49 protein-coding genes (2 of these 49 only partly in view) are annotated in these 57,110 nt (G+C 72.0%); 26 read left to right on the top strand and 23 right to left on the bottom strand.

Going from position 1 to position 57,110, the window contains the following annotated elements; genetic code table 11:
* The 6 genes from ABD714_RS12830 to ABD714_RS12805 all read left to right on the top strand — a co-directional run.
* A protein-coding gene (locus ABD714_RS12830) for a carbohydrate ABC transporter permease (protein WP_344812747.1) crosses the window boundary here: on the top strand, window positions 1-531 show its 3' portion. 306 nt of this gene lie to the left of the window's left edge; 531 of the gene's 837 nt are visible here — the last part of the coding sequence; its start codon lies off the left edge, out of view; it ends in the stop codon at window positions 529-531.
* Between the two features lie 47 nt (window positions 532-578).
* Window positions 579-1,388 (top strand): ThuA domain-containing protein, encoded by an 810-nt coding sequence (locus ABD714_RS12825; protein ID WP_344812746.1) that lies wholly within the window; start codon window positions 579-581, stop codon window positions 1,386-1,388.
* A 5-nt stretch (window positions 1,389-1,393) separates the two neighbouring features.
* The gene (locus ABD714_RS12820) at window positions 1,394-2,557 is read left to right on the top strand and encodes a Gfo/Idh/MocA family protein (RefSeq protein WP_344812745.1); all 1,164 of its coding nucleotides are present in this window, start codon (window positions 1,394-1,396) and stop codon (window positions 2,555-2,557) included.
* Window positions 2,557-3,735 (top strand): Gfo/Idh/MocA family protein, encoded by a 1,179-nt coding sequence (locus ABD714_RS12815; protein ID WP_344812744.1) that lies wholly within the window; start codon window positions 2,557-2,559, stop codon window positions 3,733-3,735. Before ABD714_RS12820 ends, ABD714_RS12815 begins: the two co-directional genes overlap by 1 nt.
* 151 nt (window positions 3,736-3,886) lie before the next feature.
* Window positions 3,887-4,207, top strand: a complete 321-nt coding sequence (locus ABD714_RS12810) for a hypothetical protein (protein WP_344812743.1) — start codon at window positions 3,887-3,889, stop codon at window positions 4,205-4,207.
* A 75-nt stretch (window positions 4,208-4,282) separates the two neighbouring features.
* The gene (locus ABD714_RS12805; RefSeq protein WP_344812742.1) at window positions 4,283-7,222 is read left to right on the top strand and encodes an ATP-binding protein; all 2,940 of its coding nucleotides are present in this window, start codon (window positions 4,283-4,285) and stop codon (window positions 7,220-7,222) included.
* An 88-nt stretch (window positions 7,223-7,310) separates the two neighbouring features.
* Here the strand turns inward: ABD714_RS12805 and ABD714_RS12800 are convergent, their stop codons facing one another.
* Window positions 7,311-7,910 carry a hypothetical protein gene (locus tag ABD714_RS12800; protein ID WP_344812741.1) on the bottom strand — a complete coding sequence of 200 codons (600 nt, stop codon included), beginning with the start codon at window positions 7,908-7,910 and terminating at the stop codon, window positions 7,311-7,313.
* 65 nt (window positions 7,911-7,975) lie between these two features.
* On the opposite strand from ABD714_RS12800, the gene ABD714_RS12795 reads away from it, so the two are divergent.
* From ABD714_RS12795 to ABD714_RS12785, 3 genes are all read left to right on the top strand, one after another.
* Window positions 7,976-8,122 (top strand): DLW-39 family protein, encoded by a 147-nt coding sequence (locus tag ABD714_RS12795; RefSeq protein ID WP_344812740.1) that lies wholly within the window; start codon window positions 7,976-7,978, stop codon window positions 8,120-8,122.
* Window positions 8,123-8,345: 223 nt separating this feature from the next.
* The gene (locus tag ABD714_RS12790; RefSeq protein ID WP_344812739.1) at window positions 8,346-9,902 is read left to right on the top strand and encodes a CYTH and CHAD domain-containing protein; all 1,557 of its coding nucleotides are present in this window, start codon (window positions 8,346-8,348) and stop codon (window positions 9,900-9,902) included.
* A gap of 25 nt (window positions 9,903-9,927) precedes the next feature.
* The gene (locus ABD714_RS12785) at window positions 9,928-10,698 is read left to right on the top strand and encodes a ParA family protein (RefSeq protein ID WP_344812738.1); all 771 of its coding nucleotides are present in this window, start codon (window positions 9,928-9,930) and stop codon (window positions 10,696-10,698) included.
* Window positions 10,699-11,266: 568 nt separating this feature from the next.
* Here the strand turns inward: ABD714_RS12785 and ABD714_RS12780 are convergent.
* The 3 genes from ABD714_RS12780 to ABD714_RS12770 form a co-directional block, all read right to left on the bottom strand.
* Window positions 11,267-11,650, bottom strand: a complete 384-nt coding sequence (locus ABD714_RS12780) for a CstA-like transporter-associated (seleno)protein (protein WP_344812737.1) — start codon at window positions 11,648-11,650, stop codon at window positions 11,267-11,269.
* A 49-nt stretch (window positions 11,651-11,699) separates the two neighbouring features.
* Window positions 11,700-13,799 carry a carbon starvation CstA family protein gene (locus ABD714_RS12775; protein ID WP_344812776.1) on the bottom strand — a complete coding sequence of 700 codons (2,100 nt, stop codon included), beginning with the start codon at window positions 13,797-13,799 and terminating at the stop codon, window positions 11,700-11,702.
* 293 nt (window positions 13,800-14,092) lie between these two features.
* Complete coding sequence (locus ABD714_RS12770) at window positions 14,093-14,899, bottom strand: carbonic anhydrase (protein ID WP_344812736.1); 807 nt, start codon at window positions 14,897-14,899, stop codon at window positions 14,093-14,095.
* A 102-nt stretch (window positions 14,900-15,001) separates the two neighbouring features.
* Here ABD714_RS12770 and ABD714_RS12765 point away from each other — a divergent pair, with 102 nt between their 5' ends.
* Both ABD714_RS12765 and ABD714_RS12760 read left to right on the top strand, forming a co-directional pair.
* Entirely contained in the window at window positions 15,002-16,150 is a 1,149-nt protein-coding gene (locus tag ABD714_RS12765) for a serine hydrolase domain-containing protein (RefSeq protein ID WP_344812735.1), read from the top strand.
* Window positions 16,147-16,476, top strand: a complete 330-nt coding sequence (locus ABD714_RS12760) for a hypothetical protein (RefSeq protein WP_344812734.1) — start codon at window positions 16,147-16,149, stop codon at window positions 16,474-16,476. The genes ABD714_RS12765 and ABD714_RS12760 overlap by 4 nt, the downstream gene beginning before the upstream one ends.
* Before the next feature lie 4 nt (window positions 16,477-16,480).
* On the opposite strand, the gene ABD714_RS12755 is transcribed toward ABD714_RS12760, so the two are convergent.
* On the bottom strand, window positions 16,481-16,990 hold the full coding sequence (locus tag ABD714_RS12755) for a flavodoxin family protein (protein WP_344812733.1): 510 nt from the start codon (window positions 16,988-16,990) through the stop codon (window positions 16,481-16,483).
* 201 nt (window positions 16,991-17,191) lie between these two features.
* Here ABD714_RS12755 and hisD (ABD714_RS12750) point away from each other — a divergent pair, with 201 nt between their 5' ends.
* From hisD (ABD714_RS12750) to ABD714_RS12730, 5 genes are all read left to right on the top strand, one after another.
* Window positions 17,192-18,517, top strand: a complete 1,326-nt coding sequence (hisD, locus tag ABD714_RS12750) for a histidinol dehydrogenase (RefSeq protein ID WP_344812732.1) — start codon at window positions 17,192-17,194, stop codon at window positions 18,515-18,517.
* Between the two features lie 93 nt (window positions 18,518-18,610).
* Window positions 18,611-19,924, top strand: a complete 1,314-nt coding sequence (locus ABD714_RS12745) for an ABC transporter substrate-binding protein (protein ID WP_344812731.1) — start codon at window positions 18,611-18,613, stop codon at window positions 19,922-19,924.
* 124 nt (window positions 19,925-20,048) lie between these two features.
* Window positions 20,049-20,921, top strand: a complete 873-nt coding sequence (locus ABD714_RS12740) for a carbohydrate ABC transporter permease (protein WP_344812730.1) — start codon at window positions 20,049-20,051, stop codon at window positions 20,919-20,921.
* Window positions 20,918-21,808, top strand: a complete 891-nt coding sequence (locus tag ABD714_RS12735) for a carbohydrate ABC transporter permease (RefSeq protein ID WP_344812729.1) — start codon at window positions 20,918-20,920, stop codon at window positions 21,806-21,808. Before ABD714_RS12740 ends, ABD714_RS12735 begins: the two co-directional genes overlap by 4 nt.
* Window positions 21,805-22,500, top strand: a complete 696-nt coding sequence (locus ABD714_RS12730; RefSeq protein ID WP_344812728.1) for an alpha/beta fold hydrolase — start codon at window positions 21,805-21,807, stop codon at window positions 22,498-22,500. The genes ABD714_RS12735 and ABD714_RS12730 overlap by 4 nt, the downstream gene beginning before the upstream one ends.
* A gap of 44 nt (window positions 22,501-22,544) precedes the next feature.
* Here ABD714_RS12730 and ABD714_RS12725 read toward each other — a convergent pair whose 3' ends face one another.
* From ABD714_RS12725 to hisD (ABD714_RS12710), 4 genes are read right to left on the bottom strand one after another with little or no spacing between them, the layout of a single operon-like run.
* Entirely contained in the window at window positions 22,545-23,669 is a 1,125-nt protein-coding gene (locus ABD714_RS12725) for a cobalamin-independent methionine synthase II family protein (RefSeq protein WP_344812727.1), read from the bottom strand.
* Window positions 23,666-24,418 (bottom strand): HpcH/HpaI aldolase family protein, encoded by a 753-nt coding sequence (locus ABD714_RS12720; protein ID WP_344812726.1) that lies wholly within the window; start codon window positions 24,416-24,418, stop codon window positions 23,666-23,668. The genes ABD714_RS12725 and ABD714_RS12720 overlap by 4 nt, the downstream gene beginning before the upstream one ends.
* Complete coding sequence (locus ABD714_RS12715) at window positions 24,418-25,197, bottom strand: SDR family NAD(P)-dependent oxidoreductase (protein ID WP_344812725.1); 780 nt, start codon at window positions 25,195-25,197, stop codon at window positions 24,418-24,420. Before ABD714_RS12715 ends, ABD714_RS12720 begins: the two co-directional genes overlap by 1 nt.
* A gap of 13 nt (window positions 25,198-25,210) precedes the next feature.
* Complete coding sequence (gene hisD / locus ABD714_RS12710) at window positions 25,211-26,539, bottom strand: histidinol dehydrogenase (RefSeq protein ID WP_344812724.1); 1,329 nt, start codon at window positions 26,537-26,539, stop codon at window positions 25,211-25,213.
* A gap of 173 nt (window positions 26,540-26,712) precedes the next feature.
* On the opposite strand from hisD (ABD714_RS12710), the gene ABD714_RS12705 reads away from it, so the two are divergent.
* From ABD714_RS12705 to ABD714_RS12695, 3 genes are all read left to right on the top strand, one after another.
* A complete protein-coding gene (locus ABD714_RS12705; protein ID WP_344812723.1) occupies window positions 26,713-27,708 on the top strand; it encodes a LacI family DNA-binding transcriptional regulator in 996 nt (331 codons plus the stop codon).
* Between the two features lie 93 nt (window positions 27,709-27,801).
* Window positions 27,802-28,782 (top strand): nuclear transport factor 2 family protein, encoded by a 981-nt coding sequence (locus tag ABD714_RS12700; RefSeq protein WP_344812722.1) that lies wholly within the window; start codon window positions 27,802-27,804, stop codon window positions 28,780-28,782.
* Between the two features lie 24 nt (window positions 28,783-28,806).
* Window positions 28,807-29,985 (top strand): cupin domain-containing protein, encoded by a 1,179-nt coding sequence (locus ABD714_RS12695; protein WP_344812721.1) that lies wholly within the window; start codon window positions 28,807-28,809, stop codon window positions 29,983-29,985.
* Between the two features lie 109 nt (window positions 29,986-30,094).
* Here the strand turns inward: ABD714_RS12695 and ABD714_RS12690 are convergent, their stop codons facing one another.
* Window positions 30,095-31,135: a DNA polymerase IV gene (locus tag ABD714_RS12690; RefSeq protein ID WP_344812720.1), complete on the bottom strand. Its 1,041-nt coding sequence runs from the start codon at window positions 31,133-31,135 to the stop codon at window positions 30,095-30,097.
* A gap of 158 nt (window positions 31,136-31,293) precedes the next feature.
* Here ABD714_RS12690 and ABD714_RS12685 point away from each other — a divergent pair, with 158 nt between their 5' ends.
* The 4 genes from ABD714_RS12685 (at window position 31,294) to ABD714_RS12670 (ending at window position 35,854) form a co-directional block, all read left to right on the top strand.
* A complete protein-coding gene (locus tag ABD714_RS12685; RefSeq protein ID WP_344812719.1) occupies window positions 31,294-31,992 on the top strand; it encodes a GntR family transcriptional regulator in 699 nt (232 codons plus the stop codon).
* A gap of 135 nt (window positions 31,993-32,127) precedes the next feature.
* Window positions 32,128-33,507 (top strand): allophanate hydrolase, encoded by a 1,380-nt coding sequence (locus ABD714_RS12680; protein ID WP_344812718.1) that lies wholly within the window; start codon window positions 32,128-32,130, stop codon window positions 33,505-33,507.
* A 42-nt stretch (window positions 33,508-33,549) separates the two neighbouring features.
* Window positions 33,550-34,248, top strand: coding sequence for a cysteine hydrolase family protein (locus tag ABD714_RS12675; RefSeq protein ID WP_344812717.1), 699 nt, complete (start codon window positions 33,550-33,552; stop codon window positions 34,246-34,248).
* 16 nt (window positions 34,249-34,264) lie between these two features.
* Window positions 34,265-35,854 (top strand): hypothetical protein, encoded by a 1,590-nt coding sequence (locus ABD714_RS12670; RefSeq protein WP_344812716.1) that lies wholly within the window; start codon window positions 34,265-34,267, stop codon window positions 35,852-35,854.
* A gap of 95 nt (window positions 35,855-35,949) precedes the next feature.
* On the opposite strand, the gene ABD714_RS12665 is transcribed toward ABD714_RS12670, so the two are convergent.
* Both ABD714_RS12665 and ABD714_RS12660 read right to left on the bottom strand, forming a co-directional pair.
* On the bottom strand, window positions 35,950-37,110 hold the full coding sequence (locus ABD714_RS12665) for a fatty acid desaturase family protein (protein ID WP_344812715.1): 1,161 nt from the start codon (window positions 37,108-37,110) through the stop codon (window positions 35,950-35,952).
* A gap of 63 nt (window positions 37,111-37,173) precedes the next feature.
* On the bottom strand, window positions 37,174-38,304 hold the full coding sequence (locus tag ABD714_RS12660; protein ID WP_344812714.1) for a ferredoxin reductase: 1,131 nt from the start codon (window positions 38,302-38,304) through the stop codon (window positions 37,174-37,176).
* Between the two features lie 82 nt (window positions 38,305-38,386).
* Between ABD714_RS12660 and ABD714_RS12655 the strand changes: the two genes are divergently transcribed.
* Window positions 38,387-39,610 carry a PucR family transcriptional regulator gene (locus tag ABD714_RS12655; protein ID WP_344812713.1) on the top strand — a complete coding sequence of 408 codons (1,224 nt, stop codon included), beginning with the start codon at window positions 38,387-38,389 and terminating at the stop codon, window positions 39,608-39,610.
* Here ABD714_RS12655 and ABD714_RS12650 read toward each other — a convergent pair.
* The 6 genes from ABD714_RS12650 to ABD714_RS12625 form a co-directional block, all read right to left on the bottom strand.
* Window positions 39,601-40,431 (bottom strand): SGNH/GDSL hydrolase family protein, encoded by an 831-nt coding sequence (locus tag ABD714_RS12650; RefSeq protein ID WP_344812712.1) that lies wholly within the window; start codon window positions 40,429-40,431, stop codon window positions 39,601-39,603. The genes ABD714_RS12655 and ABD714_RS12650 overlap by 10 nt on opposite strands.
* A 174-nt stretch (window positions 40,432-40,605) precedes the next feature.
* The gene (locus ABD714_RS12645; protein WP_344812711.1) at window positions 40,606-41,577 is read right to left on the bottom strand and encodes a hypothetical protein; all 972 of its coding nucleotides are present in this window, start codon (window positions 41,575-41,577) and stop codon (window positions 40,606-40,608) included.
* 47 nt (window positions 41,578-41,624) lie between these two features.
* Window positions 41,625-45,065, bottom strand: a complete 3,441-nt coding sequence (locus ABD714_RS12640) for an AAA family ATPase (protein ID WP_344812710.1) — start codon at window positions 45,063-45,065, stop codon at window positions 41,625-41,627.
* 1 nt (window position 45,066) lies between these two features.
* Window positions 45,067-46,233, bottom strand: a complete 1,167-nt coding sequence (locus tag ABD714_RS12635) for a metallophosphoesterase family protein (RefSeq protein ID WP_344812709.1) — start codon at window positions 46,231-46,233, stop codon at window positions 45,067-45,069.
* A gap of 12 nt (window positions 46,234-46,245) precedes the next feature.
* The gene (locus ABD714_RS12630) at window positions 46,246-48,075 is read right to left on the bottom strand and encodes an ATP-binding protein (protein ID WP_344812708.1); all 1,830 of its coding nucleotides are present in this window, start codon (window positions 48,073-48,075) and stop codon (window positions 46,246-46,248) included.
* A 202-nt stretch (window positions 48,076-48,277) separates the two neighbouring features.
* The gene (locus ABD714_RS12625) at window positions 48,278-49,435 is read right to left on the bottom strand and encodes a CaiB/BaiF CoA transferase family protein (RefSeq protein ID WP_344812707.1); all 1,158 of its coding nucleotides are present in this window, start codon (window positions 49,433-49,435) and stop codon (window positions 48,278-48,280) included.
* 153 nt (window positions 49,436-49,588) lie between these two features.
* On the opposite strand from ABD714_RS12625, the gene ABD714_RS12620 reads away from it, so the two are divergent.
* Window positions 49,589-50,992 (top strand): NAD(P)/FAD-dependent oxidoreductase, encoded by a 1,404-nt coding sequence (locus ABD714_RS12620; protein WP_344812706.1) that lies wholly within the window; start codon window positions 49,589-49,591, stop codon window positions 50,990-50,992.
* Between the two features lie 62 nt (window positions 50,993-51,054).
* Here ABD714_RS12620 and ABD714_RS12615 read toward each other — a convergent pair whose 3' ends face one another.
* The 4 genes from ABD714_RS12615 to ABD714_RS12600 form a co-directional block, all read right to left on the bottom strand.
* Window positions 51,055-51,717 carry a hypothetical protein gene (locus tag ABD714_RS12615; RefSeq protein WP_344812705.1) on the bottom strand — a complete coding sequence of 221 codons (663 nt, stop codon included), beginning with the start codon at window positions 51,715-51,717 and terminating at the stop codon, window positions 51,055-51,057.
* A gap of 1 nt (window position 51,718) precedes the next feature.
* Complete coding sequence (locus ABD714_RS12610; protein WP_344812704.1) at window positions 51,719-53,719, bottom strand: hypothetical protein; 2,001 nt, start codon at window positions 53,717-53,719, stop codon at window positions 51,719-51,721.
* A gap of 193 nt (window positions 53,720-53,912) precedes the next feature.
* Window positions 53,913-54,320: a hypothetical protein gene (locus ABD714_RS12605; RefSeq protein WP_344812703.1), complete on the bottom strand. Its 408-nt coding sequence runs from the start codon at window positions 54,318-54,320 to the stop codon at window positions 53,913-53,915.
* On the bottom strand, window positions 54,317-55,516 hold the full coding sequence (locus ABD714_RS12600; RefSeq protein WP_344812702.1) for a molybdopterin-dependent oxidoreductase: 1,200 nt from the start codon (window positions 55,514-55,516) through the stop codon (window positions 54,317-54,319). Before ABD714_RS12600 ends, ABD714_RS12605 begins: the two co-directional genes overlap by 4 nt.
* A 131-nt stretch (window positions 55,517-55,647) precedes the next feature.
* On the opposite strand from ABD714_RS12600, the gene ABD714_RS12595 reads away from it, so the two are divergent.
* Window positions 55,648-56,394 (top strand): class I SAM-dependent methyltransferase, encoded by a 747-nt coding sequence (locus tag ABD714_RS12595; protein ID WP_344812701.1) that lies wholly within the window; start codon window positions 55,648-55,650, stop codon window positions 56,392-56,394.
* A gap of 102 nt (window positions 56,395-56,496) precedes the next feature.
* Here ABD714_RS12595 and ABD714_RS12590 read toward each other — a convergent pair whose 3' ends face one another.
* A protein-coding gene (locus ABD714_RS12590) for an FAD-binding oxidoreductase (protein WP_344812699.1) crosses the window boundary here: on the bottom strand, window positions 56,497-57,110 show its 3' portion. 787 nt of this gene lie beyond the right edge of the window; only the last 614 of its 1,401 coding nucleotides appear in the window; its start codon lies off the right edge, out of view; the stop codon is at window positions 56,497-56,499.

The raw sequence follows: 57,110 nt of genomic DNA, 5'->3' as shown, positions 1-57,110 counted from the left end.
TTCGGCTGGGTGGGGGTGGCCCTGCTGCTCATCCTGATCACCCAGATGATCCCCGGCATCGTGATCGCCAACGGTCTCTACTCCATGTACGAGAGCATGGGGCTGCTCAACTCGATCCCCGGGCTGATCTTCGCCAACTCCACGGCCGCCGTCCCGTTCGCGATCTTGATCATGCGGTCGTTCATGCTCGGCGTGCCGCCGTCCATCGTGGAGGCGGCTCGGGTCGACGGCGCCGGGTTGTTCCGGTCGTTCATCTCGATCGTGGTGCCGATCGCCCGCAACTCGTTGATCACCGCCGGGCTGTTCACGTTCCTGTTCGCCTGGAGCGACTTCATCTTCGCCCTGACCCTGACCACCAAGGGTGACGTCCGGCCCGTCACCCTCGGCATCTTCACCTACTTGGGGGCCCAGGTGCAGAACTGGGGGCCGGTGATGGCCACCGCCACGCTGTCGGCGATCCCGGCCATCGTGTTGCTGGTCATCGCCCAGAAGTACATTGCCGCCGGGGCCACCGGCGGAGCCGTCAAGTAGTCATCTCCGTCACCGATTTCCACCTCACCGACACCGAAGGATCGTTCATGACCAGCACCGACACCTCGACCCTGCGCGTCCTCGTCTGGGGCGAGAACCGCCACGAGCAGATCGAGCCGCACGTCCGCGAGATCTACCCCGACGGCATGCACACCACCATCGCCGAAGGGATCCGCGAACACCTCGGGGACCGCGCGAGCGTCACCACCACCACCCTGGACGAGCCCGAGCACGGACTCACCGAAGAGGTCCTGGCCGGCACCGACGTGCTCGTCTGGTGGGGACACGCCGCGCACGGCGAGGTGGCCGACGACGTGGTGGAGCGGGTGCACCAGCACGTGCTGTCCGGGATGGGCCTGCTGGTGCTGCACTCGGGCCACTGGTCGAAGATCTTCGGCAAGCTGATGGGCACCACCTGCACCCTGCGCTGGCGCAGCGAGCAGGACCGCGAGCTGGTCTGGACGGTGAACCCCACCCACCCGATCGCCCAGGGGGTGCCGAACCCGATCATCATCCCCGCCCAGGAGATGTACGGCGAGTTCTTCGACATCCCGGCCCCGGACGAGCTGGTCTTCATCTCCTCCTTCACCGGCGGCGAGGTGTTCCGTTCCGGCTGCACCTTCCGACGCGGTCACGGCAAGATCTTCTTCTTCTCCCCCGGTGACCAGGACTACCCCGTCTACCACCACAGCGATGTCCGCAAGGTGATCGCCAACGGCGTGCAGTGGGCCACCAGCGACCGGCCCGAGCGGGCGGTGCCGACCCTGCTGCGCTACGACACCGACGACTTCTTCAACGGCCGTGGCTACACCGGCCCGATCGAGGACCACAGCGCCGACGCCCCCGCCGACCAGTGACGAGGATGAGTGACGCCCCGCTGAGGCTGGTCCAGGTCGGCGCTGGCGGCATGGGGCGGGCCTGGCTCGGCACCATCGCCGCGTACCCCGACGTCGAGCTGGTCGGGTTGGTGGACCTGTCCACCGAGACCGCGACGATGGCCGCGGCCGAGCAGGGCTTCGCGGCTGTGCCGATCGCCCGCTCGGTGGCCGAGCTGCTCGACGCCGGCGTGGCCGCGGACGCCGTGGTGAACGTGACAGTGCCGCAGGCGCACCACGCGGTCAACGCGGCCGCCCTGGCGGCCGGGTTGCCGGTGCTGTGCGAGAAGCCGCTGGCCGAGTCGGTGGCCGAGTGCCTGTCGATGGTGGCCGCCGCCGAGCTGTCCGGTCAGCTGCTGATGGTGTCGCAGTCCCGGCGCTACTGGCGGGCGGTCGGCACCCTGCGGGGTCAGCTGGCCGCGCTGGGTCCGGTGGCGTCGGCGTCGTGCCGGTTCTTCAAAGCCCCCCACTTCGGGGGCTTCCGGGACGAGATGCCCTACCCGCTGCTGATCGACATGGCCATCCACCAGTTCGACCTGGCCCGGCTGCTGATCGGCTCCGAGCCCACGTCGGTGTACTGCCGCTCCTACAACCCCGCCTGGAGCTGGTACGCCGGCGACGCCGCCGCTGCCGTGGTCTTCGAGCTCGGTGACGGGGTGACCTTCACCTTCGACGGCAGCTGGTGCGCTCCCGGGGTGGAGACGTCCTGGAACGGCGACTGGCGGTTCGGCACCGCCCGCGGCACGGCCACCTGGGACGGTGACCACGCCCCGGTGGCGGAGACCGACGACGGCGTACGGCTGCCGGCCGAGCTGCCCGACGAGCCGGAGCAGATCGCCGGTTCGCTGGCCGAGTTCGTCGCCACCCTGCGGGCCCGGGCGGCGGGGGAGGACGTGACCCCGAACGGGGAGGTGCACACCAACGTGCTCAGCGTGGCCATGGTCGAGGCGGCGGTCCGGTCCGCCGAGACCGGGCAGCGGGTCGAGCTGGCCACGGTGGTCCTGGACGCGTACGAGCGGGCCCTGGCGACCGAGCGGGATCCACGGGTCCGCGAGGTTCTGGCAGGGTGGACGTCGGTGCTGGAGGTCGTCGGCCTGCCTGGGGCCGGATCGGCTCCCACCGTGTCGCCGAGCGGATCGGGAGAGGTGTGATGAGCGAGCAGACGCTGCGGGTCGGGATGATCGGGTACGCCTTCATGGGGGCGGCCCACTCCCAGGGGTGGCGCAACGCTCCCCGGTTCTTCGACCTGCCCCGCCGGATCGAGCTGACCGCGGTCGCCGGTCGGAACGCGGAGGCGGTGACCGCCGCCGCCGAGCAGTACGGCTTCGCGGCCACCGAGACCGACTGGCGGGCCCTGATCGAGCGGGACGACATCGACCTGGTCGACATCTGCACGCCCGGCAACCTGCACGCCGAGATCGCCCTCGCCGCGCTGCGGTCCGGCAAGCACGTGCTCTGCGAGAAGCCGTTGGCCAACACCGTCGAGGAGGCCGAGGAGATGGCGGCCGCGGCCCGGGAGGCGGCGGCCCGTGGCGTCTTCGCCATGTGCGGGTACAGCTACCGGCGGACGCCGGCTCTGGCGTACGCGAAGCAGCTGATCGACGAGGGCCGGATCGGCACGATCCGGCACGTCCGCGGGCAGTACCTGCAGGACTGGCTGCACGACGCCGACGCCCCGATGACCTGGCGGCTGGACAGGACGGCCTCCGGGTCCGGCGCCCTGGGCGACATCGGCGCCCACCTGATCGACACGACGCAGTGGCTCACCGGACAGTCGATCAGCGGGGTCTCGGCCCTGCTGGAGACGTTCGTGACCTCGCGGCCCCTGGCCGGGGAGCGCTCCGGGCTGGGTGGTCACGGCGACACCTCCGAGGGCGCACCGCGAGGTGAGGTGACCGTCGACGACGCCGCGCTGTTCACCGCTCGCTTCGACGGCGGGGCCGTCGGCTCGTTCGAGGCGTCCCGGTTCGCCCTCGGCCACAAGAACGCGTTCCGGGTCGAGGTCAACGGCACCGACGGCTCGGTGGCCTTCGACTTCGAGGACAACAACGTGCTGCAGTTCTTCGACGGCCGCGATCCTGCCGGTCAGCAGGGCTTCCGCCGGATCCTGGTCACCGAACCGGAGCACCCCTACGTAGCCGCCTGGTGGCCACCCGGTCACGGGATCGGCTACGAGCACGGCTTCACCCATCAGGTCGTCGACCTGGTCACCGCGCTCGCCGAGCACCGCCAGCCCACGCCCTCGTTCGACGACGCGCTGCAGGTCCAGCGGGTGCTGGCCGCGGTCGAGACCAGTGCCGGCGACGCCTCCGCCTGGACCGGGGTCTGAGCTGCACCGAGCGCGTCTGAGGTAGCCGGAGCGCTACCTCAGACGCGAGCGGGCACGCCCGGACCGGCGAAGATGCGGCACCTGCACGATGTCTGGGGCACCTCCTCAGCGGGACCGTGGAGAGGTCGGATCATCTACGGAGGTGCCTGTCATGAGCAACCACTACGCGACGGAGCTGCTGGTCAGCCAGCACCAGGCTGAGCTGCGGCACGAAGCCGATCAGGACCGGCTGGCGCGACTGGCCCGACACGGCGGACCTGCTCGCGGTCCGCGCTCGGACGGGTCCGGCCGCTCGCGGCCCCGGTGGTGGGAACGGCTGAGGCTGTTCCGGTCCCCGGCCCTCGGGTCCCCGGCCCGGACACCCTCAGCGTCGGCCACCGCCCCCCCGGTGGGGCCGGTCACGTTCCCCACTGCCGCCCGTCGCCCCGCGGTCGCCCGTCGCCCCGTCGGCGCCGTCGACACGTCCTGCTGAGCGGCGGCGGTGAGCGGTCCGGAGGCGGACGAAACCACCTCGGCCCTGTCGGCGGGCGGTGGCACGATGAGGTCCGTGGTCAGGCAGCTGAATCCCCGGTCGGCCGGCTCGTCGCCGGGATCGGGAGCACGCCCGGCCGGCCCCACGTCCACCGTGCCGCCCGGCCCCACGTCCACTGTGCCGCCCGGCCCCACGTCCACCGTGCCGCCCGGCCCTGCTGCCACGGCGCCGTCGGGTGGCGCACCCGGGCTGGTCGGCCGGCGCGCGGAGCTGGACCGGCTGCGGGACCTGCTCTCCGAGGTGGGTCGAGACGGGAGCCGTCTCGCCCTGGTGGGCGGCGACGCCGGCTCGGGCAAGACGACAGTGGTCGACGCCTTCGTCGGTGGCCTCAGCGGCAGCCCGGCCGGCCCGGCGGCGGCTGGTCGCGATCCCGGCGCCCAGGTGATCCGGGGGCAGTGCGTGCCGCTGGGCGGGGACGGGCTGCCGTACGCACCGATCGTCGGCGCCCTCCGCGAGCTGATCGTCCGCCACGGCCGGGACCAGGTGCTCGAGTGGGCCGGGGCCAGCCGGGTCGGCCTCGGGGCCCTGCTCCCGGATCTGGTCGCCCCGCCCGCCGAGCCGGAGGCCCTCCGGCTGCAGCTGTTCGAGGCCGTCGCCCGGCTGTGGGAGTCGGCGGCGCAGACGGGTGCGCTGGTGGTGGTGATCGAGGACCTGCACTGGGCCGACGAGTCGACCCGGCACCTGCTGCGCTTCCTGACCGGGGCGCTGAGCGACGCCCCCGTGCTGGTGGTCGCCACCTACCGGACCGACGAGCTGGACCGGCGGCACCCGCTCCGCCCGTTCCTGGCCGAGGTGGGCCGGTTGGCCGGGGTGACCCGCCTGGAGATCGGCGGCCTCGCCCGACCGGAGGTGGCGGAGCTGCTGACCCGGCTGCTCGGCCGCACCCCGAGTGCCGTCGCCATCGACCTGGTGCACCGACGCAGTGAGGGACTGCCCTACTTCGTCACCGAGCTGGCCAGCTCGACCGCACGTGGCTGCGTGGACATGCCCGACACCCTGCGGGATGCCCTGAACGTCCGCATCCAGCGGTTGTCCGACCGGGCGCAGGAGACGCTGCAGGTCGCTGCCGTGGCCGGGCCCCGGGTGGAGCACGCCCTGCTGGAGCAGGTCAGTGACCGTACGCCGGCCGAGCTCGACACCGACCTGCGGGAAGCCGTCGACGCGGGGGTGCTGGTCGTCGACGACGACGGCTACGTGTTCCGCCACGCCCTGCTCCGCGAGGTGGCCCACGAGGACATGCTCCCCGGGCGGCACACCCGGCTGCACGCCCGGCTCGCCGCGCTGCTGGAGGAGAGGCCGTCACTCGCCCCGGGCACGGCCTCGGTCGAGATCGCCCACCACTGGTCGGCGGCCCACGACGCGGACAAGGCGTTCCGCTGGTCGCTGACCGCGGCCGCCCGGGACGCCGGGGAGATCGAGCGCTCGCTGGCCCTGACCAAGCAGGCGCTGGCCGAGACCCCGGACGACGCCCCGGTGGCCGACCGTGTCCGGCGCTGGACCGAGCGCGGTCAGCGACTGTCCAGCCTGATGCGCCCCGGCGCCGCGGAGGCCCTGCAGACCGCGGCAGACCTGCTCCCCGCCGACGCCGAACCCAAGGCCCGGGCCAAGGTCCTCAACCAGCTGGCCATGGTCGCCACCCTGGCCGGCGACGACGCGACCCGGGTGGCGAGGGAGGCGGTGGCCGCGGCGGTGGCGTCGGTCTCGCCGGTCACCGAGTCGCACGCCCGGAACACGCTCGGCGTCTGCCTGGTCATCCGGGGCGACGAGGACGCCGGGCTGGAGCAGCTGGTGCGGGCCGGCGAGCTGGGCCGCGGGAGCCGCGGCGCGATGCTGCGCTTCCACATCAACTACTCCGACGCCCTGCACCTGGTCGGGCGCTACGCCGAGGCGGTCGAGCAGGCGATGGCCGGGGTCGAGGTGGCCGCCGATCTGGGGCTGGAGCGGTCCACCGGCGCGATGCTCGCGGGCAACGCGGCCGAGCCGCTGCTCGCATTGGGGGAGTGGGACCGGGCGTCCCAGCTCATCGAGCGCTCGCTCGAGCTCGACCCGGCCGCCCACCACCGCGCGCACCTCCGGCTGCTGCAGTGCTGGCTGCGGTTGATGACCGGCCGCCCGGAGGAGGCGGAGATGATCCTGACCGAGTTCCGGGGTCTGATCAGCGGCCCGCAGGTGGCTCCGCAGTACGCGAGCCAGGTGATCCGGCTGGACGTCGAGCTGGCGCTGGCCGCCGGCGACGTCGACCGCGCGTGGGCGGACCTGGAGATCGCGTTCGCGCACTGGGACCGCTACCACCTCGCCCACTGCTACCCGTTGCTCTGGTTGGCAGCGAGGACGGCGGGGTCGAGCGATCCCGCCGCCGTCGGCCCCCGGGTGGCCCGGGTCCGGTCGCTGCTCGGGGCCACCCGCCCGGTCCGAGCCCGGCAGATCTGGGCACCGGTGATCGAGGCCGAGCTCGCCGACACAGCAGAAGCCTGGCAGGAGGTCTGGGAACGGACGACCACGACCGAGACGCCGTCCTCCCTGCGCCCCTACGTGGGTGAGCGGCTGGCCCAGCACCTGGTGGCCCGGCGGGAACGAGGGGAGGCGCGGGCGGTGCTGACCGCCGCGATCGAGGTCGCCGATCGTCTCGGAGCCGCGCCACTGCGGTCCCGGCTGGCCGGTCTGAGTGTCCGGGCCGGACTCCAGGGCGCCGCCGTCGGTGGGACGGCTGGTGCGTTGACCGGGCTCACCGCCCGGGAACGTGAGGTGCTGCGTCTGGTCGCGGCCGGTCGGACCAACGGCGAGATCGGCACGCAGCTGTTCATCAGCACCAAGACCGCCAGCGTGCACGTGTCCAACATCTTGGCCAAGCTCGGCGTCGGCGCCCGGGGTGAGGCGGCGGCGATCGCGTACCGGGACGGGTTGCTGGACGAGTCCGAGACCGACGGGACCCTGGCCCGGCGGCGACCCGCCTGACCTCGGTGAGCTGACCTGGGTGGCCTGCCCTGGACCTGGGTGGCCCGCCCCTGACCTGGGAGCCATTCGACCGGACCTCCGAGCCCGGCTACTGCTCGCGTTCGACCGCCCCGACGAAGCTGACCGGCTCGTACCGGTCGTCGCCGAGATCGACGGTGACCCGGAACCGACCGAGAGCGGTGAACGGGACGGCGAAGCCGAGGTCGATGGCGTTCTCCGCCCCCGGGGTGAGGGAGCCGAGGAAGCCGCCGGTCAGTGTCCCGGTCGGGTCGGTGACCAGTGGCGCCTCCTTGTCCTCGGGGCCGTACGCGGCCGTGACCAGCACCGTCGACGCGTCCAGGTCGACGCTCGACAGGTTGCGCAGCACCACCGAGACGACCACCATCTCGCCGCGGGTGGACTCCGCCCCGGTCATCCCGACGGTGGCCCGACGGCCCACCGTCCCCGCGATCTCGACCTCCACGCCGCCCTGGTAGCTGGCGATGTCGTCGAAGGAGAAGGACGCGTCCTCGTCGGGGCTCGCCGACCCGGCGACGGACCCGGTGGGCGAAGGGGCGGCCCCGGTCGAGGAGCCGTCGGAGCGTTCCGGGAGCGGGTCCGCGGGCGGCCGTCCGCAGCCGGCGAGCAGCATCAGCAGCACGGTGGCCGCGGCACCGGCGCCGTGGAGCAGTCCGACCCGTCGGGTCATGGGGGAACGGTAGCCCGGACGGCTCCCCGCGCCGTGGACCTCGCGGGCGGGGCTAGGCTGACGGCGTGAAGTGGACGTGGGTGCTGGCGCTCGGGGCCGTGGCGGGTGGCGTGGTCTATGCCGCCTACCGGAGGAACCAGCAGGAGCTGGCTGACGCGCGGCTGTGGGCCGAGGCGACCGACCCGGTCGTCCGGCACGGCGACGACGGCTGAGTCCCGGCTCGGCTCTCCCCGGCTCGACGGCGCGCTCGCGCCTGCCCCGACGGGGCCCGGGTCCGCCCGCCCAGCGGTGCGGGTGAGCGGCGCCGCCGTGAGCGGCAGGTCGGCACGAACGACGATCGCCGCGCATCAGCCCCTTCCGCACACAACGGTTGGGTGACGTGCAGGTGTCGAAACGGCGAACCGTTCATTTCCGGCTGGTACGTTCCGTCGCATCATGCCGCTGAACGTGACCTTCGACCCCCCGATCCTGACGCTCGCTCCAGGCCACGGCGGTCGGGCCGCACCGGCCCCGGTGGGACCCGAAGATCTCCTCCTCGAGGCGTTGCAGCCGGGCTTCACGGTGATCGCGGAGGTGACCCGGACCGAGGTCCTCACCCACCTGGACACCGTCGACGGCCGCCTGCACAAGGCCGGCATCGACCTGGCCCACCTGCCCCGCAAGCGCCGACTGGTCGCGGTGCACGCCGGGCAGCAGCTGGAGCAGCCGGTCACCGGAGCATGGCCACGACTGGCCACCGAGCTGCCCGACGGTCAGGTGGCCACCCTGGTCGGCCCGCCCTCGTGGATCCGGGCGCTGATCCCGTACGCGAGCACGGAGGCCGAGACGGTCACGTACGCGATCCGCAACGGCGACGGCAAGACGGTCGTCCGGGTGCACTGGACCACCGGCCGACTGACCAGGCCGACAGCGGTCGACCTGCCGGTCCGAGTGGGCATCGAGACGCTCCGTGGCTACCGGGCCGAGGCGGCGCAGGTGCGCAAGGCCCTGCTCAAGCGCACCCCCCTGCAGGCGAGCGACCAGTCCTGGTTCGCCTCGGTGCGGGACCTGCCGGCGCTGCGACCCGCGGTCAGCCAACGCTTCGGGATGCGTCCCGACCAGGCGGCGGACTTCGCCGTGGCCGACGCGCTGCTCGGCTACCTGGCCGAGCTCGACGCGACCGTCGACGGCATCGTGGACGACATCGACACCGAGTACCTGCACGACTTCCGGGTCGCGGTCCGGCGCACCCGGTCGGTGCTGAAGATGCTGGGCGACGTGCTGCCGTCCGGGCTGGCCGAGCGGGTGGCGCCGGAGTTCCGCTGGCTGGGCGACATCACCACCCCGACCCGGGACCTGGACGTCTACCTGCTCGAGCTCGATGTCCTGGCCGCCACGGTCACCCACCCCGAGGACCTCACGTCCTTCGGCGCGTACGTCCGGGAGCGGCGGGCCGAGGCAGCCTCCGCCCTCGCGCGGGGGCTGCGTTCGAGGCGCTACACCGACCTGGTCACCAGCTGGCGGAGCGCCCTGGCGGAGGTCATCGCCCATCCGTCGCACGCCGACACGACCGCGGCGGCGCTGGCCGCGGAGCGGCTCCGTACGGTCTTCCGCAAGTGTCAGAAGCGGGCGGCCAAGATCACCGCCGACTCCGAGTCGGAGCTGGTGCACGACCTGCGCAAGGCCTGCAAGGAGATGCGCTACCTGATGGAGGTCTTCAAGCCGTTGTGCGACAAGAAGGCCTACCGCAACGTGCTCGCCGACTTCAAGGAGCTGCAGGACCTGCTCGGGGAGTTCCAGGACGGTGAGGTCCAGGCGGCCGCACTGCGCCAGTTCGCCCAGGAGATGGTCGACGCCGGCCGGGTGGACGCCAACGCGATCCTGGCCATGGGTGAGCTGTCGGGCAAGTTCGAGGCGCGACAGCGCGCCGCCCGGGAGACCCTGACCGCCCACCACGACACGTACCTGGGACGCCAGGCGGCCGAGCACGTCGACCGGTTGGTGACGACATGACCCGCTCGGCCACGGAGGTGCCGCTGTGAAGGTGATCGCGAGCTACAACCTCAAGGGCGGAGTGGGCAAGACCACCGCCGCCGTGAACCTCGCCTACCTGTCGGCGCGGCAAGGCCGACGGACGCTGCTGTGGGATCTCGACCCCCAGGGGGCGGCGACCTACCTGTTCCGGGTCAAGCCGCGGGTGAAGGGCGGCAGCCCGAAGCTCGTCAGGGGAGCGCGGCCGATGCTGGACGCCATCAAGGCCACCGACTTCGCCCACCTCGACCTGCTGCCGGCCGACTTCACCTACCGGCACATGGACATCGACCTCAACGACCGGCCCAACCCGCAGCGGACGCTTCGCCGGCTGCTGTCGCCGCTGGCCGCCGAGTACGACGTCGTCATCCTGGACACCCCGCCGAGTCTGTCGCTGGTGTCGGAGAACGTGCTGCGCGCGTCCGACGTGGTGCTGGTGCCGTTGATCCCGACCGTGCTGTCGGTGCGGACGTTCGAGCAGCTGGTCACCTTCACCGCCGAGCTGAAGGGGCGGAAGCCGAAGCTGCGTGGCTACTTCTCCATGCTGGATCGGCGCCGCAAGCTGCACACCGACATCCTGCGCGAGCTGCCGACGACCAACTCCGCCGTCAGCTCGATCGCCATCCCCTCGGCCAGCGCCGTCGAGCAGATGACCGTACGTCGTGAGCCGCTGATCGTCTTCGCCTCCAAGTCCCCGGCCGCCGTCGCCTTCGGCCAGCTGTGGGACGAGGTCTCCGGGCTGTTGAAGCTGCCGGCGGTGGAGCCCGACGCGGACTGACCCGCCTGCACGGGGTTTGACTCGTGGTGGCTCGCGGTCCTGGCCTGGGGGCGCTGCCTGGCCGCCGTTCCTGACGCGAGCGTCACGTCCGGGCGGGTCGCCCGTGCCCTCCGAGTCCGGGTGCCGCCGGCGAGTCACATCCGGCGTGTTCTGGGGGGTTCGGGACGTCCGTTTGTGGCTCGGAAGTCACGTCCGGCCGACCGGCCCGTGCCCTCTGAGTCCGGGTGCCGCCGGCGAGTCACATCCGGTGCGTTGTGGGGGGTTCGGGACGTCCGTTTGTGGCTCGGAAGTCACGTTCGGCCGACTGGCCCGTGCCCTCTGAGTCCGGGTGCCGCCGGGAAGTCACGTTCGGCCGACTGGCCCGTGGGCTCTGAGTCCGGGTGCCGCCGGGAAGTCACGTTCGGCCGACTGGCCCGTGGGCTCTGAGTCCGGGTGCCGCCGGGAAGTCACGTTCGGCCGACTGGCCGGTGCGCTCTGAGTCCGGATGCCGCCGGCGAGTCATGTACGGCCGACCGGCTCATGCCCCTCTGAGTACGGATGCCGCCGGCGAGTCAGGTACGGCAGCGCGTCAGCAGCAGCGCCCTTCCGGATGACGCTCCTCGTGGGCCGTCCGGTGCCGCCAGTACTCCTTCTCCGACAGCGGCGGGCCGTCGCCGTGCCGGGCGTGCCAGCTCAGGTAACCCTCGTACTTCGAGCCACCGAGGACCCCGGAGGCGTACCAGCGCAGGCTCGCCCAGATCCGCTGCGCCCGTCCCGCCACCGAGGGCGCCGACCCGTCTCCGCGATCGGTCGACGACCCGGTCTCCGGACGACGGAGCTCTGGGTCGCCGGTGGCGACGCCCGACCGCCCCGACTCCGACCGCCCCGACTCCGACCGCCCCGACTCCGACCGGCCGACGGCCCGGGTGGTGCACCAGCCGCGCAGGGGGACGTCTCGCAGGCTCGCGCTCATGGTGACTCCTCGGTCGGTCGGCGGTCGGTCAGCGGTCAGGGACGAAGGGTCAGTGGTGGGCGCGTCGCTTCGGCCGGTCCGGCACGGCTGCCGCCCACTCGCTCTGCAGCTCCTTCTCCGCCGGGGTGGGCAGGAAACCGGCCGGGGCGAAGAACGTCGACTCGTGCCGTGGGTCCTCCGTCTCGGGGGTGTTCGCCCCGGTCACCGTGCGGATGGTGGACACGATGGCGGCCGCGATGACGATGATCGCCAGCGTCACGAAGATGATCGACAAGGTGCCCTGCACGGTGGTGTTGCGGACGACGGCGGCCATCGCCTCCGGGGTCTTGGCCGTGCCCTGACTGGTCTTGCCGGCGGCGAGGGCATCGCGGAACAGCTTGTTCTGCGCCCAGTAGCCGACCGCCGGGACGGGGGAGAAGATCTTGTAGAGCGAGCCGGTGATGGTGACCACGGCCGCGAACGCCAACGGCAGCGCAGGGATCCACAACCACCCCCGTACGCCACCGCGCGCGGCCAGCGACATGCAGACGGCCAGGGCGATGGCCGCGAGCAGCTGGTTGGCGATGCCGAACAGCGGGAAGAACGTGTTGATGCCGCCCAGCGGGTCCGTCACCCCCAAGATCAGGATCGCGCCCCAGCCGGCCACCATGACCGCGGTGCAGAGCCAGGAGCCGATCCGCCAGGAGGTGTCCCGGAACTTCGGCACGATGTTGCCCAGCGACTCCTGCAGCTGGAACCGGGCCACCCGGGTGCCGGCGTCGACAGCGGTCAGGATGAACAGGGCCTCGAACATGATCGCGAAGTGGTACCAGAACGAGGTCAGCCCGGAGTGGGTCAGCTGCTGCATGATGTGCGCCAGACCGAGGGCCAGCGTCGGAGCGCCACCGGTGCGGGAGATGATCGACTCCTCGCCGACCGCCTGGGCGGTGGAGGTGAGCATGTCCGGGGTGAGGTTGACCCCGATCAGCCCGAGCCCGTTGACGAAGGCGGCGGCCGTCTCGGGGGTCCCGCCGGTCACCGCGGCCGAGGAGTTCATGGCGAAGTAGATGCCGCGGTCGATGGACAGCGCGGCCACCAGGGCCATGATCGCCACGAACGACTCCATCAGCATGCCGCCGTAGCCGATCAGGCGCGTCTGTCGCTCCTTCTCGATCAGCTTCGGTGTGGTGCCGGACGCGATCAGGGCGTGGAAGCCCGACAGCGCTCCGCAGGCGATGGTGACGAACAGGAAGGGGAACAGCGAGCCGGCCCACACCGGTCCGTCGGCGCGACCGGCGAACTCGCTCAGCGGCGGGGCGGTGATCACCGGCCGCACGATGATGATCGCGACGGCCAGCATGATGATGGTGCCGACCTTCATGAAGGTGGACAGGTAGTCCCGCGGCGCCAGCAGCAGCCAGACCGGCAGGATGGCGGCGAAGAAGCCGTACGCCACGATGATCCAGGCGATGGTGAACCGGTCGAGGGTGAAGACCTCTGACCAGTAAGGGCTCTCGGCGACCAGGCGCCCCGACGCGATGGCCGCGATCAGCAGGACGAACCCGATGATCGAGACCTCGCCGACCTTGCCCGGCCGCAGGAACCGCAGGTAGCACCCCATGAACAGGGCGATCGGCAGCGTCATGCCCACCGAGAAGACACCCCAGGGGCTCTCGCCCAGGGCGTTGACCACGACCAGGGCCAGGATGGCCACGATGATCAGCATGATCAACAAGGTGGCCAGGATCGCTGCCGTGCCGCCGATCCGGCCCAGCTGGTCGCGGGCCATCTGGCCGAGGGAGCGACCGCCCCGGCGCATGGAGAAGAACAGGACCAGGTAGTCCTGCACCGCACCGGCGAGGATCACGCCGACGATGATCCAGATCGTGCCCGGGAGATAGCCCATCTGCGCGGCCAGCACCGGTCCGACCAGCGGACCGGCCCCGGCGATGGCGGCGAAGTGGTGCCCGAACAGGACCCGGCGATCGGTCGGCAGGTAGTCCAGACCGTTCTCCTTGTACTCCGCCGGCGTCGCTCTCGTGTCGTCCGGGCGGGTGATCTTGCGCTCGACGACCTTGCTGTAGAAGCGGTACGCGATCAGGTAGCTGCACACAGCCGCGAACACGAACCAGATGGCGTTGATCGTCTCGCCGCGGACCAGGGCGATCATCACCCAGGCGACCGCTCCGAGGAGTGCGACGGCCCCCCAGATCAGGATCTTCTTGGGCGTCCAGGTGCGGTGCTGCTCGTCCTGGGCGGCGGCGTCGATGCTGGCCGGGGGCAGCTCGCGGGCGGCGACGGTGTCGGTCACGGGTCAGGCTCCTCGATCGGGGAAGGATCGTCGCAGAGCAGTTAACCACCGTGCCCACTGGTATGGCACGACGACGTACAGGAAACCCTCAGGTGTCGGCACTCCGGCCGGCCCTGGTCAGCGAGTTCTGGGGCGCGATGGACTCCCGGGAGTCAGAGCCCGGCGGCGGCAGCGCCCCAGGTCAGCAGCTGGGTGAGCGAGCGGTCACCGTCCGGCGGGTCGTGCAGGCCGGCGTCCCAGCCGTCGGCGCCGGTGATGCCCACCGTCCGGTTGTCCAGGCTGAACACCCCGAAGGTCACGGCGCAGTCGACGGCGCGGGCCAGCACGACCGCGGTGATCGCCGCGTTGGCGGTGACGGCCAGGTCGACCAGGGCGTCGCGGAAGCCGGGGGCGTCGCGGATGTCGCGACCGTACGTGTTCACCAGCGCCTGGTCGGCCATCCGGACCCCGGCGAGCAGGGCGTCGACGATCGCCCGCAGCGACGGGTCCTGGATCACGTCCAGGTAGACCTGCGGCGACAGCAGCGCGTCCACGGCGGCGGACACGGCCCCGCAGCTGGTGTGCCCCAGGACGGTGATCATCTTCACCGTCGGCAGGTTGGTCACGGCGTAGTTCAGGCTGCCCAGGCACTCGCGGCCCGGGACGTTCCCGGCCACCCGGACCACGAAGATCGAGTTGCCGGCCTGGTTGAAGAGCAGCTCGACGGGGGCCCGCGCGTCCGAGCAGGCGAGGACGGCGGCGAACGGCTGCTGCGCCAGCCCGGCGCCGGCGGCCGGCGGCAGCCCGAACGCCTCCGGACCGACCGAGATGATCTGCTGCCCGCCGTGGTCACCCAGCTTGGCGAAGTCGGCGTTGCCGGACTCCAGCCGTGCCCGCGCCTCCGCCGGACTGGCGGGACGGGCCGGGCGCTCCTCGCCGGGCCGGGCCTGGCGCCAGATGATCTCCCGCTGCTCGGTCATGACTCACCCTAACGAGACGCGTGTTGCGGACCAGTGACGGCGACCGGGTACGATATTACGTAATTCCGGATGCTTGATGTTCTCACCGCCAGAGAGGTCCGCATGAGTGCCGCCACCGGCTCGCCCCACGGTCATCCGCCCCCGCCACCCGCCGACGTGGGCCACGCCCGCGCGCCGCGCCGGACCAGGGTCGTGGTGGTCGCCGTCTGCGCCGCCCTGGCCCTCCTCGCCGGTGTCGCCTGGCGACCGGCGCCCGCCCGGCTGCCGGCCGAGACCGCCGGGGACGCCGCTCTCGGCCAGCTCGGTCGGGAGCTGATCGGCGACGACCGACCCGCCCTCGCTGTCGCCTGCGTGACCCCGGCCGGCACCCGTACGGCCGTGATGGGGGCGCAGGCCACGGACCGGTTCGAGATCGGGTCGATCAGCAAGGGCCTGACCGGTCTGCTGTTCGCCGACATGATCGAGCGGGGCGAGGTGCGGGCCGACACCCGGCTGGGCTCGCTGCTGCCGGTGTCCGGGGCCCTGGCCGGGGTGACGCTCAGCGAGCTCGCCACCCACACCTCCGGGCTGCCGGTCCAGCTGCCCACCATCGGTCAGGTCGGGCGCAACTACCGGGCCAGCCTGACCGCGGGCAACCCGTACGACGGCTCGGTGCAGCAGCGGTTGGACGCGCTCGGCGGGGTGAGTCCGGACGCGCCGCCGGGCACCTACTCCAACCTCGGCTTCGAGCTGCTCGGGGCGGCGCTGGCCGCCGCGGCCGATCGTCCCTACCGTGACCTGCTCCGTGAGCGTGTCCTCGTCCCGACCGGCCTGGCCGAGGCGACCGTCCCGTACGCGGACCGCGAGCTCACGACGGGGGATCTGCTGGGCCAGACCGCCGGTGGCCGGACCGCCGACGCCTGGGTGGGGCCGGCACTGGCCCCGGCCGGCGGCGTGCGCGCAGACATCGAGGAGATGGCCGGGCTGGCCCAGCGGTTGCTGACCGGCCAGGCGCCGGGGATCGATGCGCTGAAGCCCAAGGCCGACGCCGACGGCAGCCCCACCGGATGGGCCTGGATCACCTCGCCCGCGCCGGGGAGCGAGCGTCAGGTCACCTGGCACAACGGCGGCACCGGCGGTTTCACCTCCTTCCTGGGGATCGATCCCGAGCGGAGGACGGGCGTGGTCGTCCTGTCGGCCCGGCAGGAGTCGCCCAACGCCACCACGCTGGCCGGCTTCGAGCTGCTGGAGCGGATCGGGGACTGCTCATGATCATCGGGATCGTCCTGTGGGTGCTCGCGGCGGCCGCCGTCATCTGGTTCGTGGCGCGCGCCTGGTCGCCGGGACCGCTGCTGGTCACGGGTCGGGGCCAGGTGGCGCGGTCCGGGGTCGACGCCGTCGTCTCCCTTGCCCTGGTCCGCGCCCTGGCGCCACCACCGGGTCTCGCTGTCTGGCTGTGGGTGGCGGCCGCCCTCGCCGTCGGGGTGGGCGCCGCCGGGCTGGTCCTGCGGTGGCGCACGCTTCCCGCCGAGCGTCGTCGGTGGACCACCGTCGGGTACGGAGCGGTCGGACTCGCCTTGGTGGTCGTGCTGGCCTGACCGCTCAGACCGGGACGGCGGCAGCGATCCGGCGTCCCCAGGCCGTCGCCCGCTCGAGCTCGCCGTCGACGAGGGGGCCGGCCACGTCGGCGACGTAGAAGCTCTCGCTGTCATCGGTCCGGCGGTAGCCGTGGTGGCGCGCGGCGCGCGCGGCGCTCCGGGCGGCGGAACCGGGAAGGTGACGCATCGCCGTCACGCGGGTGTCGAAGGTGGCCAGCCGCTGGGCGTGCGGCCCGCCCGGCAGCCGATCGAGCCACTCGCGCACCCCGGACTCCCCGCCCCGGTCGGCGCCGCGCCTCCGCGCGTCCTCACGGGTGCTGGGGCGACTCAGGGAGAAGGCGTGGGTGGGACCGCCGACCACGATCAGCGCCAGGTCGGACGAGGGTGACTGCGTCGCGGCACCGACCTCGCAGACCTCCACCGCCATCGAGTCCCCGAGTCCGTCGGCTATCGCCCGGGCCACCTTCTCGGTGTTGCCCCACATCGACTCGTACACGACCAGTGCCTTGCCCATCGCGGATCTCCCGATCGTCGGGGCCCGCGGCCGGCCCGGTTCGGCGCCGCGCGATCCCTCCAGACCAGCGTCGGTCGGTGGCGGGGTCACGGACAGGGTCGAAGGTCGGTCCGATGACACCGAAGGGCCTGTTCACCCGGCTGTCTCGCCGACCGGGCAGAACCCTTGCCAGATCGTTCAGGCGTCGCTTAGGTTATACGTATGCACCTGACGATCGCCGATCGCTCCCGGATCACCGGGTCCTACACCGTCGTCCGCGAGCCGGACCGCCCCGACGTGGCGGCCCAGTCCGACCCGACCGTGATCTCGACCGTCTCCGCGATGCTGTCCGAGATCGAGACCGGGGGGCTGGAAGCGGTCCGGGGCTATGCCGAGCGCCTGGACGGCTGGACCGGTGGCCTCGACTTCGAGATCAGCCCGGCGCAGGTGGAGGAGCTGACGGCCCCGCTCCCGGCCGACCTCAAGGCCGCCCTGGACGCGGGCGCCGAGCGGACCCGGCGGTTCGCGACCATGCAGCGCGCTCATCTGCACGACTTCGCCGAGGAGGTCGTGCCGGGTGTGGTGTGCGGGCAGAAGTACGTTCCGGTCGGCAACGTCGGCGCCTACCTGCCCGCCGGGCGCTTTCCGCTGCTGGCCAGCGCCTTCATGACCGTGGGCGTGGCCCGGGCCGCCGGCGTCCCCAACATCGTCTGCGCGACCCCGCCCAGTCGCGAGGGGCAGCCCCACCCGGCCGTCCTCTACTCCGCCCGGGCGTCCGGCGCCGACCGGGTGTTCGCCCTCGGTGGTGTCCAGGCTCTGGCCGCGATGGCCTTCGGTCTGCTCGACGGGGTGGCCTCGGACATGATCGTCGGCGCCGGCAACGCCTACGTCGCCGAGGCGAAGCGCCAGCTGTACGGGAAGGTCGGCATCGACGTGCTCGCCGGCCCGTCCGAGGTGGCGGTGATCGCCGACGAGACCGCCACCGCCCAGATGGTGGCCGCCGACCTGCTGGCCCAGGCCGAGCACGGTCCGAGCTCCCCCGCCTGCCTGGTCACCACCTCCGCCGAACTGGCGGCCGCGGTCGAGGTCGAGATCGCGCGGCAGCTCGAGGGCCTGGCCACCCGCGAGATCGCCGGTGCGGCGTGGCGCGACTGGGGCTCGATCTACGTCGCCGACTCCCCCAAGACCGCTATCGAGATCATGGACCTGCTCGCCCCCGAGCACCTCGAGATCCTGACCGAGGATCCCGACTTCTACCTGGACAACCTGCGCAACTACGGCTCGTTGTTCCTGGGGGAGTGGTCGACCGTCGCGTACGCCGACAAGGGGATGTCCGGCACCAACCACGTGCTGCCCACCGCCCGCGGCGCCCGCTACACCGGTGGTCTGTCGGTGACCGGCTACCTGAAGCAGCTGACCTACCAGCGGGCCACCCGGGAGGCCACGCAGATCCAGGCCGGACCGGTGGTCACCATCTCCGACTTCGAGGAGATGCCCGGTCACCGGGACAGCGCCCAGCTGCGGTTGGACCTGATCGCCGGCGCCTGACCCGGCGTCTGCCGCGGCGTCCCTGCGTCGCCGCACCTCTGAATACGTAAGCATCTCCGCGCACGCTCCCACCCCCTCTCAAGGAGACCCCCCATGCGCCCCACCCGCACGCTCAAGCTGCTCGCCGTCGCGGCGATGTCGGCGAGTCTGATCACGCTGTCGGCCTGCGGTGCCGGCTCCCGCACGGGAGCGAGCACCGCGACCCAGGTGGCCTGTGACTTCGACAACCCGACCGAGAAGACCACGGTCAACGTGCTCGCCTACAACTCCTCCGCGGTCGACCCGTTCACCAACACGATGGTGAAGAGCTGCACCCACGACAACGTCACGGTCAAGCACGACCCGATCGACTTCGCCGGTCAGGTCCAGAAGACGACGGCGACGCTCTCGGGCGACAAGGGCTCCTACGACATCCTGGAGACCTACAGCTTCATCATCGGCGCCAACGCGGCCGACCAGAAGCTGCGGCCGCTGGACGACCTGATGGCGAAGTACTCCTCGGAGTACAAGCTGGACCAGCTGGACAAGTCGATGCTCGAGGGCATGAGCTACGAGGGCAAGCTCTACGGCGTGCCGATGCAGGCCCAGATGTACGTCATGGCCTACCGCAAGGACATCTTCGAGAAGAACGGCCTGACCCCGCCGACGACGCTGGACGAGATGGTCGCCGCCGCGAAGAAGATCCAGGACGCCGGCGACGTGAAGTACCCGATCGCCCTGCCGTGGCTCGCCACCGGCGACATCTCCACCCAGTACCAGGCGATGATGAACGCCTTCGGCACCGACTTCGTGGACCCGACCACCAAGAAGGCCCAGTTCGACACCGACAAGGGCCGGGCCGCGCTGAACGCCATGAAGTCGTTGCAGCCGTACATGGACCCGCAGGTCACCACCTTCGACCAGCCCAAGGTCCAGCAGCAGATGTTCAACGGCACGGCGGCGATGGCGATCATGTTCTCCGGCCGGATGAACGACCTGACGATCGAGACCAACAGCAAGTACGCCAGCCAGTTCGGCTTCGCGGCTCCGCCCGCCGCGACCGCCGGCGGTCCGATGTTCAGCCGGCTGTCCATCGACGGCTGGTCGATCCCGGTCAACACCCAGCTGGACGAGAACCTGCTGTTCGAGCTGATCGGTTCCTCGGTCAGCGAGGACGCGTCCAAGGCCTCGATCCCGGCCGCCTTCCCCGCCCGCCAGGGCGTCGTCACCAAGGACAGCTCGCCGTACGCCCAGGCCGCGCTGGACTCGGTCGCCAAGACGGTCCCGCCGGTCTCGGCCCCGTACACCCCGGACGTGTCCAACGCCGTGATCTCGCTCATCGCGCAGACCGTGCTGGGCAAGCTCTCGGTCGAGGAGGGTTCGAAGCAGATGCAGGCCGCCGCCGACAAGGTGCTGGCCGAGTACTGATCGCCCGGTACTGATCGCCCGGTACTGATCGCCCGGTACTGATCGCTCGGGCGGGCGGCGCCAGCACCGGCGCCGCCCGCCCGGCCCTCGGCCGGCCCGTCACCGCCTCAGTCAGGAGGGTTCGATGCGTCGACGCGAGTTCGCGCTGCTGGTGGGTCCCAGCATGATCGTGATGTTCGGCCTGTTGCTGCTGCCGTTGGTCCGCACCGTGCAGTGGAGCTTCCAGGACGTCCAGTACGGCGAGGCCGGGGTGTTCGTCGGTCTCCAGAACTACGTCACCGCCCTGACGGACGCGCGCTTCGGCCGGGCCGTCGGCTTCACGGTCATCCTCACCCTGGTCGTGACCACCTGCCTGGTCGTCCTCGGCTACGTCATCGCGACCCAGGTGAACCAGCTCGGCCGACTGCGCCCGGTGGTGCTCGGCATCCTGCTCGTCTCCTACGTGCTGCCCAACGTGGTCGGTTCCGCCGCCTTCTCCTGGCTGTTCGACACCAACTTCGGGGGTGTCGTCAACTACCTGCTGTCCGGCCTCACCCAGACGGAGATCCTCTGGTTCACCGACGTCTGGCCCAACCGGATCATGATCATCCTGGACACGGTGTGGCACCTGCTGCCGTTCAGCATGCTGATCATCCTGGCCGGGTTGCAGGGCGTGCCGGGGGAGATCCTGGAGGCCGCCCGGATCGATGGCGCCAGTGCCCTGAAGACCCATCTGCACGTGATCATCCCGACCATCCGCGGCGTGCTGTTCTTCGTCACCCTGATCTCGATCATGGACGTCCTGCGGACCTTCGACCAGCTGATCCCGCTGGCCCCGCAGGCGGTGGAGATCGGCAACGAGTCGATCATGCTGTACATCTACAACATCGCCTTCCGGGAGGGCAGCGAGGCGCTCGGTCTGGGCAGCGCCATCAGCGTCCTCACCATCCTGCTGATCCTGATCATGCTGACGCCGTTCATCCGGGACACCTTCTCCGAATCGAGGAACGTGCGATGACCGCCGTCGACACCGAGACCACGATCAGCCGCGCCCGCAAGGCCGCGGAGCCGCGCACGACGACGCGGAAGCGCCGGCCGGTCCTGGTGCTGTCGGGGCTGTTCCTGGCCGCGACCTGCTTCCTGATGCTCAGTCCGTTCATCTGGGCCGGGATGGCCGTCACCAAGCCGACCAGCGTGGCCTTCGCCAACCCGCCGGTGTTCACCTACACCCCGACGCTGCAGGCCTTCGTCGACCTGTGGCAGACCACGTACTTCGCGCAGTACCTGGGCAACACCTTGATCGTGGCGGTGATCTCGACTGTCGTCGCGTTGGTCATCGGGCTGCCGGCGGCGTACGCCCTGTCGCGGATGCCCGGCTACATCTCGGCGGTGCTGCTGGTGCTGGCGCTGATCTTCCGAGCCCTGCCGCGGTTCTCGGTGGTGCTGCCCATGTACGACATCAGCCGGGCCCTCGGCATCTACGACACCACGTACGCGCTGGCCATCGCGCTGGTGGCCATCAACCAGCCGTTCAGCATCTGGCTGCTGCGGAACTTCTTCGCCGAGATCCCGGCCAGTCTGGACGAGGCAGCCATGATCGACGGCTGCACCCGGATCAGCATGCTGCGCAAGGTGATGATCCCGCTGATGGGGCCGGGCATCCTCACCGCCGGCATCTTCGTCTTCCTGTTCGCCTTCCAGGAGTACCTGACGGCGGCGATCCTGACGGACACGGCCAGCAAGACGGTGCCGGTGTTCATCACCACCCAGCTCGGGCAGACGCTGCCCATGCTCCAGCAGGCCGGGGCGGCCGCCATGCTGCTCACGCTGCCGGTCATCGGCATCGCCTTCATCGCCCAGAAGTACCTCGTCGCCGGGCTCGCCTCGGGCGCGGTCAAGGGATGAGCGCGGCGGCGCCGGCGGAGGAGCCGCTGGTGCTGCTCCCTGGGATGGGCTGCTCGGCGCGGCTGTGGGCGGGTGCCGCACCAGAGCAGGCCCTCACTCCCCGCCTGACGGAGCCCAGCCTGGCGGCTCAGGTCGATCGGCTGCTCGACGAGCTGCCCCCGCGCTTCGTGATCGTGGGGCTGTCCCTGGGCGCGGTGGTGGCGATGGCGGTGACCCGGACCGCGCCCGAGCGGGTGGCGGGGCTGGTCCTGCTCTCCACCAACCCGTACGGTCCGACCGAGCAGCAGCTCGTTGCCTGGCGCCGCGAACGGGACCGGCTGGCCGCCGGGGAGTCCGCGCGGGAGCTCCAGCAGGACCTGCTGCCGCTGCTGTTGAGCCCCGCGTCGCTGAGCCGTCGGCCCGATCTGGTGGAGACCACCCTGGCCATGGCCGACGACGTCGGGGAGACCGAGCTCGACGCCCAGCTCCGCCTGCAGGCCACCCGCGTCGACGAGCGCCCCGGACTGCGGGCTGTGCGCTGTCCGACCCTGGTCATCGCCGCCCGTCACGACCGGCTGTGCCCACTGGATCGGCACGCGGAGGTGGTCACGCTCGTGCCGGGGGGCCGGTTGCAGGTGCTGGAGCGCGCCGCTCACCTGTCGCCGCTCGAGCGACCGCGCTCCGTCCGGCGTCTCCTCGCCGGCCGGTCCTGAGCTCCGAGATCGCCGACGGTGTCGACGGTGTCGACGGTGCGGTCTCAGGCGACCAGTGCGGCGCCCTCGGCCAGGGTCGCCAGCTTGGCGTACACGATGTCGGGATCGACGGCTCCGAACCCGGCGAAGGTGGAGAAGCCGCAGTCGGTGCCGCCCAGGACCCGCTCTGCGCCGACGAGATCGACGAAGCCACGGAGCCGGTTGGCCACCACCCGCGGGTGCTCGATGAAGTTCGTGGTGGAGTCGATGACACCCGGGATCAGGATCTTGTCGTCGCCGATCTGAGCCCGGTGCTCCACGAACGCCTCCAGCTCGTGGTTGTGTCGAGGGTTCGCCGTCTCGAACAGCAGCCCGGCCGGCTTGGCCCTGAGGAGCACCGGCAAGATCACCCGCATCTCGACGTCGTGGTGGTGCGGTCCCTCGTAGTTGCCCCAGCAGACGTGCATCCGGACCCGGTCCGCCGCGACGTTGCGCAGAGCGTGGTTGAGCACCTCCACGTGCCGCGAGATCCGGGTCAGGTAGTCGGCGTCACTGCGGTCCTTGAACATCATGTGCCGGCCGAGACCCAGGTCCGGGCTGTCCAGCTGGAGCACCAGACCGGCGTCGACGATCGCCTCGTACTCCGGACGCATGGCCTCGGCCAGCGCCTCCAGGTACGCGTCGTCGTCGGCGTAGAAGTCGTTGGGCTGGAAGAGCGCGATGACTCCGGGGGAGGCCGCGTTCATGAAACCGGACGGGTCCCCGTGGGCGGCTCGGGCGGCGGCGAAGCGGCGCAGGTCGTCGGTCAGGGGCTGGAGCGTGGCGGGCCGGACGGCGGCCACGCAGCGGGGTCGGCGGTACGTCGGGGTGCCGCCGCCCTTGGCCTGCCGGCCCAGGAAGCCCGGGAAGTCCTCCAGATCGGCCGGGGGGCGCCGTGGCGAGTCGCCGTCGAAGCCGGTGATCCGGTCCTTGATGTAGGTCGCGTAGCTGATCTTGGCCATCTCGCCGTCGGAGACGACGGTGATCCCGGCGGCGACCTGGCGGGCCACCGACTCCGAGACCTCGCGACCCACGACCTCGTCGAACCGCTGCTCGTCGGCCGGTTCACCGGCCTCCGCGGCGAAGATCAGCTCCGTCACCTCCGCGGAGCGGGGCAGGGATCCGACGTGGGTGGTGGCGATCCCGGTCATGCTGCGCCCTTCCCTGGGTGGGCGGCCCGGAGGTCGGCCAGGTGGCCCATCAGGGTGTGGGCCAGGTTGTAGACCACCAGGTCGGCGCCGGCGGCGAAGGCGGCGGCGGCGCGGTCCGGACCGGTGACGATGTCCATCCGCCACGAGGGTCCGGCGGCCAGCACCGCATGCACCTCGGCGACCAGGTCGGCGACCGGGGGATCGTTCTCGGTGCGGGAGGCGCCCAGGTCAGCGGTGCCGATCATGGTCCCGTCGATGCCCGGCACGCCGAGCACGTCGGCGGCCGCGGCCACCCCGGCCGGCGACTCGATCATCCCGAAGACCAGGGTGTCGGCCGCGAAGCGCTCCCGGTGGGCGGCGGGCTCGACCAGACCGAAGCGTCCCGCGCGGGAGTAGGTGGCGAAGCCCCGATGGCCCAGCGGCGGGTAGTGCACCGAGTCGACCAGGGCCCTGGCGGTGTCGGCGTCGTCCACGTGCGGCGCCACGATGCCGACGGCCCCCTGGTCGAGCACGCGCAGGGCCAGCGCCGGCTCGTGCGAACCGATCCGCACCATCACGTCGACACCGTGCAGCTGAGCGGCGGCGATGTGCTGCCGCAGCGGGATCAGGTCCGCCGGCCCGTGCTCGCAGTCGATCAGCAGGAAGTCGAAGCCGCTGACCGCCGCCATCTCCACCAGCTCCTCGGCCGGCATCCGCAGCAGGACCCCGAGCAGCTTCTCGCCGCTCAGGACTCGGGACTTGAGAGACATCACGCCACCATTCCTGCCGACAGGTCGATGTCGGCGCCACAGAGTCCGGGCATCGCGAGCATGGCCAGCACGGCCGCTCCCACCTCGGTCTCGGTCACCATCCGGCCGAGGGCGGCACGGGAGACGAACGTCTCGACGGCCTCCTCGTACGAGCGTCCGGAACGCTCGGCCTCCAGACGGAAGTTGCGGTCCATCCGCGGTCCGTCCACCGGTCCGGGGGACAGGCTGTTGACGTTGACGCCCGCCGGTCCGACCTCGAAGGCCAGGGTCGAGGTGAGACCGATGACCGCCATCTTGGAGGCGCAGTAGGGGGTCCGTCGGACCAGCGGCCTCTTCCCCGACACCGACGCCAGGTTGATCACGTCGCCGGTGCCGCGCGCCACCATTCCGGGCAGGAAGGCCCGGCACACCAGGAAGACACCGCGCACGTTGATGTCGAACACCTCGTCCCACGCGTCGACGTCGATCTCGGTCAGCGGGGCCACGGGTCCGGCGATCCCGGCGTTGTTGATCACGATCGAGATCTCCCGGTCGGCCACCGCCGCGGCGAGCTGGCCGACCGCGGCAGGATCGGCGACGTCGCAGACGATGCCGTCCACCCGCTCCAGCTCCGCGCTGAGCGCGGTCAGCGGCTCGGGCCGGCGGCCGGTGATGAGCACGTCGGCGCCGGCACCGTGCAGGGCCCGGGTGATCGCGGCGCCGAGCCCGGTGCCTCCGCCGGTGACCAGAGCGGTCCGCCCGGCCAGCGGTCCAGCGTCGGCGTCCCGCGTGTCCGCCATCAGCTGCACGCCGTCAGCCGGCCGTGCCGGCCGGGGCGAGCGCGGCGTCGATCCAGTCGTGCCGGTCACCCTCGAGCTTCCAGGCGCGGACGTCACCGGACCGGGCATGGCCCTCGAACAGCTCGACCCGGGCCGCCCGACCGCAGACCCGCCCGAGCTCGGCGCTGGAGCCCTCGTCGGTGATCTCCTGGTACGTCACCGTCTTGAGGTACTTCCCGACCCACAGGCCGCCGGTGTAGCGGGCGGCGCCCAGCGTCGGCAGCACGTGGTTGGTGCCGATCACCTTGTCACCGTACGAGACGCAGGTGTTCTCGCCCAGGAACAGGGCGCCGAAGTCCCGCATCTTGTCCAGCGCCTGGCGCGGGTTCGCGGTCAGCACCTGCACGTGCTCGGCGGCGAAGGAGTCGGCCACGGCGAAGGCCTCGTCGAGGTCGTCGACCACGATCACCTGACCGAAGTCCCGCCAGGCCGGTTCGGCGTAGTCGCGGGTCGGCATGGCCGGCAGGATCTGCTCGATGTGCTCGATCACCCGCTCGCCGAGGGCGGTGCTGGTCGTGACCAGGATGGCCGGCGACTCCGGGCCGTGCTCGGCCTGGGAGAGCAGGTCGACGGCGACCACGAACGGGTCGGCGTCGTCGTCGGCGATCACCAGGATCTCGGTCGGTCCGGCGAACAGGTCGATGCCCACCTCACCGTAGAGCTGGCGCTTGGCCTCCGCCACGTACGCGTTCCCGGGGCCGGCGATCAGGTCGACCCGACCCATCGTCTCGGTGCCGAGCGCCATCGCGGTGACGGCCTGGACGCCGCCGAGGATCCAGATCTCGTCCGCCCCGGCCAGGTGCATGGCGGCGACGGTGGCGGCCGGGATCTCGCCCTTGATCGGCGGGGTGCACGCCACCACCCGCGGCACGCCGGCCACCTTGGCGGTGATGATCGTCATGTGCGCCGACGCGGTCAGCGGGTACTTGCCGCCCGGCACGTAAGCTCCGGCCGAGCCGACGGGGACGTGCCGGTGGCCGAGCCGGACCCCGGGCAGGGTCTCGATCTCGACGTCGGTCATCGAGTCCCGCTGGGCCTGGGCGAACCGGCGGACCTGCTGCTGGACGAACACGATGTCGTCGATCACCTGCTGCGGCAGGGTCGCCATGATCGCGGCGACCTGCTCGGCGTCGAGGCGGAAGCTCTCGGGCGCCCAGCCGTCGAAGGTCTGTGAGTACTCGGCGACCGCCTCGTCCCCCCGGCTGCGGATGTCGCCGATGATCTGACGCACCCGCTGGGCGACGTCCTCCTGCGCAGTGTCGGCGAACGACTTCGTCTGTGCCGTCTTGAGCGTGGTGGGCATCCGGTCGGGCTCCTCGTGGTGGTGTGCTGGCCACCCGGCGGGATCCGACCCAACCGGGGAAGCGCGCTGAATACGTATGTCAGGAGTAAAGCCGATGTCGTACGATGCCGTCAAGGGCGCCGCTATGCTCGGCGCAGTCGATCCGTCGGCGGCGACGAGGAAAGGGGCGGACCGTGGTGACCTCCCACGACGTGGCCCGTCTCGCCGGCGTCTCGCAACCGACGGTGTCCCGCGCGCTGCGGGACAGCGGGAAGGTCAGCGAGGAGACCAAGCGGCGCGTCCGGCAGGCCGCCAAGGCGCTCGGCTACGTGCCGAGCGAGACCGGCCGGGCACTGTCCAGTGGGCGCACCCGGCGGATCGGGTTGCTGCTGACCGACCTGGAGAACCAGTTCTACCCGCACGTGATCGCCCCGATGCACCACGAGCTCGAGGCGTACGGCTACCAGCTGGTGCTGCAGACCGAGACCACCGACACCGCGACCGTGGCGGAGCGGCTGATCAGCAACGGCCTCGACGGGGTGCTGCTGGCCACCACCACCGTCGACTCGGTGGTGCCGGTGCGGCTGCGGGACCGCGGTGTGCCGTTCGTCTACTTCAACCGCACCGCCGACGCCATGGAGGCCGACTCCGCCACCGTCGACCCGGTTCCGGGGCTGTCCGAGGTCGCCCGCGAGATCGCCGCGCTCGGTCACCGCCGGGTGGGGGCGATCTTCGGCCCCCGCAACACCAGCACGGCGCTCCAGCGCGAGACCGCCCTGCGGGACGCCCTCGACGAGCAGGGGCTGGCGATCGGCTCCGCCGCCACCCATCGCGGGCCGTTCGACTTCGACACCGGCTACGAGGGGGCCCAGAGGCTGCTGGGCCGGGATCCCCGGCCGACGGTGATCGTCTGCGGCAACGACGTGGTGGCTCTCGGTGCCCTCAACGCGGCCAAGGACCTCGGCGTCGCCGTGCCCGACGACGTCTCGATGGTCGGCTTCGACGACCTGCCGGCGGCGGCCTGGCCGCTGGTGCGCCTGACCACCGTCGCCTTCGACCTCGACGCCATGGCCCGCAAGGCCGCGAACCTGCTGGTGCGCCGGGTCGAGGCCGAGGAGCCGCAGCCGTACGAGCACGCCGTCTTCGGCACCCACCTGGTCCGCCGCGGCACCCTCGCCGCCGCCGGCTAGCAGCCCCGACCCCGTCGCGACGAGGGTTGCCAGCCCCGAGTGCATACGCATACACTGGTGATCACCGGACCACCGCTGCTGCTCAGGAGAGTCATGCCGCTCGACCCCATCGCCTACCAGCCCTACGCCGATCCCGATGACTTCATCCGCGAGGTCACCGATCTCATCTGGGTGAACCGCGCGATCGGCCACATCCGGGAGAACTACGAGGCCGACTCGATCGTGCACGGCTCGTACGGGACCTCGGTCGGGCGGGACGAGGTCATCCAGGGCACCCTGATGCGGATCTCGGACACCCCGGACCGCATCGGGCAGGCCGAGGACGTGGTCTGGGAGGCGCGGGGCGACGACGCCTTCCTCAGCTCCCACCTGGTCCTGTCGGCCGATCCGCGCCACGACGTGGTCAGCCGGACCATCGCCAGCTGCCTCTACCGCCGCGGCCGGATGGTGGAGGAGTGGGTGATCCGCGACGCACTGGCGATCGCGTTGCAGCAGGGTCAGGACCCCGACGAGGTGGCGCGGGCCAAGGCCTTCGCCGGCTACACCGGCAGCTTCACCCAGCCGGCGCCCAGCGACGTCATCGCCGTCGGCGACAGCGGCCCGCGGCCGGACGACTTCCGGGCCGAGGTGGAGATGGTGCTCGACCTGATCCAGCAGGTCTGGAACGACCGTGACCTGAACAAGGTGGAGGACTTCTTCGTCCGCGACCTGGTGCTGCAGACGATCGGCAGCGCCACGATCATCCGGCCCGAGGGCTACCGTCGCCAGCTGCTGAAGATGATCAGGCCGTTCCCCGCCGGGCAGTTCGAGGTCCGCGACGTCGCCACCAACTCCCACCCGCGCTACGCCGGGCTGCGGATCGCCGTGGTCTGGAAGTTCTCCGGTCACTACGACGGCACCGCCGACTTCGGTCCGCTCACCGGTTCCCCGGTCGACGTGCTCGGCATCTCGCAGTTCCTGGTCCAGAACGGCCGGGTCGTGCGCGAGGTCCGTCTCTACGACGAGATCGCGCTGCGTGCGCAGATCGCCGCCCGACGCGGCGACGTGCCGTACGCCGGCACCAACATCTACTGATCCACCCTCCCGTAAGGAAACCTGATGACCGACCTCCTGGTCCCGGCTCCGACCGTCTCGGCCGACGAGCTGACCCGCCGCACCATCCGTCGCAGTGACTGGGTGTCCTGCAACTCCGCCTTCATCGACTGCCGGACGCCCGGCTCGGACCGCAAGGAGAACTACGCGTTCATCGGTCCCGGGGTCTCGCAGAACCCGGACCAGTACGTGAACCTCTCCGAGGAGCACGGCTACAACGTCGGCGCGGCCGGGATGCCCAACGGGGTGACGAACAACCTGCACCTGCACTTCACCGCCGAGGTGTTCATCAACTTCGGCGGCACCTTCCGGCTGCGGTGGGGGGTCGACGGCAAGCAGGGTGAGTACGTCAGCCACGACGGCGACGTGATCACCGTGCCGACCTGGATCTTCCGCGGCTTCACCAACGAGGGTCCCGACGAGGGCATCCTGCTCACCGTGCTGGGCCACGACGTGACCGGCGGCATCATCTGGGGGCCGTCGGTGCTGCGGGAGGCGGAGTCGTACGGGCTGCACCTCACCGCCGACTCGCGGCTGATCGACACCGTCGCCGGCGACGAGCTGCCCACCGACGTGCCGCTGATCAGGCCGATGAAGCAGCAGTACATCGACGAGTTGACCACCTACACCGTTGATCAGATGCGGCAGCGGGTGATCCAACCGAGCGACCGGGTCTACAGCCGACGCGCGCTGCTGAGTTCCGACGTCCCCGGTGGCGGCGCCGAGCTCGCCCTCGGGATCGGCTACGGGATGAGCGAGGACCGTCGCCAGGTGCCGCGGGTGCACGAGCCGCACTCGTTCAACCTGGCCTGGCTCCGTGCCGTGCCCGGCGAGGGCGTGCTGCGCCACCGGCACGACCAGACCCAGGTGCTGACGGTGAAGTCGGGGGTCTGGGACGTCACCCTGAACGACGGTGATCAGGCCCGGACCGTGCGGCTCGCCGGGCAGGACGCCCTGTCGGTCCCGGCCGGCAGCTGGCGGAGCATGACGCTGGTCGAGGCGGGCGACAACGCCGCGACCGCAGGCACCGGCGAGCTGCTGGTGGTGAACAGCGGCGACGGCCGGGTCCGGCTGGAGTGGGCCCCGGAGGTGGTCGACGCCGCCTTCGAGGCCGGCTGGATGCTCGACCCGAACGGCTACCTGGCCCCGGTCGCCGTGATGGTCACCGCCACCATCGACGACTGAGCGGTCGAGTCTGCGTCAAAGTAACCCCGACCGAGCCTGAGAGACCCGTTTCGGGCCAGATCGGAGGCAGTCGGGGTTACTTTTCCGCAGGTCCGCCCGGCAGTCAGGCTCAGGCCAGGTCCACCCGGACCCCCAGCAGTCGCACGGGACGGGTGATCTCGAACCGACCGAGCACCTCCCGGGCCTTCGTCACCACCGGCGCCACCTCGGTCGACGGGGCCGCCAGCTTCCCGGTCTTGACCTGGGTGAAGAACGTGGACGTCCGCACGATCACGCCGACGTGGGTGACCGTGCGACCCTCGGCGAACACCGTCCGGCAGACGTCCTCGGTCAGTGCGGCGACCCGGGTGGCGATCTCGTCGGCCTCGGTGAGGTCGTGCGCGAAGGTGACCTGCTTGCTGCGCGAGCGCGCGAGGCGCTCCTCGGGGTGGACGGTCCGTGAGGTTCCGCCGCGGGCCAGCGCCCGCAGCCACGGACCGGTGCTGGGCCCGAACCAGGACGCCAGGTCCTCCCGGTCCGCCGTGGCCAGATCGGTGACGGTGCCGATGCCCAGCTCGTGCAGCCGGGCGCCGGTGCGTTTCCCGATCCCCCACAGATCCGTGACCGGTCGCTCACCCATCAGGGCGATCCAGTTCGCCGACGAGAGCCGGAACACCCGCTCGGTCGACATCTTCGCGAAGACGGTGGCCATCTTCGCGCGCTCCTTCGTCTCACCGATGCCGACGGCACACGTGAGCCCGGTCTGCGCCAGCACCACGGCCCGGAGCTCCTGGGCCAGGGCCTCCGGATCGCCGACCGAGGCGCCGACGACGGCTTCGTCCCAACCCCACACCTCGACGGGATGACCGAAGGACCGCAGCGCGGTCATCACCTCGGCGCTGGCCGCGTCGTAGGCGGGGCGGTCCGACGGCAGGAAGACCGCTTCGGGACACTTCTTCAGGGCCCGCGCGAGCGGCATCCCGGAGTGCACCCCGAAGTCCCGCGCCTCGTACGAGGCGGTGGCCACCACCTGGCGGGACCGGCTGGGATCTCCGTCGCCGCCGACCACCACCGGACGGCCTCGCAGCTCCGGGCGCCGGCGCACCTCCACCGCCGCCAGGAACGCGTCCAGGTCGACGTGCAGGATCCACGGCTCAGGGTCGGTCGCCACGTTCCCCAGACTGCCGTACGCCGGCGGGTCATCGGTTCCGTGCGGGCCCGGTCCCTCGGTCGACGAGCGGGCGAGCCGTGATCGGCCGAGTCGGCCGGTGGCCAGACCTACACTGACCACACCGCAGGACGCACGCAGACCGAGGGACGGAGACCGTCGTGACCGAGCTCGACGAGGCGCTGTACGCGCCGAGCCTGCTCGAGGTCACCACCCGGCGTCTCCGCGACGAGATCCTGTCCGGTGACCTGGCGCCCGGGCAGCGGCTGGTGGAGGAACAGATCCGGCAGCGGTTCGCGATCAGCCGGGCCCCCTTGCGGGAAGCCCTGCGCACCCTGGCCAACCAGGGTCTGGTCGAGCACCTCCCCCGCCGCGGCACCCGGGTGACCGAGCTCTCCACGCAGGACGTCGACCAGCTCTTCGCCCTCCGCTCCCTGCTGGAGCGCCACGCGATCGAGACGACCTTCCCGCTGGCGGGGACCCACGACGGCGACCCCCTGGCGTCGGTCCGCGGCCATCTGGACCAGATGCGACGAGCCGACCAGATCGGCGACGACCTGGCCAAGGACGACGCCCATCGGGCCTTCCACGCCGCCGTCGTGGCCCTGGCGGGGAATCGGCAGCTCGATCTCGCGCTGGAGCCCATCCTGCTGCGACTGCAGCGGCCGATGGCGGCGAACCTGCGGCGGGAGGCGGCCGTCCTGGGCACGGCGGCCGGGATCGAGCGACACGAGCGACTGCTGCTCGCGCTGGAGTCCAACGACCGACGCCGCATCCTCGCCGAGCTCGACGACCACGGCGGTCGCCAGTTCCTCGCGCCGGAGTCCGCGCCGCCGGGCCTCGCCGCCCTGCCCGGCTGAGCCTCGCCGCCCTGCCCAGCTGAGCGTCACTGCCCAGCTGAGCGTCCGCTCTCGGTTCTGGTCCGCCGGAAGCCGAAACGCAGCCGTAACGCCGTAGGGCGCTGACCGAAACGCATTCTGTCGACAATCGACGGCATGGGGGTCACACCGGAAACCGACACTCGCACAGGGCCTCGTACGGGCCCGTCGATCGCGGAGCTGTCGCGTGCTTTCCGATCGGGGGAGGCGGCACCTGTCGACGTGTGTCGGCAGGTGCTCGCCGCGATCGCCGAGCGTGGTGACGACGGCGTGTGGATCTCGGTGGTCGACGAGGAGGCCGTCGAGGTGCGGTGCGTCGAGCTCGCCGCGATCGACGATCCCGCTGCGCTGCCGCTGTGGGGGATCCCGTTCGGCGTCAAGGACAGCATCGACATCGCCGGCTGGCCGACGACACTGGCCTGTCCGGAGTACGCCTATCGGGCGACCTCGACAGCGCCGGTGGTCCAGCACCTTCTCGACGCCGGGGCGGTGCTCATCGGCAAGACCAACCTCGACCAGTTCGCCACCGGGCTCAACGGCACCCGCACCCCGTACGCCACCCCGCGCAGCGTGTACGGGCAGGACCTGATCTCCGGCGGCTCGAGCTCGGGCTCGGCGCTGGCGGTCGCGCTCGGCGAGGTCCCCTTCACCGTGGCCACCGACACGGCGGGTTCCGGCCGGGTGCCGCCCGCCCTCAACGGCGTGCTCGGCTACAAGCCGTCCCGGGGGGTGATCAGCGCCGTCGGCCTGGTGCCGGCCTGCCGCTCGTTGGACTGCATCAGCCTGATCGCCGGCACCGTCGGCGACCTGCAGCTCGTTCTGGACGTCGTCGCCGGCCCCGACCGGGCCGACCCCTGGAGTCGCCCGCGGGTGCACCGGGGCGAGGAGGTCGCCGACCTCGTGATCGGGCTGCCACCCCTGGAGCAGCTGGAGTTCTTCGGTGACGACCCGATGGCGGCAGGGCACCGCTCGGCCCGCGACCGGCTGAGTGCCTCGCTGGCCACCCGTCCGGTGGCCCTGCAGCCGTTCGTCGACGCCGGTGAGCTGCTCTACCAGGGACCGTGGGTGGCCGAGCGGTTCGTGGAGTTCGGCGACTTCCTGCGCGACCACCCCGGAGCGGCGCTGCCGGTCGTCGCCGACATCATCAACGGCGGTGCCGCCTTCGACGCCACCGACGTGTTCCGGGCCCAGTACCGGCTGGCCGAGCTCAAGGCGGTCGTCGGGCGGCTGTTCGAGGAGGTCGACGTCGTCGTCCTGCCGACCATCGGCACCACCTTCACCATCGAGCAGGTGCTGGCCGCGCCGATCGCGACCAACACGGTCCTCGGTCACTACACCCACTGCGGCAACCTGCTGGACCTGTGTGCCGCCGCCGTGCCTGCGGGACTGACCTCCGACGGCCGGCCGGTCAGTCTGATGGTCCTCGGTCCCGCCCTCGCCGACGACCTGGTCCTGACGGTGGCGGCGGCGCTCAGCGAGCTCGGCGCATCGACCTGACCCCACGACTGCCCCCATCCGCCCACCGGCACAGGAGATCCGATGACCAGCTTCGACCCACCGTCCGTCCCGGCCGCTCCCGGCCCCTTCCCGCTCCCGGCCGGTCAGGTCGCCCTCGTGGTGATCGACATGCAACGCGACTTCCTGCTGCCGGGCGGCTTCGGCGAGACCCTCGGCAACGACGTCGACCAGCTCGCGGCCGTCGTCCCACCGTTGCAACGGGTGCTCGCGGCCGCCCGCGACGCCGGCCTGATGATCATCCACACCCGCGAGGGTCATCGACCCGACCTGTCCGACCTGCCGCCCGCAAAGCTGCGCCGCGGTCTGCCCTCGTTGCGGATCGGCGATCAGGGCCGCTACGGCCGGATCCTGATCCGGGGCGAGTACGGCCACGACATCATCGACGAGCTGGCTCCGCTGCCCGACGAGACCGTGATCGACAAGCCGGGCAAGGGATCCTTCTACGGCACCGACCTCCAGGCGATCCTGACCGAGGCCGGCATCACGCAGCTGATCGTCACCGGCGTGACCACCGAGGTCTGCGTCCACACCACCGTCCGGGAGGCGAACGACCGGGGCTACGAGGCACTGGTGCTGTCGGACTGCGTGGGCTCCTACTTCCCCGAGTTCCAGCGCGTGGGACTCGACATGATCACCGCCCAGGGCGGGATCTTCGGCTGGGTGACGGATTCCGCCACCCTGCTCCAGCACCTGTCGTCGGTCGCCACCAGCGCGGCCTGACCTCTCGAGGACAGCCATGAACCTGAGCACCATCCTGCCCAAGACCCGGACCGACGCCGACGTCAAGGTCCCGTGGTGGACCCGCGGCGACACCAACGCGTTCTTCGGGTTGGCGTTCAACATCCTGGTCAACGTGCTGACCCTCACCGGTCTGTTGATCTTCGTGGTCAAGGTGCCGACCGGGTCGGTGCTGGGCACGGTGCTGCCGGCGCTCGGCATCGCGTTGATCGTCGGCAACGTCTACTACACGATCCTGGCCCGCCGGTTGGCGCGTCGGGAAGGTCGGCTCGACGTGACGGCGCTGCCGTACGGACCGAGCGTGCCGCACATGTTCATCGTCGTCTTCGTGATCATGCTGCCGATCGCGCTGAGCACCGGTGATCCGGTGCGGGCCTGGGAGGCCGGGCTGGCCTGGGCGTTCGTGATCGGGGTGATCGTGCTGATCGGTGCCTTCGTCGGACCGGTCATCCGCAAGATCACACCGCGGGCCGCGCTCCTCGGCACCCTGGCCGGCATCTCGCTCAGCTTCATCTCGATGCGCCCCGCCGCCCAGATCTGGGAAGCCGCCTGGATCGGTCTCCCCGTGCTGGGCATCATCCTGGTCGGCTTCTTCACCGGACTGAAGCTGCCGGGCAACATCCCGGTCGGCCTCGCCGCCCTGCTGGTCGGCACCGCGATCGGCTGGATCGGCGGGTACATGTCGGTGCCGGACGTGACCACAGCGGTCGGCGACATCGCCCTGGCCGTGCCGACGCTCAACCTGGACCTGCTCGGCGCCGGGCTGACCAACCTGGCGCCGCTGCTGGCCACCGCCATCCCGCTCGGGGTCTACAACTTCCTGGAGGCGATGAGCAACGTGGAGAGCGCCTCGGCCGCGGGCGACAGCTACAGCCTGCGCAGCGTGCTGATCGCCGACGGGGCCGGCGCCATCGTCGGCTCGGCCCTCGGCTCGCCCTTCCCGCCGGCGGTCTACATCGGCCACCCGGGGTGGAAGGAGGCAGGCGGGCGCACGAGCTACTCGATGGCCAGCGGGCTCGCCATCGCGCTGCTCTGCTTCCTGGGTCTGTTCGGCCTGCTGTCCGCGGTGCTGCCGTTGCCGGCGATCGTGCCGATCCTGCTCTACATCGGGCTCCTGATCGGGGCGCAGGCGTTCCAGGCGGTGCCCCGCCTGCACGCCGCGGCCGTCGTGGCGGCGATCATCCCCAACCTCGCGGCCTGGGGTGCGGGACTGATCGACAACGCCCTGGCCGCCGCCGGGACCAGTGCCGCCGCGCTCGGCGAGGGCCCCCTGACCGACGCCGGCCTGGTCTACCACGGTCTGCACGTGCTGGGTCAGGGAGCGGTGCTGGCCGGGATCGTGTTCGGCGCGATCGTCACCTTCATCCTCGAACGCCAGCTGTACCGGGCGGCGATCGCCGCCGGTGCGGGTGCGCTGCTGTCCTGGATCGGGCTGCTGCACTCCGAGGAGGTGCAGTGGGCGGCCAACCCCCAGGTCGCGCTGGGTTACCTGCTGCTGGGGGCGGTGCTGATCGGTATCGCCGCGTTGCGTCGGGACGAGCCCGTCGTGGCGGCACCGGTCGACGACGAGCCGGCGCTCGCCGAGTAGCTGTGCGACAGAACGCACGGACCCGTCGCCCTCGAGGGGTGACGGGTCCGTGCGCGTTCAGGTCAGGGGCGGGGTCCGAGCCGGGTGCCCGGCGATCAGGCCGCAGCAGCCATCGCGGGCTCGTCGGCCGGGCCGACCGGGGCCACGTCGGCGGACTTCCGAGCCAGGAAGTCGTTCGGCAGCGACAGCCGGATCACCTTGTGCCAGGCCGAGGCGACCTGGCGGGGCAGCGAGCCGGTGGTGTACGAGAGCCCGTAGCGCTGGAAGAGGTCCTTCACCTGCGGCGCGACCTCGGCGTAGCGGTTGCTGGGCAGGTCGGGGAACAGGTGGTGCTCGATCTGGTGGGACAGGTTGCCGGTCATGAAGTGCATCGCCTTGCTCCCGGAGATGTTGGCCGAGCCGAGCATCTGCCGCAGGTACCACTCACCCCGGGTCTCGCCCTCGATCGAGCGGCGCTCGAAGGTCTCGACCCCCTCGGGGAAGTGGCCGCACATGATCACCGAGTGGGTCCACAGGTTCCGGACCAGGTTCGCGGTGGCGTTGGCGGCCACGGTGTGGAAGAAGGACGGGCCCGACAGCAGCGGGTGCAGGACGTAGTCCTTGGTCATCTGCTTGCGGATCTTGGCGACGACCTGCTTGGCGCGCGCCCGGAACTCCGGGTTCTGCCGACGCTTCTTGGTCTTCATGTTGCGGCCGAGCTCCAGGTCGTACGCGGCGATCCCGTACTCGAAGAAGCAGGCGTTCAGGAAGTTCCAGAGCGGCTGCGCGAGGTACATCGGCACCCAGCGCTGGTCCTCGTCGACCCGCATGATGCCGTAGCCGAGGTCGTTGTCCTTGCCGATCACGTTGGTGTAGGCGTGGTGGAGCTCGTTGTGCGCGTGCTTCCACTGCTCCGAGGGCGATGCGTGGTCCCACTCCCAGACGGTGGAGTGGATCTTCGGGTCCCGCATCCAGTCCCACTGGCCGTGCATGATGTTGTGGCCGATCTCCATGTTCTCGATGATCTTGGCCACGGAGAGGCCGGCGGTGCCGAGGATCCAGGCGGGCGGGAAGAACGAGGCCAGCAGGACGGCGCGGCTGCCCAGCTCCAGGGTCCGCTGCGCCTTGATCACCTTGCGGATGTAGGCCGCGTCGTCGGCACCCCGGGTGTCGATGACGGACTGGCGGATGGCGTCGAGCTCGACGCCGATCTGCTCGATGTCGGAGGCGGTCAGGTGGCCGATCGGGTTGTGCGCCTTCTTCTGCAGAACAGTCATGGGTACCTCGGTTTCAGAGTTGAACTCGCGTGGGACGTGCTGACGATCAGGTGGAGCGTGTGGTCAGTGGTCGATCTCGCAGGCACCGGCGGCCGCGTTGATGCAGGTCTGGATGCGGATCCCGCCGTTCGCGGTCTCGCCCTCGGTCGCCGTGGTGATCTCGCCGTTGCGCAGATCGCGGACCGAGCCCGAGCGCAGCGGCAGCACGCAGCCGAAGCAGATGCCCATCCGACAGCCCGACGGCATCAGCACGCCGGCGTTCTCGGCGGCATCCAGGATGGGGGTGCCCGCGTCGGCCGTCACCTCGGTGCCGGAGCGGGCGAACGCGACGGTGCCGCCGTCGCCGACGACGATCCGCTCGGTCCGGAACCGCTCGGTGACCAGCGGCAGCTCGCGCGCGTCGTGGTGCTGCTGCAGAGCGTCGAGCAGGCCGGCCGGGCCGCAGGCCAGCGTGGTCCGCTCGGCCAGGTCGGGCACCAGCTCGGACAGGTCGTCCACGTCGAGCCGGCCGTGCTCGTCGCTGTGCCGGCTGATCAGCCGGATCAGGCCGGCGGCGTCGAGCTCGCGCAGGTTGGCCAGGAAGATCGAGTCGGACGCGGTGGGCGCGACGTGCAGCACGACGATGTCGTACGGCTCCGAGCGCGCGAGCCGGACCGCACCGGCGTCGGACACGGGGAACAGGTTGCGCAGCATGCCGATCACCGGCGTGATGCCGGAGCCGGCCGTGACGAACAGGAACCGGCCGCCCTCGGTGGGGAGCACGAAGTCGCCGGTCGCCTGCTCCAGGTGCACCAGGGTGCCGGGGCGACCTCGACGGACGAGGTGGTTGCTGACCTTGCCGTCCGGAACGGCCTTGATGGTGACGCTGATCCGGCCGTCGGCCCGGGGTCCGTGGGTCAGCGAGTAGGCGCGCCACTGGCGGACACCGTCGACGTCCACACCGATCCGCACGTACTGGCCGGGGACGTGGCCGGCCCAGTCGGCGCCCGGTTGGATCTCGATCGTGGCGGCGTCGGCGGTCTCGGGGTGGACGGCCATGATGCGGCCGCGGAGCTCGGCGCCCCGGCGCAGCGGATCGAACAGGTCGAGGTAGTCGGCCGGCAGCAGCGGGGTCGTGACCCGCTCCGCCAGCCGCACCAGCCGTTGCCGTAGTGACGGTCGTCCGGCTCCCGCCCACTGCAAGGAAAAACTCATAAGTCCATCATTCCGGACCTGAAGGCTAAGATCATGACCGGCAGGCGTGAACTTCTCGGCATGACTTGTTCGGAGGGAACAGTTGTCGATCTCAGGTGACGTGGGGTCCGGTCCGGACGCCTTCCGGATCGACGGCCAGGTCCTCCGGGCGCTCCGGGACGGGCTGCCCGCCGTCGCGGCGCAGACCCTGCTGGCGGTGATGGCCGAGGTGCCGGGCTACCGGGTCGGGTTCCGGGGGCCGATGGGGGAGAGCATCCAGGCCGCCGTCCAGATGGCCATCGGCGGCTTCCTCAAGCTCGCCAGCGGGACGCGGGAGGGCGATCCCAGCACACCGCGTCGTACCACCCTGGACGGGGCGTACGCCCTCGGTCGGGGCGAGGCGCGGGCCGGTCGGTCGATGGACGCGCTGCTGGCGGCCTACCGGGTGGGAGCCAGGGTGAGCTGGCGCGGGCTGGCGCGCAACGCGGCCGAGGCGGGGCTGCCGGCCTCGGCCATGGCGGAGTTCGCCGAGCTCCTGTTCGCCTACATCGACGAGCTGTCCGCGGCCAGCGTGGCCGGCTACAACGACGAGCTCAACACCAGCGGTCGAGTCCGGGAGCGCTACCGCGAGCGACTCGGTCAGCGGTTGCTCGCCGGCGGCACCGCCGACGTGCTGACCGCGGCGGCGGAGCGGGCGGAGTGGACACCACCGACGACGTTGACGGCGGTGCTGCTCCCGGCGGCCCAGGTGCACGGGGTGCTGGCTCTGCTGGGGGCGGAGACGTTGCTGGTGAGCGAGGAGCTGCCGGGCGCCGACAGCTGGGCGGTCGACCAGCCGCACGCGCTGCTGCTCGTGCCGGAGGTGGACGGCGGGGGCCGACAGCACCTGATCCGGGTGCTGGACCGGCGCCAGGCGGTGGTCGGTCCGGCCCGGCCGTGGCTGGCTGTCCGCGCCTCGTACGACCGCGCGGTGCGGACACTGGCCCTGGTCGCCGCCGCCGAGCCCGAGCTGGTGCACCCGGTCGACTCCGAGGACCACCTCGTCGACCTGGTGGTCGGTGCCGACGGCGAGGCGCTGGCCGACCTCCGCGCCCGGGTGCTCGAGCCCCTCGCCGAGCTCGCGGAGGCCACCCGGGAGCGGCTGGCCGAGACGCTGCTGTGCTGGCTGCTGCACCAGGGCCGCCGCGAGGAGGTCGCCGAGGCGCTCCACGTGCACGCCCAGACGGTCCGCTACCGGATGCAGCAGGTCCGCGAGCTCTACGGTGACCGGCTGCTCGACGAGCGCTTCGTCCGGGAGCTGGTGGTGGCGCTGGTGCCTCAGCGGTAGGCGAGGGCCCCGGTCAGCGCCGCGGCGTAGACGCGGTACCCGCGCGCCGTGGGGTGCAGGGCCTCGGGCCCGGAGGCGTGCAGGTACGGACGCCTGCTGCCGATGCCGTGTCCGGTGAAGCCGGGGGCGACGTCGACGTAGCGGATCTCCGCACCACCGGCGGCGGTGGCCGCGACCGTGGCCTTGATGGTGGCGTTGAGGGCGACGGTGGCGTTGTTGAGGGCGGCGATGGTCGCGCCGTTCGGCGTGCTCGCGGTCGGGGTCTCGAACAGGAGCGGGTAGCCGGCGACCAGGATCTCCGCCCGGGGGGCGGCGGCGGCCACCGCGGCGTACGTCGTCGCCAGGCGGGTGGCCAGCACACTGGGTCCGCCGGACCGGGGAGCCAGCAGCGCCAGGGCCTGACCGATAGCGGCCTGGCAGGCGGCGCTCGGTCCCGGTGCGCACGTCGTGGCGACGGTGGCGAAGCCCAGGTCGTTGCCGCCCACCGTCAGCGTGACCAGCCGGGCCCGGTGGGGCAGCAGCGGCACCTGCGTGGTCAGCACGGCCGAGGTCGTGGCGCCGCTGCAGGTGACGTCGACGTCCAGGCTCGCCCGCGTCTCCGCGTCCAGCAGCGCCGGATAGCCCCGGCGGCTCTGGTAGCAGCCGTTCTCGTAGCGTCCCGCCCCGAACCCGGCCGCGTACGAGTCGCCCAGCGCGGCGTAGCTCAGGGTGCGGGAGTGACGGTTGCCGGCGTCGGCCGGTGCGGCGGTCACCAGCGCCAGGCCGATCAGCGTCGCGAGGGCAGCCAGGACGAGGGACAGCCTGCGGCTGCGTCGGATCATGGCCGGACGCTACTGCCCGGCCGCTTCGCGGGGAAGGGGGTTCACGCGGATACGGAACGAATGCGCCACGACCGTCGTCGCCGGCGTCGCGGTGACAGATCGGGGGCTCAGCTCCGGAGCCAGCCCCGACACGCCGGGCGCCGGTCACTGAGCCCCCCGTTTGTCCACGTCGTCTCAGTGAGGAGCGTGCGCCGCCTGCCGCAGCGCCCGGTAGACGAGTCCCGGGTGCCCGAGGCGGCGGCGGAGCTCGGACTCCAGGGCGCCCACAGGATAGAGGTTCTGCGGCGCCCGTGGGTCCTTGAACTCCTCCGAAGCGAACCGGGGCAGCACGGCCTGGGACAGCGCGGCCAGCGCGATCACGTCGCTCGCCGTCACGTTGGCGGCGCACTCCACCCGGGCGATGCCGGCCCAGGGGTGACTCCGGGGACCGGGCAGCCGCAGGTACCAGCTGAAACGGTCCCAGCTGCCGCCGATCAGGAACACGGGAGTCCGCTCGGTCGGACCGAGGGCGGCGACCAGCCGGTGCAGCCGGGGTTCGAGATAGGCGATCTGGTGGGACTTGATGAAGCCGAGCACCCGGGGCAGGTGCTCGCGCCCGCGGACCGGCCCGTCGACCACCAGCAGCTCGCTGCCGTCGGGGGTCCCGTGGTCCGGCCCGTGGCCGCGGGCGTTCACCGCGGCGATCAGCTCGAGCTCGGTGAGCCGCTGCTGCAACGCCGAGGACAGGCTCAGAGCGAGACCCTGCTTCTCGTTCAGCGTGGTCGGAAACACCTGGTAGGTGCCGGCCGTGGTCACCAGGCCGGCGGCGTGCGGGTCGACGGTGAAGAGGCCGCGCCGGATCTCGGGCGACAGGACGTGGGCCCCGCTGGCGCAGCAGCAGATGGCCCCGGCGGCGTACGAAGCGCACAGGCCCATCGAGGCCTCTCCCGCTCCCGGTGCGTCGATCCAGATCCGGGCGTCGATCCGGCGGACCCCGTCGACGAAGAGGGTGGCCCGCGGCGGCTCCAGGCGCGGGGCCGCGATCGGCGCCCAGTCGTCGGCCGCGACCTCGACGTCGGTGACCACGCTGGTCACCGTCTCGGGCGGGCCGTCGATGCCGAAGCTGGTGCCGTAGCCCGGGTCCCAGCTGTCCACGGCGAACCGCATGACCGGCCGTTGCTCGCGCGCATCACGTGCGCCCTGGGCCGACGACGTCACGGGCCGACCCGTTCGATGGTCGACGTCCGGCTGTCCCGACTGACCTCGAAGCGGACGGGCACGCGGTCCGCCAGCGCGGCGACGTGGGTGACCACGCCGACCATCCGGTTCCCCTGCGCCAGGTTCTCCAGGGTGCCGGCCACGATCTCGAGCGCGTCGGGGTCGAGGGTGCCGAAACCCTCGTCCAGGAAGATCGAGTCCAGGGTGGTCCGTCCGCCCGCGGCCAGGGTGGCGAGCTGGTCGGACAGGGCCAGCGCCAGGGCCAGACTGGCCTGGAAGGTCTCGCCGCCGGACAGGGTCTTCACCGAGCGACGGGAGTCGGCGTCGGCGTGGTCGATCACGAAGAACTCGCCCCGGTCGTGGGTGAGCTCGAACTGGCCGCCGGACAGCTGCAGCAGCGAGGCCGACGCGTCGGCGACCAGCGTGTCCAGGGCGGCGTCGGCCAGCCACTGCGGGAACCGTTTCGCCGACATCAGCTGTTGCAGGGTCCGGCTCACCTGCTCGGTCTGGGTGTCGGCGGTGATCATGGACTGCAGCCGTTCGGCGGCGGCCCGCCGCTGGACGATCGACGTGGTGGCGGCGCGAGCCCGCTCGAGCTGCAGCTCCACCAGGGTGGGGATCCGGACCCACCGCGTCGCCGCTCCGCCGTCCGTGGGGTCGGTGGACACGGGGTCGGCGGGATGATCGACGTGGTGCTGGTCGAGCAGGTCGCGGATGCGGCTCAGCCGCTTCTCCAGCTCGACCCCGGCCCGCTCGAGGTCGGCGGTCAGGTCGGTCAGCGCCGCACGGCGCCGATCGGTCTGCTCCGCGGTCCAGGTGGCGAGCGCCGTCCAGGCCAGAGGCAGGTCGTCGGTGTCGAGCGGCGGCACCCCGAGTCCGGCGAGCTCCTCGCGCACCCGCACCAGGGTGGCCCGCGCGGTCTGCTGCTCGGTCCGGCGCTGATCTCGTACGGTCTCGGCGTGCTGGCGGTCGGCCGCCGCCCGCTGGGCCCACGCACGGCTCTCGGCGGTCCGATCGGCCAGCCGTCGGTGCTCGTCGGCCAACCGCGCCGCCTCCTCGGCGCTGGGACGGTCGACCAGCGCCTCCTGGAGCCGGGCGACCAGGGTCGTGAGCGCGGTCAGGTCGGTGCGGGCGCGGTCGTCGGCCAGGGTCGCTGCGGTGAGCGCCTCGCGCGCACTCCGGTCCGTGGCGACAGCCGCCTCGAGCTGCTCGCCCGACGCGCGCCGGGCGGCCTCGGCCGCGGTCGTGGCCGCCTGCGCGGCGGGCAGGTCACCGGTGCTCAGCGCGGTCGCGGTCGCCCCGGTCCAGGTCAGCAGCTCCGCCCAGGCCTGCCCGAGCGTCTCGGACGTGACCGCTGGCGCGCCGAGGGCCGTGAGGCGGCCGTTCGTGGCGTGCACCTCAGCCCACCCCTGCCGGGCCGCCGCGGCCAGTCGTTGACCGTCGTCGTCGGCGCGCTGCAGGTCGACCTGCGCCGCGTCCCGCGCGGTCGCTGCCCCGTGCTCCTGTGCCAGGGCGTCCTCCAGGCGTCGAGCGAGCTCGGTCAGCACCTTCCGATCCCGCTCCGGGTCCCGCTCGTCACCCGCCGGCTGCCCGAGCGAGCCGGCCCCGCCGTTCGGGTCGCCCCCCTCGGCCAGGTCGCCCCCCGGGGTCAGGTCGGAGGGCAGCGCTCGGTCGAGGTCGGTCAGGCGCTCCACGGCTGCCGCGATCTGGGCCTCCAGGGTGGTGCCTCGGCGTTGCTCCGCCAGGGCCGCCGCCTCGGCCTCGGCCACCGCCCGCTCGGCCTCGGTCAGGGCGGCGCGCGCCGAGTCCACGGCCGGCACGCCGAGGGGATCCGGAAGCCGGGTGACCACCTGGGTGCAGACGGGACAGGCGTGACCGACCTCCAGGTGGGCCCGCACTTCGGCCGCGGCCGAGTGGCTCCGGGCGCCCTCGAGCGCCTCGTCGGCTCGGCGCCGGGTCGCCTGTGCCTCGGTCAGGGTCTGCTCGGCGACCGTGCTCCGCCCGGCGACGTCGGCCGCGTCGCGGCGGAGGGCGGCGAGCTGCTGGTGCGTCGTCTCGTACGCGGACAGCGTCTGGAGCCGGTGCGCCAGGGTGGTGCGGTCCGGCAGACCCGCCCTGGTCGCCCGGGCCGCCGTGAGCGTGGTCTCGGCGGCGTCCAGCGCCCGTCGGGCCGCCTGCCAGCGGTCGCGGGCGGCGATCACGGCGGTGTCGAGGTCAGCCGCGCCGGCGGGCATGGTCACCGACCGCAGCAGATCGATCCGTCCGGTCAGCTCCGTCACCCCGGCGGCGGCCTGACGCGCCTCGGCCCGGTCCGCGTCGTGCCGGGTTCGCGCGGTCTCGAGGGCGTCGTGCGCGGTGCTGGCCGACTGGGTGGCCCCCGCCAGACCGGCCGCCGCTGCGGCCGCCGTGGTCGTCGCCGCCGGCGCCCGTCCGGTGGCCCCGGCCAGCTCGGAGTGCCAGCGCAGCGTCTCCTCCACCGACGCCGGGGACGGGCCGGCTCGCAGGGCCTCCTCCGCCACGACTGCTGCGGCCGAGGCCTGCTGCTCGGCGACGCTCGCCTCGCGGTACGCCTGCTCGGCCGCCTCCCCGGCCCGCTGCAGGTCCTCGACGTCCTCGGGGACGGTCACCGCGTCCAGCCGGGTCAGCTCGTCGGTGGTCCGGGCCGTCGCGGCGGCCGCGCGCTCGCGCTCGTCGGCCAGCGCGCCGACGGCGGTGACCTCGGTGGTGATCGCGACCACCAGCGCGGACAGCTCGTCCTCACGCGCCCGGGCGGCGTCCTCCGCCGCCGCGGTCGCGTCCGCGTGCCCGGCGAGCTCGCCCGACAGCGCGTCCACCCGGGCCCGGGCGTCGTTGGCCCGCCGACCCGCGAGGCGACCGATGGCGTCGTAGTGCCGGGCCCCGAGCAGCTTGAGCAGGATGTCCTGGCGCTGCCCGACGCTGGCCCGGAGGAAGGTGGCGAAGTCGCCCTGGGGCAGCACCACGCAGGTGCAGAAGTCCTCGAAGTCCAGCCCGAGGAGCTCGGCCACCTGGGAGCGCACGGTCTTGGGATCGGCGGCCAGCGACTCGGTCGGCTCGTCCACCGAGGGGTCGCCGGTGGCGGCCGGGTCGGCGTAGCGCTCCAGCCGGGCGTTGCGCTGGGCGATCTGCTTGCCTACCCGGCGCACCTCGCGAGCCACGACGTAGCGGTCGCCGGCGACGTCGAACACCAGCCGTACGGTGCAGCGGTTCGCGGTCGGGGCGAGGGCGTACTGGATTGCGTTCTCGCGGCCCCAGCGCGGCGCGGAACCGTACAGGGCGAAGGTCAGCCCGTCGATCACGGTGGACTTGCCGGAGCCGGTGGGGCCGGTCAGCGCGAAGTAGTCGGCGTCGGTGAAGTCGACGACCGTCGGGTCCCGGAAGGCGGCGAACCCGCTGAGATCGAGGCGGACGGGACGCACGTCAGGCCCGGCCGGAGGTCAGGTCGTCGTGCAGCTCGTCGAAGAGGCGGTTGAGGCGCGGGTCGTCGACCGCCGCGGAGGCGCAGTAGTCGGCGAACAGCTCGGCGGGTGTCCGTGCGGCGGCGGGGGTCCGGCGCGCCGCGTCGGTGTGGGGGCTGACCGAGAACTGCGGATCGAGCCGGATCTCCAGGGCGTTCGGCAGCGCCTCCAGCAGGTGCTCCCGCATCCCCGCGTACGCCGCCTGGGTCACCCGGACCCGCAGGAAGTCCTCCCCGTACGCCGTCGGGTCGGCGACCAGCTGCTCGACCGTGCCGGTGACCGTCCGCAGCCGCCGACCGGAACGGATCGGCAGGTCGGTGACCCGGGCCGGGGTGTCCGGCGCGACTTCGATCAGGCAGACCACGTTGGTGTTGTCCTGCTCGCCGAAGTCGACCGCCAAGGGGGCACCGGAGTAGTGCACCGGGGCGGCGGCCGGCACCGACTGCCGGCGGTGCAGGTGGCCCAGTGCCACGTAGTGGGCGTCGATCGGGAAGATCGCCGCGGGGACGCTGTACTCCATGATCGACTGCGCCTCCCGCTCGCCGCCGCCGAGCCGGCCGCCGAGCACGGTGAGGTGCGCCATGGCCAGGTTGACCGTCTGGTCGGTGAACCCGGCGGTCAGGTTGGCCAGCACGTCGCGGATCATCTGGTCGTAGGCGCCGACGTTCTGCGCCGGTGTCTGGGTGATCACCTCCGCGGCCCGGACCGCGTAGCGCTGGGACAGGAACGGCAGCGTGGCCAGCACCGCCTCCTCGCCGGTGGAGCGGGCCCGGAACCTCAGCACCCCGCCCTGCTCGGCGGACCGGGGGCTGCCGATCAACCGGATACCGGCCTGACGCATCAACGGTCGGTACGCCTCGAAGGTCGGGCCGTGATCGTGGTTGCCGGCGATGGCGACCACCTCGATGCCGGCCCGCGCCAGCCGCAGCAAGGTGGTGATCACCAGCTTCTGGGCCTCGGCGGTGGGCGAGGCGTTCTCGTAGACGTCACCGGCGACGAGCACGGCGTCGACCTCGTGCTCGACCGCGAGCTCGACGATCTCGGCCAGCACCGCCTTCTGCTCGTCCAGGCGGGAGCGGCCCTTGAGGGTCTTGCCGACGTGCCAGTCGGAGGTGTGCAGCAGCTTCATGATCAGCCCGGCTCAGAACGGCGGCGGCGGGTCGATCCCCGCATCGTCGAAGTCGTCCTCGTCCACCCCGGGCAGGCGGGCGAACGGGTCCCGGGACGAGGGGCCGGCCGCTCCCGGACCGGCGGATCCCGCCACGGTGGCCGGGCCGGCGGGAGGAGCGGCGCACTCGCTGAGCCGGGTGGCCCACGCCGGGAACGGGAACTCGATGGCCAACGGCACCGGGATCTCAGGCTGGGAGACGAACATCGCCCCCGGCTTGGCCAGGGTGGCGCGCTGGCGCTGGGACGGCGGCAGGAACCCGTACTCCGGGCGGCCGGCCTCGGCCGGGTCGAGCCGCCCGACGATCTTGATCGACGAGTTCGACACGATCCGCCGCTCCACCTCGCTGGCGGTCTGCTGGGCGCCGATCAGGATGATGCCGAGCGAACGACCCCGTTCGGCGATGTCCAGCAGCAGGTCCTTGATCGGCGAGCTGCCCTCGCGGGGGGCGTACTTGTTGAGCTCGTCGATCATGGTGAACAGCAACCCGCCGGGACCCGCCTTCTCCTTGCGGGCGGTCTCGGCCGACACGGTGACCCCGACCACGAACCGCTGCGCCCGCTCGGGCAGCGTGTTCAGGTCGATCACCGTGACCTGGTGACCGGCGGTGTCGATGGCCCGGCCGGAGGTCTCGGTGAGGTCGCCGCGCAGGATGGCCGACAGCGGACGGACCGAGGACCGGAGCCGGCGGATGAAGGCGTTGACGGTGCCGATCCCGGTGACCGGCCCGGCCCACGCCGTCCGGGTGGCGTCGTCGCTGACCTTGTCGGCGATGAGGTCCACCAGCTCGGGCCAGGTGCGGGCGATCCGGCCGTCGACCGACACCGCCCCGTCCCGGCCGGCCGGCTGTGCGTCCCGGGCCAGCCGACCCGCCACCTGGTGCACCACCATCGTGTACTGGTTGCGCTCGTCCTCGACGTCGGCGAACACGTACGGCAGCAGCTCGTCGCGGCAGAACTCGGCCAGGGTCCACCAGAACGCACTCACCCCGGAGGTCCGCCCGGTGACGTTGGGCCGGCCGGTCTGGTCGTACGGGACGGGTGGGGCGAAGAAGCCGACGGACGCGAACGGAGTGGCCGGCAACCCGAGGGCGCCGTAGCGGGACCGCAGGTCGTCGTCGAGCCGTACGTTGGCCTGGTCGAGGAACAGCAGGTCCTCGCCCTTGACCGAGAAGATCAGCGCCCGGGTGCTCAGCTGCCGCTTCCCCAGCACCCCGGAGGTGAACAGGGCGTGCAGCAGGAAGAGCGCGAAGCTGGTCTTGGTGGCCACCCCGGAGATGCCGGAGATCGAGACGTGGGCGCCGCGGGTGCCGTCCAGGAACTCCAGGTTGAGGTAGATCGGCTCGCCGTCCCGGCCCATCCCGATCGGCAGCTTGGTGGCCATCTGGTCGAAGTAGAGCGCCCGGTCCCGGTCCAGCCCCGAGGCGCGCACCGCGAGCGTGCCCGGTCGGGGCGGGATGTAGCACTCGGGCTCCACCCGGGTGGTGGTCACCTCGGCGATCTCCTGCAGGTGCGCGGGCAGGACCCCGTCGGCGATCAGGAACGTGTCCGACCCGAAGGACGCACCCTCGTGCCGGGCCCGGACCTGGGTGACCACGCCGGCCGTGCTCACCGGACCCACTCCGGGCACGTCGCGGACGGTGAGGACCACGTCGTCGAGCTGCAGATAGGCGTTCTCGGCCACCGCCACCCGGAACAGCAGCGGGGTGGAGTCCTCGGTGCCGGCCACCAGCCCGACGGTGCCCTCGCGGACCGGGGTGCCGTGGTCGGTCTCGCGGAGGGTCGGGTCCAGGCCGTCGGTCACCGCTGCCCACCCCTCACCGTCGTCGCCGCTCCGATCTCGCCCGTCACGTCCCCGCACCGTACAACCGGTCCCGGACAGAAACACGGACGAACGCGGGGCTCAACGACAGCACTGGCCGCGACACGCCGGGTCGGCAACCGTTGAGGCCCGTGTTCGTCCCGTTCTGCGACCGGCACGCTGAGGGCTCGTCGCGGCGCCGGGCTCACGTGGGACGCTGCAGCCAGGCCCGGACCTCGTCGTCGTGCTCGCCCAGCCCCGGCGGCGGGCGCCGGTAGTCGGCCGGCGTGCGCGAGAAGGTGATCGGGTGGCGGACGCTGCGCACGGGAGCATCGGTCGGCCCGAGGGTGACCACCGGGTCCAGCCCGATCTGCTCGGCGAACGCGATCCCGCCGGCGATGTCGTTGATCGGACCGCAGGGCACCCCGACGGCGGTCAGCCGCGCCGACCAGTGGCGCGTGCCGGCGGTCCGCAGCCGTTCCTCCAGCAGGGGCCGCAACGCCTCGCGGTGCACTGTGCGGTCCTGGTTGCGGGCGAACCGCGGGTCGTCGGCGAGCTCGGGGACCCCGAGGACCTGGACCAGGGCCCGGAACTGGGCGTCGTTGCCGATCGCGATGATCAGCTCACCGTCGGCGCAGGGCAGCGGCTCGTACGGGAACAGGCTCGGGTGGCCGTTGCCCATCCGGTGCGGGATCACCCCGCCGGCCACGTACGCGCTGGTGTGGTTCACCAGCCCGGACAGCGCCGAGGCCAGCAGACTGACCTCCACGTGCTGGCCCCGGCCGTCGGCGTCGCGCTGGTGCAGGGCGGCCAGGATGCCGATCACCGCGTGCAGACCGGCGATCACGTCGAAGACCGAGATCCCGGCGCGGGTCGGCGGGCCGGCCGGATCCCCGGTCAGGCTCATCAGTCCGGAGACCGCCTGCACGAGCAGGTCGTAGCCGGGCAGCGCCGCCCCGGCCTCGGTGGTGCCGAAGCCGCTGATCGAGGCGTAGATCACGGCCGGGTTGGTGGCGGCCACCATGGCGTAGTCGAGTCCGAAGCGCTCCAGCCCGCCCGGCCGGAAGTTCTCGATCATGATGTCGGCCCGGCGCGCCAGCTCTCGGGCGAGGCCGACGTCCTCGCCCTCGGTCAGGTCGAGCACCACCGAGCGCTTGTTGCGGTTGACGCCCAGGAAGTAGGTGGACACGCCCTCGTGCACCGGTGGTTGCCAGGCGCGGGTGTCGTCACCACGGGGGCTCTCGACCTTGATCACGTCGGCCCCCAGATCGGCCAGCAGCATGGTGGCGTACGGGCCGGCCAGGACGCGGGAGAAGTCCGCGACCAGCAGCCCGGCCAGGGGACCCGAGGGTGCGTCGCTCACGGTTCCCTCCCTCCACGACCGGCGTCGACGCACGGCGCCGTCACGGACCGACACGATGACAGAGCCGGTTGACACGCTCCGGGGCCTGCCCGAGAGTGACCCCATCCTCGCGCGGCCGCCGTCCGGGCGGCTGTCGGGGGCCGAGGAGGAGCTGTGGTCGGTCGGCTCGAACGCACTGTGTTCGAGCGCCAGCCGCCGCCCGCCGCCGCGGTCACGGCTGCCCTGGCCGGGTCCGCCCACCGGGTCTTCTGGCTGGACGGACTGGACCGCCCCGCCCACCCGGAGCTGGTCGAGCAGCACGCCGCCGACCTGGTGGTGGTGGGGGCGGGCTACACAGGGTTGTGGACCGCGATCCGCGCCAAGGAACGGGATCCGGGGCGTCGGGTGATCATCCTCGAGGCCGGCCAGGTGGGCTGGGCGGCGTCCGGCCGCAACGGCGGCTTCTGCGAGGCCAGCCTGACCCACGGCGAGGAGAACGGCCGGAGTCGCTGGCCGGACGAGTACGACCAGCTGGAGCGTCTGGGCCGGGACAACCTGGCCGGGCTCACGCAGACGATCGAGCGCCACCGGATGGACGTCGAGCTGGAACGCACGGGCACCCTCGCGGTCGCCACCGAGGAGCACCAGATCGCCTGGCTGGCCGCCGAGGACGGCTTCCTCGACGGACCTGCGACCCGTGCCCTGGTGAACTCACCCACCTACCTGGCCGGCTCCTGGGACAGGGACGACACCGTGCTGGTCCATCCCGGCAAGTTGGTGCTGGAGCTGGCCCGGGTGGCCGCTGACCTCGGCGTACAGATCTTCGAGCAGTCCCGGGTCGAGGTGATCGACGACGGACCGGTGGTCCGGACCGCTCGCGGTGAGGTGCACGCCGACCAGGTGGTGCTGGCCACCAACGTGTTCCCGTCCCTGCTGCGACGTAACCGCCTGCAGACCGTGCCCGTCTACGACTACGTGCTGGTCACCGAGCCGCTCAGCCCGGAGGGCAAGGACGCGATCGGCTGGCAGGGCCGGCAGGGGCTGGCCGACCCGGCCAACCACTTCCACTACTACCGGCTGACCGCCGACGACCGGATCCTCTTCGGCGGTTACGACGCCGTCTACCACCCCGGCGGCCGGGTGCGCGCAGCGTACGAGGACCGCCCGACCTCGTACGCGACGCTGGCGAGTCACCTGCTGACCACGTTCCCGCAGCTGGAGGACCTTCGGATCAGCCACCGCTGGGCCGGCGCCATCGACACGTGCTCCCGTTTCTGTGCCTACTTCGGCACGGCGCGGCAGGGCCGGGTCGCGTACGCGGCGGGCTTCACCGGACTCGGCGTGGGCGCGTCGCGCTTCGCCGCCGACGTGATGCTGGACCTGCTCGGGGGCACGCCGACCGAGCGGACCGAGCTGGCCATGGTGCGCGAGCGGCCGTTGCCGTTCCCGCCCGAACCGCTGGCCACGCTGGGGATCCGGTTGACGGACTGGTCGCTGCACCGGGCCGATCGCCGGCAGGGGCGACGGAACCTGCTGCTGAAGAGCCTGGACGCGGTCGGGATGGGCTTCGACTCCTGACGGCGTCTCGCCCGATCAGGCTCGATCCGGTCAGTCCGGCAGGGGATCAGTCCGGCAGGGGATCAGTCCGGCAGGGGAACGGCCGCCGTCCGCACCCGGAACGGCTCATGACCCCGCTCGGGCAGGAGGTCCCGCAGCAGGCCACGGACCTCCAGCGCCACCTCGCCGGGTCCGGTCACCGGGGGTCCGGAGAGGGCGATGGTGCCGTAGGCCCCGGGGGCGATGTCAGCCGGCCGCCCGACCCCGCCCAGGCCCGCCGGCTCCGGCGACACGAAGCCGGTCTCCAACCGGTCCAGCTCGTGCCAGGCGACCTCGGCGCCGTCCCGCTCGACGTGCACGATGGCCGAGCCCGGCTCCAGCTGGAACTCCGCGGGGCCGTCGCCGGCCCCGACAGCCTGCAGGGCCAGGCCGACGCCGGGCACCACCGCCGCGTAGAAGGTCGCGGTCGCCGTCGGGTGCGCCCGGGCCGCCCTCGCCAGCTCGTCCGCGGTGGTGATCACCGGGTCGTCGCCGACCGACCGGTGCAGATCGACCTCCCGCCGCTGGCCGTCCAGCACGGTCAGCTGGACCCCCGACACCGTCGTGGTGAAGGTGCCGATCACCGGGTCGCCGTCCCGCGCCGTCCGGACCACGAGCCGGGCGGTGCCGTCGTCGTCCACCGCCAGCACCTCGTCGACCTCGGTGGGGAACGCGGCCCGCCAGCGGATACGGCAGATCTCGGTCATCTCACTTCACCTCGGCTGTGAACTTCTTCTCCCACGTCTTCTTGAGCTTGTCGTTGAACTGCTTCACCATCGGGTTGAACTGGTCGGCCCGGATCGCCGTGGTCTTGGACCCACCCATCAGACTCTGCACCGTGTAGGTGACGTTCTGATCGGGGGCTGCCTGGCCCGCACCGAGCGGGGACCGGCCCCCACCGGCGGAGGCCGTCTTGTCGGCGTCGAGCTGGGCCTTCATGTGCGCCACCAGCGCCGTCATCTGGGGGTTCGGCGGGCCGAGCGCCGCCACGCCGCTCGGCGGGGTGCCCATCACCTTCGTCACCTCGGCCTGGATGGTCGACTCCAGATCACTGACCCCTGTGGTGAGCACCGGTTGGACGACCCCTGCGATCAGCTCGCTGGAGACCTGCGTGCAGGCGTCCCTGGCCAGACTCGACACGATCGCGTACGCCTTGCGGTAGAGCTCCCCGGACTGCCGGATCTTGGGGGTGGGCGCCGGCGCCGCAGCACCGGGCGGGGCGGGCGCCGCGGCCGCGGCGGTCGAGCTCTTCACCAGGCCGGCCATCTTGGTGGCGAAGGCCGCCGGAGTCACCCCGGTCTCGACGGCGGACCCCGCCGCGCCCCAGGTGGCCGGCAGCGCCTGCAGCTTGGCCACCAGAGCCGACGGCGGGAACAGGACGGGAAACCCGAGGAACGTGCCCGGCCCCCCGGCCGAGCCCACCGCGGTCGCCGCCGCGCCGGCGGCGTTCGCCTGCTGCGCACCACCGGCCGCGGTCATCGCGGGCACGGAGCCCTGCACGTTGATCGAGGTGTCTCCCACCCCGGCGACGGCGACGGTGGCCCGTCCGGCGGCGCCGAGGGAGGCGTCGTAGGCCGCAGCGATCTGCCGGACGATGGCGGCACTGCTGAAGCCTGCCTCGACACCCTCTCCGGCGGCGGTGATGTTGCTGAAGTTGGCGGTCGTCTCGAAGGCCACCGCTCGGGGGATGCTCGGCGCCAGGCCCGGCTCTGATGCTGTTGTGAGGTTCTGTTCGAGCGCACTGCGGACCGCGGCGTCGACCACGCCGGACCGCGCCGCGACGGCCATCTTGGCCTTGACCGCTGCCCGTTTCGCCCGGAACGCCTCGGCCACCGCCGGCAGGGTCGAGGTGAGGGCGCCGACGAGGGGTGCACGCAGCGACGACAGCACCATCCGCTCGACGGTCTTCTTGTCCATGGCGGCCATGGCACTGGGTGCGTTCCCCGGAGCTGCCTGGTGGAGGAGGCTGTTGAGCATCTCGTTGGACTGGCTGTACTCGTCGTCGATGCCCAGCAGGTGCCCGTACTCGTGGGCGGCGATGACGCTGTCGTTGGCCGAGTAGCTGCCCTTGTTCAGGTAGTAGTTGCCGGCGTCGATCGGGTTCCCGGTGGCGCGGTCCGCCCGCGTGGACATCGGGTGGACGATGATGCGCTGATCGTGCTTGTCCCTCTCGCCGAACACGGCCACCGAGGTGAACGTGACCGGCAGCCGCTTCGTGGTGTTGCTGCTGAAGACGTTCACCTCCTCGCCGAGGAGGGCGAGCTTGCCGTTCCAGGGCTTCACCTGCTCCGTGACGATGTTCTGGCACCAGGCGCGGCGGTTGTCGGGGTCGTTGGTGGGGATCTCGGCGGGGGTACCGATGAGGTCCCCGATGTCGGGGGTGGTCGCCGGGGCACCGGGGGGCCTCGGCACGCCGCAGCGGCTCTGGCTCATGAACTGGATCCGGATCGTGATCGTGACCCCCGCGTCGCCGTTGCGGGCCATGTCGTAGGAGACGTCACCGCCGAACTGCGCGGCTCCGGCCTTGCCGCCGGCGCCCGGCTGGTTGTAGAGGGTCTCGTTCGGCGGGGACTCCTTGACGGCGACCCGTTGCAGCGTCGTGCGGGCGATCTGGTCCACCATCGAGGCCACCGCCCGGTTGCCGGCCAGCTGCTGGAGCTGCAGCGTGCCGGTCGGCGATCCGGTCGTCGCGACCGCCGGCTTCGGCACCGATGCCGCCTTCGGGGCGGACCCACGAGACGGCTTGCCGTGGGTGGCGGGCTCCCCGTCGCGCTCCCGCATGAGCGAACTCAACCACGCGGTCCCGTCGGTGGTCCATGGACTCGCGCCCCCCGGTCGTCCGCAGCGGGAAGATCGGCCCTTTCGGGCAGCAGCCTTTCCGGACAGGAGGCTCGGACGCGGTTCAGCGGCGTTCCCGAACACCCCGCAACGCGTACGCCAGGGCGGTGCCGAGGATGATCACGCCGACCAGGAGGGCGAGGTGGAGACCGTACGGCTGCAGCAGCATCGCCTTGGCCGGAGGTTGGCTGCCCTGGCGGATGATCAACGGCAGCGCGATGATCACGACGACACCGATCATGATCAGGGCGGCCTGCACGAACGCCTGGGCCGGCGGCGGGACCCGACCCGCCGCCGCCCCGATCGCGAGCACGGCCGGTTGCAGCACCCCGTGGTGGAGGAGCAGGGCCACCAGCAGCCACGCGCCGAGGACCAGCAGCGTGCCGAGCGGCAACCCGTGCAGGAGCCGGGCGGCGCCGTAGCCGACCAGCAGCACGCCGACCCCACCGAGCACGATCCGCAGCCCCGTCATCCCCGCACCTCGAGCGCGCCGATCCACTTGGTGTCGAACAGCTCGGCGCGGTTGGGGCCCACCAGCCGCAACGGGTAGCCGTGATCGACGTCGAGCCGGGAGCCGTTGAGGTGCGTGGCCAAGATCGCCTGCTCCAGCTGGGAACCCGTCAGCTCGGCCTTGGTGATGCCGCCCTTCCCCAGCGAGCGGACCACCACCCGCGAGGCTGACGTGCCGCCGGCGCGCTGCACCAGGTCGAGCAGGGGGATGCCGCGCCACTCGGCGGTCACGCCCCAGCCCTGGCCGGCGGCGACCGGCAGCCGCACCTGCCGGGTGGCGAGCGGTTCGAGGTCGTCCAGCCCCAGCGCGTACGCCCGTGGACCCGTCACCTCCAGCCGCCACGCCGGATCCGTGGCGGCGGCGGTGACGCCGGCCTCCTCGGCCGTCCGCCCCACCGGGACCCCCTGCGGTCCCCGGCCGGGTTGCCGCACGGCCAGCAACCCGAGACGCTCCAGGGGAGCCACCGTCTGGCCGACGCTGGTGATCACCACCACGCCGATCCCCGCCGCGGCGGCGATCAGGACCCCGCGCCGCGAGATCCCGTTGGGCACCGGCGGGGGCAGTGGTCCGGCGTTGCTGTGCGAGGCCGGGTTCTCGTGCCACGGCACCTCCGTGAGCACGTCGCCGTCGGCCAGCCGGGTCGACGACCCGTACCGGATGTCGGGCAGCTTGATGGCCACGTGCAGCAGCACCGCACCGACGACCACGTACGCCAGCGCGTAGTGCACGACCACGAAGTCCCAGCCGAACGGCCGCCAGTCCAGCAGGTTGAGGAAGCCGGTGACCAGCTGCACCAGCGTGGCCGAGATCAGCAGCGCCGCGCTGAGGCGCTCGAGCAGGCGCGTGACCGACGGGACCGGCGGCCAGCGGAAGGAGTTGGGGTAGACCGACCAGAGCTTGATCAGCACCAGCGGGATCGACGCGATGCCGGTGGTGACGTGGATGCCCTGGGTCAGCCGGTAGCCCCAGACCGGCACCACCGGCTTCGGCAGCCACGCCCAGGTCAGGTACTGGGTGTAGCTGAGCAGCCCGGTGAGGAAGCAGAGCGCGAAGGCGGTGCCGAGGGCGCGACCGAGCCGGGCGGTCAGGGCGGTCGACCGCACGGGGCTGGAGAAGTGCGGCCACCAAGCGGGTCGCGCCGCCGCAGTCGCGGGCATCCCACCAGTCTGGTCCGGGTGACGTCTCGGCGACAGGTCCGAACGGGCACATCTCGCCGTCCACCGGGGCACCGGTAGCCGGTGCCGGTGCGCAGGCTGGGTCGATCGATCGCGGCTCCTACGATGCCGAGGTGCGAGAACCCGACGCCACCTTCGCCGACCCGCGCCAGGCCGAGCTGTACGACGTCCTGGACCCAGATCGCGGTGACCTCGACGCCTACGTCGCCCTGGCCGAGGAGCTCGGCGTCCAGCGGGTGGTCGACGTGGGCTGCGGCACCGGCTGCCTCGCCGTCCGGCTCGCCGAGCTCGGGCTCACCGTCGTCGGCGTCGACCCGGCCGCGGCGTCGCTCGACGTGGCCCGGGCGAAGCCGTACGCCGACCGCATCACCTGGATCCACGGCGACGCCACGGCTCTGGTCGGGCTGGTCGAGGACGCCGACCTGGTCGTGATGACCGGCAACGTGGCTCAGGTGTTCGTGACCGACGAGGAGTGGCACGCCACCCTCGCCGCGGTCTGGTCCTCCCTGCGGCCCGGTGGCTGGTTCGTCTTCGAGACCCGCCGACCCGAGGTGCGGGACTGGGAGACCTGGAGCAGTCCACCGACGCCGGTCACCCTGCCCGACGGTCGGACCGCCGTGCAGTCGTGCACCGTGACCGACGTGGCCCTGCCGCTGCTGACCTTCGAGGGGTGGACGGAGATCGACGGCCGGCGGCTCTCGTCCACCTCGACCCTGCGGTTCCGGGAGCGCGCCGAGGTGCTGGCCGATCTGGAGCGCGCAGGGTTCCAGGTCTCGGACGTGCGCGACGCCCCTGACCGCCCGGGCAAGGAGCTGGTGTTCCTGGCCCGGGTGGCAGCGGGGTCCACGACACCCGGCTGAGTCCGGCCCCGACGACGGTGTGACCGTCAGGCAGGCCACGACCGTCAGCCAGGGGCCAGGCGACGGCCGTCAGCCAGGGGCCGGGGTGCGGCGGTCCCGGACTCAGCCTCCGACGGCCGCGGCCGCGGCCGGCTTGATGTTCTGGTTGACCCTGAACAGGTTGTCCGGGTCGTAGGCGGCTTTGATCTGAGCGAGCCGTGCGTAGTTGCCGCGGTAGCTGGCGCGGATCCGTTCCTCGCCCTCGTCCATCATCATGTTCACGTAGGCGCCACCGGCCGAGTGGGGGTGGAGGGCCTCGAAGTAGTCGACGCACCAGCGCTTCAGCTCCGCCGCGTCCGCAGGATCGGCACTGACCCCGGCGAACACCGAACCCCAGGTGGCGTCGCGGTAGGCCCAGGCGGTGTCGCCCGCCTCGACGTCGTGCGCGGCCCCGTTGATCGGATACAGGTGCATCGTCGACTGGAACGTCGGCAGCCTCGATCCGAAGCGCTGGTGGATGGTCACGGCCTCGTCGGGGATGGTGTTGACGAAGTCGGCCCGCCAGTACCACTGCTGTCCCTTCGGGTAGAGCCCGTCGAAGGCGGTCTGCAGGGCGGCGTGGGGCATCGGGGCCACACCGTGCAGCAGCGGCGCGGGCAGCGCGTCCAGCAGGGGTGCCATCGCCGTCCGGGCGCCGTCCTCGTCCCCCACGTACGCCCACACCACGGCACAGACCG

The sequence above is a fragment of the Microlunatus aurantiacus genome, assembly GCF_039536605.1.
GTDB lineage: Bacteria > Actinomycetota > Actinomycetes > Propionibacteriales > Propionibacteriaceae > Microlunatus > Microlunatus aurantiacus.
This window is presented reverse-complemented; position numbering and strand designations above follow the sequence as displayed.

Coding starts and splice junctions, on each gene's coding strand:
- ABD714_RS12790 (WP_344812739.1), top strand. CDS start 8,346: ATGCCGCTGAACGTGACCTTCGACCCCCCGATCCTGACGCTCGCTCCA.
- ABD714_RS12800 (WP_344812741.1), bottom strand. CDS start 7,910: ATGACCCGACGGGTCGGACTGCTCCACGGCGCCGGTGCCGCGGCCACC.
- ABD714_RS12665 (WP_344812715.1), bottom strand. CDS start 37,110: ATGACTGTTCTGCAGAAGAAGGCGCACAACCCGATCGGCCACCTGACC.
- ABD714_RS12715 (WP_344812725.1), bottom strand. CDS start 25,197: ATGGCGGACACGCGGGACGCCGACGCTGGACCGCTGGCCGGGCGGACC.
- hisD (WP_344812732.1), top strand. CDS start 17,192: ATGCACCTGACGATCGCCGATCGCTCCCGGATCACCGGGTCCTACACC.
- ABD714_RS12700 (WP_344812722.1), top strand. CDS start 27,802: ATGCCGCTCGACCCCATCGCCTACCAGCCCTACGCCGATCCCGATGAC.
- ABD714_RS12815 (WP_344812744.1), top strand. CDS start 2,557: ATGAGCGAGCAGACGCTGCGGGTCGGGATGATCGGGTACGCCTTCATG.
- ABD714_RS12605 (WP_344812703.1), bottom strand. CDS start 54,320: ATGACGGGGCTGCGGATCGTGCTCGGTGGGGTCGGCGTGCTGCTGGTC.
- ABD714_RS12780 (WP_344812737.1), bottom strand. CDS start 11,650: ATGAGCGCGAGCCTGCGAGACGTCCCCCTGCGCGGCTGGTGCACCACC.
- ABD714_RS12810 (WP_344812743.1), top strand. CDS start 3,887: ATGAGCAACCACTACGCGACGGAGCTGCTGGTCAGCCAGCACCAGGCT.
- ABD714_RS12775 (WP_344812776.1), bottom strand. CDS start 13,799: ATGATCGCCCTGGTCCGCGGCGAGACGATCAACGCCATCTGGTTCGTG.
- ABD714_RS12675 (WP_344812717.1), top strand. CDS start 33,550: ATGACCAGCTTCGACCCACCGTCCGTCCCGGCCGCTCCCGGCCCCTTC.
- ABD714_RS12755 (WP_344812733.1), bottom strand. CDS start 16,990: ATGGGCAAGGCACTGGTCGTGTACGAGTCGATGTGGGGCAACACCGAG.
- ABD714_RS12725 (WP_344812727.1), bottom strand. CDS start 23,669: ATGACCGGGATCGCCACCACCCACGTCGGATCCCTGCCCCGCTCCGCG.
- ABD714_RS12740 (WP_344812730.1), top strand. CDS start 20,049: ATGCGTCGACGCGAGTTCGCGCTGCTGGTGGGTCCCAGCATGATCGTG.
- ABD714_RS12760 (WP_344812734.1), top strand. CDS start 16,147: ATGATCATCGGGATCGTCCTGTGGGTGCTCGCGGCGGCCGCCGTCATC.
- ABD714_RS12720 (WP_344812726.1), bottom strand. CDS start 24,418: ATGTCTCTCAAGTCCCGAGTCCTGAGCGGCGAGAAGCTGCTCGGGGTC.
- ABD714_RS12825 (WP_344812746.1), top strand. CDS start 579: ATGACCAGCACCGACACCTCGACCCTGCGCGTCCTCGTCTGGGGCGAG.
- ABD714_RS12820 (WP_344812745.1), top strand. CDS start 1,394: ATGAGTGACGCCCCGCTGAGGCTGGTCCAGGTCGGCGCTGGCGGCATG.
- ABD714_RS12745 (WP_344812731.1), top strand. CDS start 18,611: ATGCGCCCCACCCGCACGCTCAAGCTGCTCGCCGTCGCGGCGATGTCG.
- ABD714_RS12660 (WP_344812714.1), bottom strand. CDS start 38,304: ATGAGTTTTTCCTTGCAGTGGGCGGGAGCCGGACGACCGTCACTACGG.
- ABD714_RS12650 (WP_344812712.1), bottom strand. CDS start 40,431: ATGATCCGACGCAGCCGCAGGCTGTCCCTCGTCCTGGCTGCCCTCGCG.
- ABD714_RS12680 (WP_344812718.1), top strand. CDS start 32,128: ATGGGGGTCACACCGGAAACCGACACTCGCACAGGGCCTCGTACGGGC.
- ABD714_RS12670 (WP_344812716.1), top strand. CDS start 34,265: ATGAACCTGAGCACCATCCTGCCCAAGACCCGGACCGACGCCGACGTC.
- ABD714_RS12770 (WP_344812736.1), bottom strand. CDS start 14,899: ATGACCGAGCAGCGGGAGATCATCTGGCGCCAGGCCCGGCCCGGCGAG.
- ABD714_RS12695 (WP_344812721.1), top strand. CDS start 28,807: ATGACCGACCTCCTGGTCCCGGCTCCGACCGTCTCGGCCGACGAGCTG.
- ABD714_RS12735 (WP_344812729.1), top strand. CDS start 20,918: ATGACCGCCGTCGACACCGAGACCACGATCAGCCGCGCCCGCAAGGCC.
- ABD714_RS12615 (WP_344812705.1), bottom strand. CDS start 51,717: ATGACCGAGATCTGCCGTATCCGCTGGCGGGCCGCGTTCCCCACCGAG.
- ABD714_RS12600 (WP_344812702.1), bottom strand. CDS start 55,516: ATGCCCGCGACTGCGGCGGCGCGACCCGCTTGGTGGCCGCACTTCTCC.
- ABD714_RS12635 (WP_344812709.1), bottom strand. CDS start 46,233: ATGAAGCTGCTGCACACCTCCGACTGGCACGTCGGCAAGACCCTCAAG.
- ABD714_RS12645 (WP_344812711.1), bottom strand. CDS start 41,577: ATGCGGTTCGCCGTGGACAGCTGGGACCCGGGCTACGGCACCAGCTTC.
- ABD714_RS12730 (WP_344812728.1), top strand. CDS start 21,805: ATGAGCGCGGCGGCGCCGGCGGAGGAGCCGCTGGTGCTGCTCCCTGGG.
- ABD714_RS12765 (WP_344812735.1), top strand. CDS start 15,002: ATGAGTGCCGCCACCGGCTCGCCCCACGGTCATCCGCCCCCGCCACCC.
- hisD (WP_344812724.1), bottom strand. CDS start 26,539: ATGCCCACCACGCTCAAGACGGCACAGACGAAGTCGTTCGCCGACACT.